Below are 57,332 nucleotides of genomic sequence, written 5' to 3'. Positions count from 1 at the left end.
CGCCTGACCTGTCGGGGGTCGTGGCGGCCTTCCGTACGGCCGGAACCCAGTCGAACTCCGAGTGGATGGGGATGCTCAGCCTCATCGTGGCCGTATCTCAGACGAAGGGATCCGAGGCGGCGAGCGCCCTGACCACGGCACTGCTGTCAGGCGACATGGCAGCCGTACAGGCACAGCTCGACGAGATCGGAGCCTCGGTCGGCCGGATACCCGGTCAAAAGACGATCACCGTCAGTGTGAACAAGCCGGCCGCCGTGACCATCCCGTTCTTCGCGAAGATTCAGGCCAGCCCGTGGGACAAGGACGGCAACGGTGTCCCTGACGGCATCCAGGCTCCTGTGCAGCAGGCCAACGGTGGACTGCTCGACTTTTACGCGGACGGCGGCGTGCGCAGCTCGCGCGAGGACCACACCGCCCAGATCGCGCCGGCGGGCGCGTGGCGAGTGTGGGCGGAGCCAGAGACACAGGGCGAGGCATATATCCCTCTGGCAGGAGCGAAGAGGGGCCGTTCCAAGCGCGTCTTGGAGGAAGTTGCCCGCCGCTTCGGCGGCGAGGTGACTTATCACGCCGACGGTGGGCTGAGCGGGTTCAACTATCAGCCTTCCACCCCGGCGACGCTCTATTCGCTGTCGGGGATCGCCGGCGACTCACGCGACAAGAAGGGCAACTTCAGCCTCAAGATCTTCGCCGAGAAGTTGGACGCGTCCGTTGCCACGGCGAAGCGGTGGCGAAAGGACCTCGACACCGTTGCCCGTCGTGCTGGACAAGACGTGGCGGATGCCCTGGCTGAGATGGGCGAGGAGGGGATCGCGCTCACTCGGAAGATGGCGACCGGAAGTTCCGGCTACCTCAAGACGATGGCGAAGAACATCCGGGAGCTGGAGGCCGCGTCCAAGGCGAGCCTGGGGGAATTCACGGGACAGTTGCGACAGGCTGTGAAAGACCAGGTCACCTTCGAGCAGAACCTCTCGAAGCTGGCTGCGAATGGCTTCGGTGACCTCGCCACCCGCCTGGCCCGGCAGGGCGACCAGGACGCGGCTGACCTCGCTGCGGAAGCGGTGAAGGACCCGAAGAAGGCGAAGGCCGCGAACGACGCCGCCCGCGGCGCCAACCGGACACTGCCCGAGGACGACCTGCCCGACCTGATAGCGATCATCAGCGCGGTCAAGAGCAAGACGACGGGCTTGCACGCCGTAGCCGACACCACCGGCCTTGGTGAGGACCGCATCATCGAGATCGCCAACCTCGCTCTCGACCGCCTCAAGAAGGCCCTGGGAGCGAAGGGTACGAGGTTCTTCTCCGACCTGAACCGGGCCACGCGGGGCCTGTCGTACGCCAACGGAGGCATCCTCACGCCCGGCCTGTACGCCACTTCCGGCGGGCTGGTCAGGTTCGCCGAGCCTGAGACGCAGGGTGAGGCCTTTATCCCGCTCGGAGCGGCGAAGCGCAGCAGCGCACTAGCTGTCCTCCAGGACGTTGCCCGCCGTTTCGGGATGCGCCTGTCCAGCGCCGACGTGGTACCGACCGCGACGAAGCTCGTCGACGGCCGGCCGGCGGCCGCCATCAAGGTCACAGTCGTCCAGCAACAGCCGAAGGCCCTGGTGGAGTCCATGCCGATCACAGTCCATGGCCCTGATACGTCGCCACAGGCGCTGTCCGGGGAGATCATGCGACGGCTCCGGAACGCGCAGCGTGGGGGGCGGCTCTGATGATGCTCCTCGCCGACTGGCAGATCGACTTCGCGGGCGTCCTCATCGGCTACGGCACCCCCGTGGTGGTGTCCAATGTCGAAGGTCTCGGCGCCGCCGAGCTGCGGACCCAGGACGTCCTGAACCCTTCTGACGACGGCGCCTTTCCTGGGGTGGACCTGTATGCGCCGCGCACGGTACGGATCGAGGCCGGGATCCGAGCCCCTGGCGATGCGGCCGCCGCCCTCGACAAGCTGGCCGAGATCGAAGCAGTCGCCGCCAACGCGAAGATCCGCCGTACGGCCGGGGCCCTCGCGCAGCTGCGTCTGCGCTGGCCCGGCCGTGACACCAAGGTCCTCTTCGGCCGCATCCGACGGGCCGAAGCGGTCTCCACGGCCCAAGCCATACACGGGTGGATCCCGTTGGACCTCGAATTCACCGCCCTCGACCCACGGCTGCACGGCGACTCGATATCCAGCATCACCCTGCCCCTCGACATCAGCCACAGCAGCGGCGGGTTCAAGGCCCCGCTCGTGGCACCCATCACGACCGGTATCGCCACCCCGGAGACCAGGCCCGGATGGGTCATCAACTCGGGCGACGTCGGCGCGTGGCCGTCCATCAGGATCTCCGGTCCCGTCAGCAACCCCCGCGTCCTGCATGTGGAGAGTGGTCGCGTTCTTGAGCTGGGCATCACCCTCGGCGTCGGCGAGCGAATCGACATCGAAACCCGCCCCGGAACCCGGTGGGTTCTGCGGAACGGATCGGGTAACGCCGCAGCAGCCCTCTCGAACGCCTCGCGCCTGGACCTCTTCCAGATCCCGCCCGGCCGCAGCGAGATCCGGTGGACGGCCACGGACTACACCAACACCACCCGGCTGACCGTCTCGTGGCGGCCGGCTTGGACCGCCCTGTAAGGAGAATCCGCTGTGCCACTGATCCAGCCGCCCATGCTCACCCACGGCGGAACGCACCCTGCCCGCGCGATGCGGATGATGATCAGGGACCTCGCCCGCGGTTCTCAGGGGGTCACCGAGGCCAACGACCTCAAGGTCAGGCAACTCTCGACGCCGGGCTCCGCCGTACGCGTCGGGGACGGCTCGTCCATCATCCGGGGCGCGTCGTGGGGCCAGGGCGCCTACACCCAGTACAACGTGGGCGACTCCATCGTTCCCATCGCCCCCACGGGCGCGTCGGCGCGCTCGGACCTGTTGCTGCACCGTGTCGAGGACCCCGAGTACGAGGGCAACCGTGATCCGGCCGCAGACGACATCGGGTACTTCCACGTCGTCCCCAACGTCGGGTCGACCGCGACGGCGGCACCGGCCGGGATGACCGCGATACCTCTGGCCCGAATCGACATCCCACCGAACACGGCGACCATCACGGACGCCATGGTCAAGGACCTGCGGCGCATCGCCAACCCCCGGCGGGAGCGACGCCTCTACACCGCATTCCCGGGCAGCCCCCAGAAGCTCACCTACTCGGACAACCGGTACCACACGTGGCCGCCAGCAGCACGGTGGACCATCCCCGTGCCCGACTGGGCCGTCAACCTCAAGGCGATCACGACCTTCGCAGGCCTCCGCATGGATACCGCCGACGTTTACGCGTCGATGCAGCAGGTCATCGGCCCAATCCAGGGTCAGGACACCGTCATCGACGACGACCAAGGCAAGAACGTGCGGAGGACAACCGTCATCCTCGCCGACAGCCTGGGAGTCCCAGCCGCCATGCGCGGTACGAACCAGATCCTGTACGTGCAGACCTACATGTCGAAGGTGGAAACCGGCAACCTCACCGTCGACGGCGCCACTTCGCTCATCTGCGACGTCGAATTCAACGAGGGCGTCATCTAATGGCGTACCGCTTCCTCACCACGCACGCCCTCACCGGCCAGACCCTGGCCTGGGATCTACCGCTGTCCGAAGTCGAGTTCGGACCGGAACTGTGCGGGCCAGGCTCCTTCACCGGAGTCATCGAGCCGAGACTGGCCAATCTCATGCCCTCCCAGGTGGACCCTGGGACGACGGCGATCTACGTCGAGCGGGATCGGACGCTGCTGTGGGGAGGGCTCATCTGGCGAGCCGAGCCTGAGGGGCAAAAGCTCCGCCTGGAGGCCAGCGGCTTCGGGTCCTACCTCACCAAGCGGACGGACACTCACGGAAACCTGGGCGGGCGAGGCCCGTGGGTGCATGCCGACCCCTGCCGCGTCATCCGGGACACGTGGGCGTACTGCCAAGCCCAGCCCGACGGAAACGTCCGCGTCGCAGTGGACGGCACTACGTCCCGGGTCACGGTCGGCACCCCCGCCGACCCGTACTCCACGCCGTGGTGGGAGGCGCCACCCCTGGGGAAGGTCGTTGACGACATGGTGGCAGTCGCCGGCGGTCCGGAGTGGACCGAGGCGGTCGCCTGGTCAGGCAGCTCTCCGACCCAGCGCATTCGCATCGGCTGGCCGCGCCTTGGCACCAGACGGCAGGACATTACCTTCACCTCGGGCATCAACATCGCCTCCTCGGTGCCGGTGCAGTACGACGCCGACAGCTACGCCCAGGTGATCATCGGCCTCGGCGCGGGCGAGGGACGTTCCCGGCGGCGCGCCGTGGACGCGGCCAGGAACGGGCGGCTGCGCCTGGAGCACGTGCTTGAACTTCCGGACGAGAAGTCCACCGATCGACTTGCCGCGCGTGCCCGCACCGAGCGCGTGGGCCGGTCGGTCATCGGAGAGGTCACCGAGGTCGTGCTCCGGGACCACCCTGCGGCGCGCATCGGCTCCTTCCAGATCGGCGACGACGTGCGGGTGCGCCTGAGCGACGAGTGGACGCAGTACGACGGTTGGGCTCGGATCACCGGCTGGCTCCTCAAGCCGCCGTCCGAGGCCGGGCCGGAGCAGGTCACGGTGCAATTGGCGCGGGCGGACAGATTCACCTACGGAGCGTGAACATGAGCAACCCCATAGCCGCCCTCGCCGCTCGCCTCGCCGGCGTGGAGCGGAGACTCGACAGCACGAGCCGGACGGCGCAGCTCGCCTACTCCTCCATCGAGGATGGAGCGATCAGCGTCTTCGACGGGGACGGGTCGCTGCGCGCGATCATCGGCCAGCAGCCAGACGGCACGACCGGCCTGACCGTCATCAACGGGCCGCCGCCTCCGCAGCCGGTCGCGCCAACGCTGGTGCCCTCGATCGGGGGCGTCACTGTGGGCTGGGACGGCCGGTTCCTCGACGGAGGCGCCACACCATTGGACTGGGCCCGGCTGGAGATTCACACAGCAGAAGTACCCTTCACGCCGAACCCGTCGACCCTGCGCGCGACCATCGAGTCCCCACAGGGCGGCACCTTCACCGTTCAGGCCGAGACGCCCCAGTACGTCTGCCTCGTAGCGCGCAACACCTCCGGCACCGCGTCCCCGCCCTCCCCGATGGCGGGGCCTCTGGGCCGAATGCCGGTCGTCTCCGAAGCGGTACTCGACGGCATCGTGGGCGAGCTGGCGCTCGCGGACGCCGCAGTCAGCCGCGCCAAGATCGCGGTCGGGGCCGTCGACGCCGATCGCCTCGCCATCGGAACCAGCAACCTGCTGCCAGACGGAGGATTCGAGGGCGCGTACTCGGAGAAGCTGATCGCCGACCGTCCCGACTGGCAGCTGACGGGACCGGGCAATAACTCGGCCCGATGCCTGACGGTGATCGCCAGCGCCGACCTGCCGACCACCCGCGGTCAGCAGCTCGCAGTCCTGCCCGCCTCCCCGGGCGACCGGTTCTTCCTCGCGGTGGACTACCGGACCAGCGCGGACTGGTCGGGCCTTGCCGCGCGCCTCTCCCTGCGCTGGTGCGACCCGAGCGGCGCCACGATCGGGGTGGATGCCGTCGAGCGGCCGACGGCAGCCGGCACCGCATGGACACGGATGACCGGGCAGGCCCAGGCACCGGCCAACACGGTACGCGCCGAGGTGTGGGCCGAAGCCGTCCAGGCCAGCCAGGGGAGCCTGTCCTTCGACAACGGCGAAGTCCGCACGGTCGTCACTGCCGGCATGGTCCTGGCGGGATCCATCGGAACCACTGAGCTGGCCGCCGACTCCATCACCGGCGAGAAGATCGTCGCCCAGAGCATCACCGGCCGAGAGGTGAAGTTCCGGACCCTCACCGGCGAACACATGGACGTCAACAGTGTCCGGGTCACCCTCCTAACGGCCGGCGTTATCACGGCCGACATGATCAAGGCCGATGCACTCAACGGCAAGACGGTCACGGGCATCAAGGTCATCGGCGCGGAGATCAACGGCGCCACCCTGCGCACTGCCGACTCGGGCAGCCGTGTGGAGATCACGTCTGTGCCTGCCAGCGATACGACGCCGGCGTCCGGTCGGGTCCAGCTGCCGTCGGGTTCGGCGGCCGAGATCGAGCCAGCGGCCGTGTACTCGGTGTACGACGCCAGCAGCAACAGGTCCACGTTGCGGCTGCAGTCGGCCGTGCTGCGCGCGCCGGGCGCGACGGACGGCGCCATGAAGGCGATGGCTTCCGAGCCGACTTGGCCGAGCTCTGCGATCACCATGTGGTCGGAGCCTGACACGTCATACCTGGAGTTGGTGGCCACCAAGGCGATCATCGAGGCGGGGTCTGTCGCGATCGGTGACACCGTCCGATCTCACCTCGTCATCGAGGGCAATGACATCAAGGCTGAGAATCTGAGTGGTGCCGCGCCGGTCTACATCGGCGGCATGCTCGCGGTCGACTCTGACGGATGGATCAGCAGGTACAACGAGGTCTGGCGAGAGCCCACGATTGGATCGGGATGGGTTCAGTACGGGGGAACCTGGGACCGGGCCGCCTACAAGGTCTTCCCCGACAAGACCGTAGGGCTGCGCGGGGTGCTCAAGCGGATATCCAAGGACGCTGTCGGACCGAGCGAGATCGTCGCGATTCTTCCGCCTGCTGCCCGGCCGAAGGTCAGCTACACGCAGCAGTTCCAGGTCCTCGTTTCGTCCGGGGCGGCGGCCTTCTTGAACCTCAACCCGACTACGGGGGTCCTCAGCTTGACGAATGTCACCGCTGCTGCGGTCACGGCGCTGACGACCGGGACGGCGCACGTGAACCTGAGCAGCATCCGCTACCCGCTGGACTGATGCAGGCCGAAGCGAGCCGGAGTTTTTCGGGTTCCCCTTTATGATCGGGGTGTGGCGCGGGGCCACCGATCGCAAGGAGTTCGCGGTGAGCATCCCGCCGGGTGCGGAGCCCACGTTGTGGGAGCTGCACCGTGCCGTCGTCCAGCTGCGGGAAGACCAGCGCGACGACCTCGCACAGCTCCGCGACGATCTGCGCGGCGACATCGCCGCCCTGGCGAACCGGCTCAACGAGGTGGTCACCGTGGACGTCTACCGAGCCGACCAGCGCAACCTCGTTCAACGGATCGACTCCCTCGAACGAGAGCTTGAGGACGTGAAGCGGGAGCGTAGCCAGGACCGGGAGCAGGCGACCACGAACCGGCGCCTCGTCGTATCTGCGTTCATTGCCCCGGTGCTGCTGACCGTGCTGCAGCTGGTACTCGCCGCCCGCGGTAGCCCGTAGGACAAACGACACCACCTACAACTCATTCTGGCGCGGGGGAGAAGCAGGACGCGCCACATGCCCGACCTCTGGCTGCCCGGTGCCGAGCGGCACCCGCTCGGCGACACGGCACCGACCGACACCCAGTACGCCCCCCGCGTGATCTGGCACATCACCTGGGACAAGAACGCCAGCTCAGCCCGCCCGGCCGACCTGGTCCCGTTCGACCGGCTCGTGGCGTACTTCACCGGCGCCGGACGCAGCTCGGCCCCCCACCTGCTCTGGGACCCCTTCACGGGCCGAATCGCCCAGTTCTACCCGGCCAACAGCCGGTCGAAGTCGGTTGTGGACCTCGCTGGCGGCACGCGGACGAACCGCACCGGGAAGGTCTGCCTCCAGGTCGAGACGCTCTTCTTCCCGCACTGCCGCGTCAACGGGAAGTCGTACGCGACCGTCCGGAACACCCCGGCCAAGGGGCTGGACAAGATTCTGGCCTGGGCCCGTAGTTGGGGTGTTCCCGACGGCTGGCCGATGGGCTCTCCCTCGTGGTCCGCGAACCGCAACGAGGACGTCTGGGAGACCCGCGGCGGACACTACGGGCACAGCCAGACGCCTGAGAACACGCACACGGACCCGGGCCCGATGCCGAAGTGGCCCGCGGGCGGATCGCCGGCCCCCAAGCCGGGTCCGCCCCGCTTTCCCGGGCGGGGTGCCTTCGGCCCCGGCAAGTCGAACGGCTCGATCCTCCTGCTGGGGCAGCAGCTCGTCCGCCGGGGCTTCGGCAAGCACTACCGCGTCGGTCCGAGCCGCGACTGGGGCGAGGCGGACCGGCTGAATGTCGCCTCCTTCCAGCGCGCCCAGGGGTGGAGCGGTACGGACGCCGACGGGCTGCCGGGCCCCGAGACGTGGCGTCGGCTCTTCGCCTGACCTCATCAACACGATCAAGGAGACAGCTTCCCGTGGACCTGTACGTGTCCCTCCTGCGCACGGGCGTTCCGGCCATCGCCGGCGCGATCGTCGCCTTCGCCCTGCGCTACGGCCTCGACCTCAACGCGTCCGCGCTCACCGAGGTTCTCACGCCCCTCGCGGCCTTCCTCTACTACGGTGCCATCCGCCTGGCCGAGACCCACCTGTCGCCAAGCTTCGGATGGCTGCTGGGGTACGCCCGTCCCCCGCAGTACGAGACCGCCCCGGTGCCTCTGCCGCGAGCCTGATCTGCGGGCTCTGACACCTCGGTGCTCCTGCAAGGAAGAAGGCCCCCGTCTTACGACGGGGGCCTTCGACCTCTTGGAGATACCCACTCTACTGCTCCTGTAGGCGGGCCCAAGTCTCCTGTCCTCTGACATCCAATCGAGTTGCTTGAATCGAACCCAGTCGTGAGGGTGAGCGCCTTGGCGATTTTTTGGCCCTATCTGCTGGGGCAGGCGGACTGGTACCGCGCGTCGAACTGTCGGGCAAGCAGGGCGTAGACGGGCGTCCCTGTCGACTGGCGGGGGTGATGATCTCGCCCAATGGGGCGAGTGGGTTGCCGCTGCCTCAGCACGCCAGCCCCGATCCATCGTGCCACTGCCGAACGCCAACATCTTGATCGAGTGATCTCGTAACACGTACGCTGACGACCGTTACTGTGGGTGGCGCAGGGTGGACAGCTCGCTGAACGCGGTTCGCTCGGGCTGCCTGCGGGATGCGGGGGTGTGCTTTGGACAACTCCATGCCGGTGGCAGCTGGTGTTCCGCCCATTCATTTCGGAGTGCACGAACTGCGGACCGGAAGCGCGGACGGGGCGCGGGCAGACTTCGAGCAGATGCTCGCGCAGCTCGCCAGTGCGACCAATCCGAACGTCCGGATGATCGCTGCGAATCCGGGCGACTGGGGGATCGACGCTTTCGCCGGTGACCTCGGCGGTGCCATCACTGTGTGGCAGTCCAAGTACTTCATGCCGAAGACCACGATCAGCCAGTCGCAGCAGATTCGCAAATCACTCGCGAACGCGCTGAAAGCCGCAGCTGCCAACGGTCACACCATCACGCTGTGGATCCTGTGCATCCCCTCGAGCATGGACGGTCCGACAGCCGACTGGTGGGACGGCTGGAAGAAGCGGCAGGAGCGGGCGCACAGCCTCGTCATCGAGCTGTGGGACGAGACCAAACTCCTGCAGAAGCTGCAGAGCCCCGAAGGTGACCAGGTACGCCGCGCCTATTACGAACCGTTCACGGCACCCGCCGCTCCCGCCGAGGAGCAGATGCGCCTCGTGCTGGATATGGAGGAGGAGAAGGCGGCGGCGCTCGACTCAGCCCTGTTCGTGCGCCAGATGACCGAGGCTGGTCACATCGAACTGGACTCGGCGAAGCGGCAGTTCTTCAACGCTGACCTGGTGGCACGCGAAGTCGCACACAAGGGTGTGCCGGCTGAGGTTGCCGCACTGAGCTCCGCTGACGCCACCCTTCACGGGGTGTGGGAGATGCAGTTCAACGAGTGCTCGGCAGAGGGCACCCTCACAGCCCTGCACGGCCGGGTATGGCGCGAGGTGCGCGGAGAGCACGACAAACTGCCCAAGGTGCTGCGTCTGGAGGTGACGCACAGCTGGGGTCTAGTCCACAGGCTGGTTGACAACCGTCGGGCAGGGTGGGTCACGCACTGGCGACAGATCGCGAGTGGTCACGCCGGCGACTGAGATCTCACGACCGTCCGTACCGCTCGACCACTGATGAGGAGCATGCCGTGCAAGCAGACCGGCCGGTTGTGATGCCCGAGGACGAAGTACCTTTCCGCCTCGCACAACTGCTGCTGCTCCTCGACGCCGTCGCCGCACAAGACGCGAACGGGGCGACCCTGGAACGTCTCGGATATTACGACTTTCTCTCCGCGAACCCCTTCCTCGTAGTTCCCTCTGAGGGCAGGGACGCCAGCCTCCTACGGCTGGCCGGATTCGACCCGCAGGTCCTCGCCTACGCGTCCTCCTCACAGCGATTCACGAGCCGGCGAGAACGGATCCAGCACGACCTGTCGCTCCTGGTGGCCTATGGGTGTTGCCGGGTCCGAAATCGCAATGGTTCCTTCACCTACTCAATCACCGAGGCCGGTCAGGAGCTCGGCGGGCAGTTCACTGCCACCTACGCCACCTCCTTTGCTACCGCCGCCGACATCGTCGTCCGCCAGCTCCGCAAACTCAGCGACAAAAGGCTTCGCGAGCAGACCGCACGGTGGCTCAGGCCGGACGGACCCGACGGCCCCACGGCTGCCCTCATGAGCGTCCTGGGGCCAGGCCCGTTGCTGGAAACATCCTGGGAGGGATGATCACCATGGAGCCGCTTCCCGGCATCCGGATCCGCCATCTGCGCCTGGTCGGCATGGAGCGGTCCTACGATGTCGATTTCACCGCCGAACAACGGGTACGGAACCTCTCCGTCATCGCCGGGGCGTTCAGCTCAGGCAAGACGGCGGTTCTGGAGTTCATCGCCTACGGGCTCGGAGCAAAACGGCACCCCCGTCACCAGGAGGTGCTGCGAAGAGTCCGTTCATGCCTCCTGGAGGTCGAGCTCTCCGGCGAGCCACACGTGATTGAGCGTTCGGTCGGAGAGCCCTCGAAGGTCGCCTTCGTACGCCGCGGAACGCTCGACAGCAGGCCCACATCCAGGGCCGAGAGCAGGCCCATCGACCCGCCCGGGGCACAGGAAAGCCTGTCCTCCCTCCTCCTGAGCCACTGCAAGCTTGAAGGTGTCCAGCTGCGCGAAGCGCCCACCAAGAGTGAATCCCGCACTGACCCGCTCAGCTTCCGCGACTTGATGTGGCTTGCCTTCCTGCCCAACGAACGCGTCGCGGACAAGAACTTCCTCTTCGAGAACGACTACATGCGCAAGCACAAATTGCGGCAGGTCGTCGACGTAACCTTCGGTGTCCACGACGACCGCGCCGTCGAACTCGGCCAGCGCATCCAGGAACTCGGTGGCCGGCTCAACCGGGCCAAAGCCGAACTCGCAGCAGCCCGCACCTTCGTCGTGGAACAGGCTCCGACCGCGCTGGACGGTGAACCCACACCTGCGGTCCACGAACAGGAGCTAGTTGACATCACAGGCCAGCTCACAGAGTTGGACCGCCGGGCGCGGGCGGGAACGGAATTCGCGGCCCAGCTGCGCCAACGGCACAAGAAGGCGGCCCAGACTTCGCAACGGGCGGCAGCGGTCCTGCGAGACTGCGAAACGCAGATCCAACGCCTAATGCCTCTCCGGGCACAGTACGCCGACGATCTCCTCAAGCTCGGCATGCTCGGCGAAGCACAGCAGATCTTTGACCCCCTGAGCGTCACCACCTGTCCCGCCTGCCTGAACCGGCTGTCGGCTCCCCCCGCCGCCGACAACGGACGCTGCAGCCTTTGTCGCCATGAACTGGCAGGAGCAGAGGGGACGTTGGTCCTAGGCGCTGCCGACACCGGTAGCCAGGCCGGGGACAACCGGGTGGACGTCGCCGCCGAGACTCGGTCCACCAAGGCCCGCCTCAAGGAGATCACCACCTACATCGATGAGCTCGGCGCCTCGCTTGCCGCACTCAAACTTCGGGCGGAAGAGGCGGCCATCCGGGAAGAGGAAGCCGCCGCCGCGCTGGACGCCGCGACGTCGCCTTCCGTCTCGCCGTTCCTGGCCGCTCGCGACGACCTCCACCGAAGGCGCGAACAGGTCCTGCGCCAACTCGAACAGGCCGAGAGCGCGGTCAAACTCCGCGAAGGACTTGCCAAACGGGCCGACGCCGTGGAACGCCACGAAGCTCAGATTGCCCGTCTCCGCGAGGAACTCGCACGGCTCGGAGACGCCTCCCACGACCGCGATCGGATCATCGCGAAGATCAGCAGCCGGTACGGCGAGCTCCTGCGAGCTTGGCGCTATCCCAAGGTCAGTACGCCCTTCATCAAGACCGACCTCACCCCCTTCGTGCGCGGCGAGCCGTACCAGGAAGCCTCGTCCGGCGCCCGGACCCTACTGACCCTGGCCTGGCAGTTGGCGGTCTTCGAAATCGCTGTCGAAGCGGGAGCCGCGCACCCGGGGTTCCTCATGATCGACAGCCCCCAGAAGAACCTCGGCCACGGTGGCACCCTCGATGCCGTGATCGCGGACGCCGTCGCCATCGACGACTTCTACCAACACCTCTCCCTCTGGCTCGCGGAACGCGGTAGCCGAGCACAGCTCATCATCGCCGACAACAGTCCGCCACCGCTGGTGGAAGGCAGCGTGGTGGTGCGCTACAGCCGCAATGAGGACCGTCCGCCGTACGGGCTGATCGAGGACGAAACCAATGCAGACGAGGAGGCAGAAGCCGACGCGTGAGACGCCCTCGCTGCGGCAGGCCGCTGCGGCGTACTGTCTTCCGTTTTCGTCGAACATCGACGTCCCACTGCGGTGGGTGCCTGCGAGAGTCGTGCAAAAGTGCTTCACGGGTCGTGAACAAAGCCACTCCGCGCTCACTGGTTACAATCTATATGCATACGCTGGTGGAGCGGGAGGCGGCGAAGTGGTAGAGGGACAGGGGCTGGCGGCGAGGAAGCCGTATCTGGTCGGCGGGGCGGAGTTCGCCGAGCTGTACGAGGTGAAGCGTCTCCAGGTCAGTCAGTGGATCAGCCGGGACCACACGCTCGACTACCGGTACGCCAAGATCATCAGCGGCTCCCCGTACTGGCTGCTCCAGTTCGCCAAGGGGTTCGGCGAGACGACGCCGCGCCCGCGGCACCTCAACGACGCCGTGCTCGCGAGGTTGATCGCCTCGCAGGATCCCGGCTACTGGGCGAGCGAGGTGAGCCAGCTTCCCCCGTTGGTGGGTCAGGCCGAGCTGACCGCCTTGTTCGGAGTGTCGCGCCCGCTCCTCCGGGACGCGTTGGACTCCGGCCGGCTGCGCCCTGCCGACTACACGCTCTCCGGCTCCCCGATCTGGCTGCTGGAGCCGGTGATCGCAGAGGCGCCCGCCCTCAAGGCCGGTGCGCGCACGGCGGATTGGTCCATGGATGAGGCTGTCCTGGAGGCCCTGCGCACTGGGGTGTACGACGGGCCTGGATCCAAGATCGTCCCCCGCGGAAGGGCGGCCAGTAAGCCCGCCAACTAGCCTGCATCTGGGGCGATTTGATTTGATTCAACCTCTAATTGCATATAGAATGGAAGCGTGCCTATAGGGGTGCGCTTCCATTTGCTGAGAGGGTTACGTGTGTAGCTCCAGAGGGCCGCCGCCGTCTTCGTTGATCGACATTTCGTCCGCCCAAAGATAGATTCCAACACTTCAGGAATGCTGGTCTATCCCAGAGGGGGAGTCTTGCCGGTCGAGCAGCCGACGTTGTTCGGCATCCAACCCGTTCGCCGTCCCTCCGACACCGGGTCGATTCAAGAGCGGTTCGAGGCGTTCCACGCCTTCAACCCCTGGGTCGCCAAGGCGCTGGAGCGGCTTACTGCCGACTGCGTGGATAAGGGGTTCGGCCGTATCGGCATCGGGATGCTCTTCGAGCTCCTGCGCTACCAGTACGGCGCGGCCACCCACGGCGACGAGTTCGCGCTGAACAACTCCTTCAGGAGCCGGTACGTCCGGCTCCTCCTGGACGCCCACCCGGAGTGGGCCCCGCTTTTCGAGGTCCGCGCCCTGCGTGCGGACTGAACTACACGACCTCTTGGAGACAGATCGTGACCGCACCAATGGGCGCCACCAAGGCGCCCGGCATCAAGATCAAGACCCGGAAGCCGACCGGGATCGTCCCATGGCCGCTTCTCCTCATCGAGGGCGAAGAAGGCGCCGGCAAGACCTACTCGGCGGCCCAGTTCTCCAGCAGTGACCGTATCGGCCAGATGTACTGGATCGACCTCGACGAGGGCAGCGCCGACGAGTACGCGGCCATCGAAGGGGCGGACTACCTGATCATCGAGCACGACGGGACTTACCGCGACATCCTCGAGCAGGTAGAGGCCGTCCATGCCGAAGCCCGCCGCGCGGCAGCGGCCGGGGAGCCGCCGGTGGTCCTCGTCATCGACTCGGGCTCCGCCCTGTGGCGGATGCTGACGAATTGGACCTACGAGCGCGGTCGGCGGACCACTAAGAACCGGAAGCTCCTCCAGGACGACCCAGACGCCGCATACGACATCGGCCGCAATCTGTGGAATGACGCCCTCGAACGGTGGAACAGGGTGGTCTACCTGCTGCGTACCCTGCCCGGCATCGCCATCGTCCTTGCGCGCGGCAAGGAAGTCAGCGCGACCGACGACAACGGCCAGCCGGTCCGGAACAAGACCGAGTGGAAGGTCGCAGCGCAGAAGGACCTCGGCTTCGACGCCACCTGCTGGATCCGTATGAAGCGCGACGCCGACCCGCAGGTGATCAAGGTCCGCTCCCTGCGAGTCCAGGTTCAGCGCGGAAAGCCCGTCACCTTGCAGGACTTCAGCATCGAGGACCTGGTCTTCAACCGGCTCGGCTGCTCCGTCGAGTCTCAGCCCCGGGTCATGCCCGCCCTGGCCGGCGATCTCGTACAGCCCTGGCTGAACCGCATCGAGGAGCTGACGGACAAGGACTCTCTCCAAGCCCTGTGGCGGGCCGTCCCGGAGCAGGCCAACCGGCTCGGCCGCGAGGAGATCCTCACCATCCGAGCCGCCGCTGAGCGGCGGGCCGCCGAGCTGGACAACCCCCGCTCCGGCATGGGTGAAGGCCCCTTGTCTGATGCCGAAAAGCTCCGCGCCGCCGCCCGCCGGAAGGCAGCCGAGCAAGACGCGGACGCCGAGCAGTGACCCCCCTCGACCTGCACCTTGGAGATCCCCTCATGTCCGTAGCAACTCTTCCTGGGACCGCCGCGCCCTCCATATGGGACGCGGCCCACGATGTCGACGCTCGCCGTCCTCGCTCCCTCCAGACCCAGCTGGGAGCGTCCGACACCGTGTGCGGACGCCGGGCCGCCTACATCCTGCACGGTGTCGCCCCGACCGACGAGTCCGAGAAGCGCGCCGCGATCCTCGGTACCTACATCCACCACGGCCTCCTGGAGTCGGCCCGCACCGAGTACGGGTGGCTCGTCGAGCGCAGCATCCAGGACAGCCGCATCCGGGGGCACATCGACGTCGTGCAGCTCGACGAGGCGACCGCCGCGCGGCTGCCCGCCCGCCATCGCCCCGCGGTCGCGGCCGACGTCCTGACCGTGGAAGACGTCAAGACAAAGTCCACCTACCTATGGGACAGGGTCCGCCGCTACGGAGCCACGGCCGCCGAGCTGCGCCAGGTCTTTCTGTACGCCGGCGCGCTCGCCGAGGTGGGCTTCGAGGACGTTCCCGGCCAGCGGTATCTCGCCCGGCTTGGGCCGCTGGAGATCGGCCGCATCCGCTTCCGCTTCATCAACCGTGACTCCGGCGCCGAGCACGTTCAGGAGATCGACTTCGACCTCCAGCGGGCGGCGGAGGCCGCATGGTGGGTCGAGCGCGTACGCGAGACCACTGACCCGGAGCAGATGCCGCGCGACTTCAACGGGCCGGGGCTGGACCTCATCTGCGACTACTGCCCCTTCCAGTCCCTTTGCTGGCCCGAGGTCGAGCCGGGCGCGCCGGCGCAGACGGCGCTCATCCACAACGACGCCGACCGCGAGCAGGCCCTGATCGACTACGTGAAGGGGCACGAGCTCGTGACGGAGGGGAACCGGATCAAGGCGCTCGCCCGCAAGAAGCTCGACCGGTCACCGGAAGGGATATACGGGCCCAACCGGCTTTCCTGGGGCGGCAACAACGACGCTGAGGAAGACGACCTGGAGGCCATGGTCGACCTGCATGAGACCGCGGACCTGCCGGTACCGATGGTCCCGGACGCCAACCGGATGATCAGGAACCTCACTGCGGCCGGGCTGCCTGTGCCCAGGCGGAAGTCGGGGCGGAAGACGCCCCGCGTCATCAGCGTTGGGCCCGCCTGACGTACGAGCAACGCCTCTTGAGCCCCGCCTGGCACCGACCGGGCGGGGCAACCCGTCCTCCCGCCGCCGTACGAGGAAAGCCGTGCCGTGTCCATCCAGCTGATGATCGCTGCTTCCTACCTGCCACCCGAAGTCGTCACCCAAGGCCAGAAGCTCGCCCTGATGAAAATCGCGGACTCCGCCGACGACGAGACGCGCCTTGCGCGCCCCGGCCTGACGCGCCTCGCGGCGTGGGTCGGGGTGACCGACAAGCGGGCCATCACCATCGTGACCGAGCTGATCGCCAAGGGCCTGGTCGAGCGCGTGGAGACGGGGAAGGTGGGGCGCGCTGCGGTCTACCGGGTTTTCCCGCTCGGCGTGCCCCCCACGCCGACCACGCCAGAGCTCAAGGCCGCCGCTGAGGCGCGCAAGGCGGCCCCCAAGAACGCGCGCATGGCGCGCCCGGGGGTGTCGCGGCCCGCGCCCGCCAAGCCGGCCATGACCTATCAGGACGTCGAGAAGCGGGAGGCCGAGCGTCGTCAGAGGAAGGCATCTGCCCCTGTGGAGCCAGGGTTCCACGGGGGGAACCCTGGTGAGGAGGCAGGGTTCCACGAGGGGAACCCTGCTGCTCGCGAGGGCAGGGTTCCATCGGTGGAACCCGATGAGTTCCACGGGGGGAACCCACTGGGTTCCACAGAGGGAACCCCTCCCTTTCCTGGTCCTTCCTCTGTCCTTCCTTTCCCCCCTCCCCCCACAGCTGACGCCGTAGGGGAGCCTGCTCCGCCTGCTGCTGACACACCCGAACGGGATCCCGAGGGGCCCCAGCAGGGCTGCGAGAGGCACAGGGGGCGCCCTGCTGCCTCTTGCCGTGGCTGTGGCACCAACCCGCGCGCAGGGCGGGTACGGGAGCGGGAGAAGGTCAAGCAGGAGGAGCGGCAGGCGAACGGACGCTTCTGGGAGGAGTGGAAGGACGGGGCCGCCAGTCGACTCGAACGGACCGAGCAGCAGGTGGAGAACGAGGCCCGGGCGCGCGAGGAGGCTCGTGCTGCTGCACGCAGGTTCAAGGAGCTTAGGCGCCAGAAGCGGTAGCCGAAAAATCCGGCAGAAATATGGACATCCCAGCCAATGCATATAGAATAGAAGCAAGAGGAGGGGGAGCCCCTCCGAGACTGGAAGGACGACATGATCCAGCTGCCCATCCTCCGCACGGAGGTCCACGGGATCCTGGTCCTGGATGACAGTGCCTCCGTCCGCGCCCATCTGCGCACGCTGGCGGACCTGTACCGCGAGGACCCCGAGGGCGTCGGCGACGCCCTCATCCTCATCGCCGACCTCGGTGACGCGGCGGAGGAGGCCCGATGCTCCGGCGGTTGCGACTGCGCCGGACTCGCCCGGGACAGGGTTGTAGGCGACCTCCTCGTCGACATGGGGGGTGCGCGGGTCGCCCTCGATCCGCGCATTAGTCACCGTGCCCTCATGCAGGCCCGGGGGGTCGCCGGCGCCGCCCAGGCGATCGCGGACACCGCCAGGGCCCGAGCTGACGAACTCGCCGCCCTGGCCGCGATGGAGCGCAAGGCGCGAGAAGGCACCCGCCGCCCCGCCGCCCCGTAGCCCAGTCGTTCAACTCGTACCGAAATAGATCCCAACTCTGTACTGTTGAGTTCTGACCTCTTGGAGAGATCGTGTCCGACAACCCCCTGATCGCACCTCTGCCCAAACACCGCAACCTCGCGGACCCGCTGTGGGTGCGGCTGTGGAACGCCTATGAGCCGCTGATTAGCGGCCTGCGCCGCATCCCGCTGATCACCGATGTCGAGATCAGCGGAGGAGAGTTCGGCATCACCGCCGAGCTGACCGACGGCTCCCACCTGTGGATCGCCTCGACCGGGTCCCTCTCGCTGGACCCGTCTGAGACCGAGGGCTTCCTCGTCCGGCGAGCCCACCGCGACACCCCGACCGTCGACGAGCTGATCTACGACTCGACTCCCGACGGTCCCCAGGCCGAGCACCGCAACAACGTCGTCCCCCTGATCACCGCGATCGCCGCGTTCACCGCCGCCCGCCGCCTCGCACCTCCGGTCATCGACCTGTTCTCCATCCGGACCGTGGGCGCGTCCGAGACGCACACGCCCCACTCCATGCAGGGCCCGGACCTCTTCTCCAGCCGGGAGGAGGCCGTCAGGGAGTACGGCCAGCTGACGCACCGGATCGAGCACGAAGCGGGCTGGCGCCTCATCTACCAGTCGGACTCGACGGATTGGCCGCTCAGGATCTGGGACGCGAACGGCTCGGTCCTCACCGTCTTCGTCGCCGACGAGGGGCAGGCGATGTCCTGATGGACCGCCCCGGACCGTGCACCGCACAGACAGGGGAGTCCCGGCAGCCGGACGCGTGCCGCTGCTTCTTCGCCCACCCCCAGAACGACAGCCAGAGGGCGGAGATCGCTTCCGCGCTCGATGCGGCACGCCAGGCCGGCGGCGCCGTCGGGACGATGGTCGGCCTCGCCCAGCTCGGGCCCTGCCCGGCCCGCGCCGCGAAGGAGGCCCGTTGACCGTCCTCTACGGGCTGCTCGCGCTCGGTATCGGCATCGCGGCCGGTCTTGCCGTGCTCGTCGTCGACGAGATCCGGCACGAGGCCCGCCGCCGCATCCCGCGCTGCATGACCTGCGGCGAACTGCACCACCGGCGCGCCGCCCACCGCTGATCGCCCGCCGTCCGGTTCCCAACGGGCCGGACGGCACCCCGACTTCTTGGAGAACGCATGGGATACGACATCTACATCCTGGACCGCGAGGGCAAGCAGCTCTCGGGGCCGGAGAACTACTTCCGCGTCGGCTACTTCCAGATGCCGTCCGTCCTGGACGCGATGGACAACTTCGGGATGCTCACCTCCGTGGCCTGCCCCACGCCGAGCGCCGCCGACTACCAGCTGATGCCCGAGGACTTCCTGAACCCGAGCGAGAACGTCCCGGAGGTGGCGGAGCGACTGGCCGCCTACCGCACCGCCTGCAAGGTCGCGCGGGACATGGCCGACCCCGATCCGACCGGCATCCCCGCGTACAAGCTCAAGTTCAACGACGGCTTCCTCGTCACGGTCGCCGAGATCACGGCCGCCCTCGACCGCTACAACGCGCACCCGGGCGTGGACGCCGCAGAGCTGCCCCTCGGCGACCCGTCGTGGCGGCAGTGGACCGCCTTCCTGCGCCGGGCCAAGACGCACGGCGGCCTGCGCACCCACTGACCCTCACCCTGCCCGGCCCCGCAACCCGCGGGGCCGGGCCCTGGCATCACCTCTTGGAGAACAACCACCATGGCAACAGTCATCGACCTGCTGTGCGGCGCGGGAGGCAGCAGCACGGGGCTCGTGGAAGCGGGCCACGAACTCCTCCTCGGCATCAACCACTGGCGCCGCGCGATCGAGACCCACGCGGCGAACCACCCCGACGCCGACCACGTGTGCATCGACATCAGCGGCTTCCCCATGCGTCACCTGCCCAACGCCGACATCCTGTGGGCCTCGGTTATCTGCACCGAGATCAGCCCCGCGGGCGGGCGCCGGCGCCAGAGCGCCCAGACGGACCTCCTCACTCTCGTCGAGGACAAGGACGACTGGGAGGCCCTGACCAAGGACGCCTTCGAACGGACCCGCGTCACCGGCTGGTGCGTCGTCCGCGCCGCCGAGGCCAAGAAGTTCCGGGTCGTCGTCGTGGAGAACGTCGTCGAGTTCGGGATCGACTGGATCCTCTTCCCCACATGGATCCAGGCCATGGTGACGCTCGGCTACGACTACCAGATCACGTGCGTCAGCAGCGCCCACGTCGGTGACGAGACCAACCCTCGCGCCCCCCAGTGGCGCGACCGCATGTACGTCACCTTCACCCTCAAGACGATGCGGAAGCCGGACCTCGCGCCCCGCCCCCTCGCGTTCTGCCTGGAGTGCGGCGAGGACGTGAACGCGGTCCAGTCCTGGCACGTCGAGGGCACCCGGATCGGCAAGTACCGCCGGGATTACGTCTACCGGTGCCCGAACGCGGGCTGCCGCCATGCCGTGGTGGAGCCGTACGTTCGCCCCGCCAGCGACATCGTCGACTGGGGCGACCTCGGTACCCGGATCGGCGACCGCAAGAAGCCGCTCGCCCCCACCACGATGGACCGGATCAACGCCGGTCTGGCCAAATTCCCGCACCGCCCGAGTTCCATCACCCTCACCCATGGCCGGGACGGAGGCGACCGGGCGTACGCCCTCGAGGACCGCCCCCTTCCCACCCGTACCGCCAAGCAGGGAGACGCCCTCCTCGTTCCGACTGGCGGCTCGTGGAACACCGACGCCGCCAGGGTCGACGTGCCGCTGCGCACCCGCACGACCCGTGAGAGCGAAGCCCTCGTCACCGTGGAGCCGTTCATCGTCGAGTACCGCAACCACTCCACCGCCAGCCCCGCCAGCGAACCCCTCGCCAGCGTCACGGCCCAGGGCAACCACCACGGCCTGGTCACCGGCGGCCGTGTGCCCGAGCAGGCCCGCAACACCCTCGTCATCCCTTACCGCAAGGCCGCGGTCAGGACGGCTTCCGAGCCCATCCACACCCTGGCCACCCGAGACTCCGCCGCCCTCGTGCGCAGCGCCCCGGCCATCGAGGACTGCTTCTTCCGGATGCTCAAGCCCCGCGAACAGCTCGAAGGGCAGCGATTCCCGAGCGACTACATCGTCTACGGCACCCAGGCCGAACAGACCATGCAGGCGGGGAACGCGGTCAGCGTGAACGTCGCGGCGTGGATCGGGCGCCGACTGGAGGCCGTCCTGTGACCGGTACCCGCAACCTGTCCGGCATCCACGTCACCCAGCACGCCCCTTGCTGGGGCGACCTCGACTTCGCGGTGGCCGACGACCGGTGGAAGAACGCCACGGACCTCATCCGCCTGTGCGAGCCCGTCCTGTACGTGTGCGGCCACTGCCCGTTCCGCGCCGCCTGCATCCGACAGGTCCGCCCGTCCAAGAGTGAGTTCTCCGGCGTCTGCGGTGGACGTATCTGGGTCAACGGAGCCATCGTCCGCACTGTTCCGGACGCCGGTCCCGAGGATCTGCCGCCGCCGGTCAACCGCAAGGCGTGCGGTACGGCGGCCGGCGTGCGAGCGCACCGACGCGCCGTCGAGCAGCAGTGCCCGAAGTGCGAGTCCTTCGACCGGGACGGACAGCTCGAACTTCCCGAACCGGCCTGACGCGGCCTCCAAGGAGAAACCTTCATGCCCCGTGATCGCCAGATGCGTGACCTCCTCGGCCCGGTGGCCGCCGTCGCGCTCATCGCCCAGCTCAACCCCGACCTGCCCGTACCCGGCATCGAGTTCACACCCGTCTTCGACGGCTACCGCGAGCTCGGCATGGGCGTACGCCTCCACCTCCACCAGCCCGCCCCCGGCGCCTACGAGAGGTGGGCCCACCTGATCGGAGCCGACGACCCCGACTCCCACACCAACTCCAACCCCACAACCCGCGGCTCGGTGGTCCGCCGCACGTACGGAACCTACGCGGACATCCCCATCGAAGCCGTCGCCTTCGTTCCCTCCGCGCCGCCCGGCGCTGCCGCCGCCCCGGCCATCGACCAGCCGGCCGTCTGACTTCGCACACCCAACACCCCAACCGGCAAGCACGAAAGCGAGAACACCACGTGCACGAGCACATCCACGAACGGGGGTCGCGCGGCTCATGAGCCCCACCTACACCGAAGACGGGCTCCGTCACGACGTCGCCGACCCGGAGACGTGGAGCGTACGGATCTGCCTCGAACGCTGCACGACCTGCATCTTCCGCCCCGGCAACCTCATGGGCCTGGAGGAAGGCCGCGTCAAGGGCATGGTGGACCAGGCCGTCGCGGACCGCGGGCAAATCGTCTGCCACGCCACCCTCGGCACCGACACGCCGGCCATCTGCGCAGGCTTCGAGGTCCACCCCGTAGGTCGCGTGCATTCCCTCGCCCTGCGCCTGGCACGAGCCGGCGTGCTCCGGATCGTACGCATCCGGCCCGCGACCACAGGAACACGACGTGAATGACACCCACATCCGCAAGGGCCGCCTCTTCGCGGCCTGCCACCCGGAAGACACCGCGCGCCTGCGGATCGTCCAGTACGAGCCCGGGGATCTGCGAGCCCTGGTGGCCGACGCCGAGACCGACGCCCGGCGGCGCCTGATCCTGGTCACCAGCCTGCATGCCTCACCGCTCACCACCATGGGAGCAAGGCGCCGAAGCGGCTATGCCCCGGCAGATGTTGACCCGGGCGCCGAATCCCCGGCGGCGGATCCGCAGCAGCCGGCCACGAATGAGATCGATTGGTTCGACGGCCTGCCGGGGCGCAGGTTCAGGGTCGCGCTGCCGCCGCGGCTGATCCTGCTCAACGCCAACGAGCGTCCCCACCACTACCGCCGAGCCGAGATCACCAAGGTGCTGAGGCGTGCCGCCGCAGTCGCCTCGCGTCACGTGCCGCACCTGGAGCGGGCGCACCTCATCGGCGTCCTGCACCCGCCCACCCGCGGGCGCCGGGACCCGGCCAACTGGTACCCCTCCTTCAAGGCGGTTACGGACGGGCTCATCGACCAGGGCGTCCTCGACGACGACGACCACACGCGAGTCCTCGGGCCGGACATGCGCCTCGGCCAAGTAGTGGCGGGGGCGAGGCTCGTCATGCACATCCGCTCCCTGGATAAGCACAAAGCAGCCTGGAACAGGGCAAATTAAAGTCTCCTTGCGGTAGGGAAAATCAGCCGAAAATGTTGCCAACCCCCCTAATGCATATAGAATAGAAGCAGAAAGAGGGGGAAGCCCCACCCGAACTCCGCCCGGCGGCCGGTGAACTCACACCCGGCCGCCGGGCGGACTCACGCCAAGGAGGTCCACCGTGTACGTGCCCCTGCAAGACCCCTGCCGCGAGGGGGACCGGCAGGTCTGCGCCGCCACCCGCAGCCTCGCCCGCGCCATCCTGCGCCGCCTTGCCGTCAACGCGATCGCCATTGAGCCCCGCACCAGGGCCATCACGCTCACCATGGGCGGCGGCCCCTGGGCCTACGACCTGTGGAAGCTCTCCGACATCGACGGCCAGGAGCTCAGGGAATTCGACCTGCTCGGCCGACCGGACCCCGCCTGGGCCAAAGTCGCCGCCGACGCGGCGCACCTCATCCGCCTCGCCGACCTGCGCACCCACCCCCACGGCTACTACTTCGTCTACCCGCTCGAAGATGTCCGCGACTTCACCATCATCCTGCCCGCCCACTCCGACGGGCCTGTCCCTCGACGGAACGGATCCCTCGCATGACCACCCCTGCCGTGATCCTCTGGCCCGACGGTCGAACCCAGTCGCTCCACCCGCACCTGCGCCGAAACTCCCGACGCTGGGACATCGACCTCTATATCGAGGGCGCCCACCCCTACTCCCTCGGCCGACAGGCCACCCTTCACGCCGGCCTCCCCCGCGGCCCCATCAACAACCCCGCCCGCCAGGTCTGGATGAGCCTCACCGGAGGAAGTCTTCCCCCCGCGCTGCGCGGCCCGGTCGCCTTCACTGGACCCGCCGACCGCGACGGCACTCTGACCCCGCTGCCCGCCGAGAGCGCGGACCTCGTCCAGCGCGTGTCCGACCTCATGAACGGACTCGTCTACACGGTGCCGTTCACCGCCAGCGCGGAACAGACTCGTGGTGAGCGGACGTACCAGTGCGACGCTCACGCGATCCGGCACGACAAGAGAGACGGGCGCTCGGCCTTCGTCGTCCTCGACGGCATCGGCGCCACGTCGGACGCCCACCACTTTGCCTGGCGGTACGCCCCGCGCATCGCCCAGGAGGCCGTCCGGACGGGCAACCCGGTTAAGGCGCTCCAGGCTGCCCGGATCGCCGCCACCGCCGACCGTCAGGCGCGAGGGGCGACCGCTACCGCCATCGTCGCAGTCCTGGACTCCCGGCATTCCTACGTCCACATCGCCTGGTGCGGCGACGCCTGCGCCTACCGGGTATCGCGCTTCGGTGCCGCCATCCCCCTGACTGCGGACCACGTGCGTGCCGCTCAGCTGCACCGCCACGGTCTGCCCGTCGGGGGGCGCGGACTGCGGGGCTGGCCCGCCTCCAGCATCGCCGCCGGGACGATCAGTCAGCGGTTCATCGAGAGCCGCCGGGCACCCCGTCTCCTCCTGTGCACCGACGGCGTGTACGGCCCGCTGGAGCGATCGCACCGGCTGGGCCCGATCCTCGACAGCGCGGAAGACGCGAAGGGCGCTGCCGCCCAGTGCGTGCGCGAGGCGGTCGCGGCCGCCGGTGCAGACCCCGGCAACGGCACCGCCCTCGTCGTCGACCTGCACCACTGACCCCCACACCCATTCGTGAACGCCGCCCCATGCCCTTAATGCACATAGAAAAACAGCATGGGGTCGGCGCTCCTCACCACCAACAGGAGACCCACGTGCCCAAGCCCCCGACCACCCCGGCCTTTATCACCCCCGAACACCACCTCGGGGAAATGGTCCTGATCCTGCTCACCCGCGCACCCGACGACGCCGCCCTCCGCGCGGCCTCCGCCCTCATCGACAACGCCGCCGTCGCCGCATGGGCCCTCCGCCCCGACGCCCTCGTCCCCCTGACCCAGGAGCAGTACCGCCAGCTCCTCGACTACTTCGTCGCCCCCAACGTCTTCGACCTCGCCCTCTACCTCGGCGGCGACCGCACGCAGATCCGCACCCTCATAGACCACATCGCCGCCCAGCTCGACGAGGCCCTGTCCCACTACCCCGCCCCCAAGCGGACCGCTGAATAGAACCGGAGCACCTGATGCACGCAACCTCGATACGCCTCCTCGCCCAGCCGACGATCACGCGCTTCGGCATCGACCCGCGCGTTGCCGAAAGCGCCGTCCGGCGCATCCTGCGCCAGTTCCAGACCGAAGCCCGCGACCCCGCCGTCGCCCGCGCGGGGCGCACCCCCGACGAGTACCTCGCCGCAGCCCTGCCGGGCCCCCGCTTCCCGGCCGCCGTCCACGCCACCGCGCTCGCATTCGCCGGACGCGAGGCGGAGGCCGAAGCGTTGTGGGACGCGCACGTGAAGGGGGAGCGCGAAGCGGTGCAGCGAGCCCACCTCGCCATCCCGCCCACCGCCTTGCTCGACAACCTTGAGGCCATCCACAACGTGGGGACAACGCTCAGCCTCGGCCCCCGGCGGACCGAGCGCCTGGTCGCCGGCATCGTCCTCACGATCGCCGCCGGATACAAGCACCGCCCCCGCGACATGGAACACCTCAGCCTCACCGACCTCCTCTCCCAGGTCGACGCCGAGGAGCTGCAGACCTACCTGCTCCACGCCCTCCTCCTTGAGGACGGACGCCGGGAGGAGGCAGACGCACTCACGCGAGCCGTACTGAGGCACGCCGACTGAACACGTCTTGCCGCGCCAATCCCGCCTCCAGGGGTTGGCGCGGCGAGACCCGCCCGCGCACCATCTGATCCCGGAGAACGCCATGAATCAGCTCGACCTCTTCGCCGCCGAGCCGGAGGAGCCGCCCGCTCCACCCGCCCCCGCTCGCCGCTACCTCACCGACCTCCCGCCCGCACCCACCGCCACGCCGGCGACGATCGGCACCCTGCGCAGCGTCGCCCCGCCCACCCCGCCCAAGCCCACGCTGCGCCACCACCGCCCCTCGACGCGCGACCCCCACGCGCACGCCTTCGAGGTGGCGGAGGCTGTCAGCTACGCCTGGCACCACAACCAGGGCGGCGAGGACATCGCCATCCCGATCGGAACCGTCGCCACCCTCGCCCTGTGGCCGCTGCGCGGCCCCGACGCCTACCTCAGCGCCGACTGGTGGCTCAGTCTCAGTGACCAGGACCTGATGGCCGCCTTCCGCGAGTGTTGGGCCCGCTGGTGGATCAGCCGCCCCGACCTCATCGACCGCGCCGCCCCGCTGCACCGCTGGCTCGACGACGAGGAGCCCCCCGCCAGGCGAATCAAGGCCGTGCGCGCCGTCACCGAGGCCGCGCTCACCCGCGGCCTGCTCCACCGCACCAGCAGCGCCGACGCCGAGGTCCGCTCGGAAGCCGACATCATGGGCGCGCTCCTGGCGATCCTCCGCTCCAAGGGCAGCTCCGATGCGCTCGCCGAGGTCCACACGCCTCCCAGTGTGGCTGAACTGATGGCCCACATGCTCCTCTTCGATGCCCCGCTGGAGCCGGGCATGAAGTTCGACGAGCCAGCCGGAGGCACCGGCGGCCTCTACCGCGCCGCCGCCCAGGTGATGCGCGAGAGGAGCATCAACCCGCACGACTTCGGGTGGTGCCTCACCGACATCGACCCCCTCGCTGCTGCCGGAGCTGCCGTCAACGCGCTGCTGTGGGACCTCGGCCCGCACGTCCTCATCGCCTGCGGTGACACCCTCCTCGACGGCAACCTGGCGGCCAAGGCGGCACAGGAGGCGCGCGAGTCGATAGACCGCCGGGACCGTGCGCACGCCCAAGCGGTCATGCTTGCTGCGATCCGTAAGGTCGAAGCCTTGCTCGGAGAGGTGGCCTGACCTGCGGAAATCGAAAAAATAGATCTTGACCCTCCCCTGAATGCATATAGAATAAAAGCATCAGGAAGGGGGCCCCACCCCTGGACGACATGCCGTTCGGCATCACCCACCCGCACTGCACCGACCACAACATCACCTGCCCGGTTCCCGAATGCCAGGCATGCGCCTGCGACCACTGCCACGAGTGCGGCAACTGCGCCCACGAGATCTGCGACCACGACGCCATCTAGAACCCGCGGTCGGCCCCGCCACCAGCAGGGCCGACCACCACCCCACCAGCCCCAGGAGAGAAACCCATGACCTACGCCAAGGGCGACCGCATCGCCCTCGTCCACACCGACGACCCGCACACCGAACTCAAGCCCGGCGACACGGGCACCGTCACCCGATACGACCCCAACCTCGCCCAGCTCAGCATCGCCTGGGACAACGGCTCCACGCTCTCCATACTCCTCGACGACGGCGACGAAGTCCGCCCCGCCTGACCCCCGCCCCGCCGGCCCCGCCCTCAAGGGCGGGGCCGCGGTCGTACCACCAGACCTCTTGGAGAATCCATGCTCATCACCAACACCGCAGTCCAGGAAGCGGCCCTCACCCTCGCCCAGCGGCTCACCCTCGCCGACCCCGCCACCGGCACCTGGGCGCTCGACCCCCAGGCCCCCGCCGACGGCGCGGCACACCTCATCCACGACGACGGCCGCGGCCTCAGCTTCCGCCCCGTCTTCGGCGGCACCACCGCACAGATCTGGATCACCGGCGCACCCGCCCCCTCCCTCCCGACCGACGCCACCCCCGCCGAACGGGACGCGCACCAGGCGCAGCTCGCCCTCCGCCTGGCCGCCGGCCACCGCTACAACAGGGCCGTCACCCTCCTCACCGAAGACGACGACGTCGACCCCGCCGACCTCATCCTGGACACCGTCGAGAACCACCTCCTCCCCGCCTTCACCCTCAAGCCCCACTACGTCGGCCACCACCCCTGGGACGACCTCTTCGCGGAGGCCCTGTCCGAGGCCAACGACGACACGGACATTCCGGCCGACACGTCCCTCCGAGACTGCGGACCCGAGGCCCACACCAGGCCGGAGGCCGGCGCCAACGACGAGTCGATGCCCGACGACGCCCCCAAGCCGACGCCGGACGCCGGCATTGAGGCGACGCAAGAACCCGAGCCGGAGACCGGCACCGACCTGGACGCCGCCTCCGAGACGGCACCCGACGGCGAAGACCCCGACACCGCGGTGCCCACCCCGCAGCAGCCCGCCGACACGGCGCCGGCCTCTGAGGAGCCGCAGGCCGAAGACGCCACCACCGACTCCCGCCCGACCACGAAGCGCCGTCAGCGCCGCGGCGCCAAGAAGCCCACCCTGACGACCGCCTCCTGACCGGCCCTCGACCACGGGGCGCGGACGCAGCCCGCGCCGCGCCCCTGTGGAGACCCATGACCCACATCGCCGGAGCCATCGCCCGCCAACGCCACTACCTCTCCTTGTGGAAACGCCACGCCGACCGAGACGCCATCCGACAGGCCTGTTCCATCGGCTACGCAGACCCCGGATCCACCGGGCCCTACGGCGACCCGCCCGTCCCCGCCGAGCGGCACGCCACCACCTCCATGACCCGCGCCGTAGCCGACACCCGCTGGATCCACCGAGGCGCCTGCCTCGCCTGCCCCTGGGAAGGCGAGAGCCGCCGTCGGCGTGATGAAGCAATCGAGGACGCCCACGACCACACCCACCCCGGCTGGCGCGACCTGCCTATCCTCGGCAGGTAACCAACAGGCAAGGGGGGGGCAAGACCTGGGCGCAGCACGTTCGGGCCATCTACCCCGCTCAGTGGTTTGAGGCCGGCGGCCCGCTGCGGCTCTACACCACCCCGCCCTTCAACCGGCACGAGTTCGCAGCAGCCCCCGGAGGAGGGCTCAGTTTCTACACGGTGCGCCCGAAGAGGCCGCCTCTGAGGATCAGCAGCTCCTTCTTGGTGTAGAGAGCCTCAGCCGCTAGCCTGGCAGCGGATGTTGGGCCCCCGAGACGACCGTGAGGCTCCACCCCAGCACTCTCAATCTTCTGATATCCGGTCGGTCTGTCCCTCCCGTGTCGGGTAGCTTCGCTGGATGTCGTCTGACCCGTGGAAAGACCTGGCCTCCTCCCTTGAGAGGTTGCATGCCGCCTACTACGCGCAGCACGCGCGGCACGTGGATGTAGGTCCGATTCACGCTCCGGGATCGCCTGCTGCCCTGGAGTGTGCAGAAGAGCCGTTTGCGGGGGTGTGGGGAGCCACGCCGACTCGGGACGCGACCACAGACCTGATGCTGCCCGTGACTGGCGCTCTGGACCATCTATCGGCTCTGGCCGTGCTGTTGACGACCTCCGGCATCATCTACGCGCCTTTCACGGTGGCCCGTACCGTCTTGGAGATCTCGGTTCAGGTCTGGTACCGACTCGAACCAGGGATCAGTGCCGAGGAGCGGGCGATCCGGAATATCAACGTTCGGCTGAAAAGCTTGTGGGAGCAGAGCCAGCTGGCCGGTCGAGACGCGAGTGAAGGGGCGGAGAGGATCCGGCTGGGGTCGCGTCGACGGATGGACAGGATCCTTCAGGGCGCGAGGGAGCAGAACCTCACTGTCCGCGGGCGGGCGGATGATAGAAGGCCGCCCTGGGTGGGGTCGGAGCTGAAGGGCACTGGGGCCCTGGCAAGCGAGTGCGTGTCGTCGGAGTCCCCCACGCTGGGCAGGTTGTTCTGGCGTCTCTACTCGGCAACCACTCACGGGCAGACGCACGGTCTGGCCATGGCGCTCACACCAGCCGCGCCAGACAGCGGCGCTCCTGAGATCTCGGACATCGGCGTCGGTACGGTCGAACTCTCGGTTCAGGATGCCGCGATTCGGTGTGCAGGAGCTGCGCTCGCCTGCCTCGCCATGCTCGAACGCCTCTTCGCTCACCTCGGGTGGGACGAGACCGAGCTGCGCAGCGCGAAGGCAGCCCTGCTGTACACGTGGTCTCGGGTCAGCCAGATTCCTCCCGCTGTGGGTCAGTGAGATCGGAGTCCTGGTCGCCGTTGGCGGGAGGCCGTACGACTTCCGGGGCTGGGTCAGGATCGATGTCGCGGGCGAGGTAGACGCCGACGACCTTCGTGGAGCCGGTGTCGTCGGCGAGGTACCGGGCCTGGCCGAAGCGACGGGCCTGGATCTGGGCGATCTCGGTCTCGGCGTCGTCCATGTCCCATCCGGTATCGGTGAGGGTGCGGATGGCGGCCTCCAGGGACATGACGCCGGCTTCGAAGACGTTCACGACCTGGGTGAGGACGGTGGCCTTGTCGGTAGGGGTGAAGCTGTCGAAGGCGAGGCGGGCGGCCTGGACAGTGATCCCAGCCCAGTTGGGGGCCTGTCCGGCAAGGTGGAGGGGCTGGACGAACTTGAGCAGCAGGTTGTACTTGGAGGCGCGGGCCAGGCGCATGGCGCCGATGACTGGGCCGCCATCCATCCCGGCAACCCCCGCATCATCACCGACACTGCACGCGCACTCGGCCTCGACGACCATGACGCCCAGCACTCCACTGCCACCCTCGCCCACGAAGGCAACCTCGGCGCGTCAGCATCCTCCGCGTCCTCGAGCGCACCCACGACGACCCGCCCGAGCACGGCACCCCGGGCCTCGCCATCGCCTACGGACCCGGCTTCAACACCGCAGCCCCCCGAGGTACCTGGCACACCCCATGACCGGTGCAGGTCTCTGACCTGCGGAAACGTCGAAGCAGCTACCGAATTCGGGGATTGCTCGGCCCGGATTTGGCCACGTACCAACATTCGCATGTGGTCCGACAGGCGAAATCGGTAGCCGGAATCCGCTACAAGCAATCCGGTAGAGCCGCGACATTGATCTGCGCAGATTGCTAGATTGGCGTCACAAGCCAGCGCACTAAGTAGTGCGCTGGGGTGGATTCCGGTCGACAGTTCGACAGCGGGGTCCACCACATAGGTGGGGGCGCCCCCGAAGGAGCGCCCCAGTGGGTGGACCTGGTTAGGATCCGGCGCTCTTCCCGTGTAGGACAGCTACCAACTGGCCTGCGTTCACGAGGATTGAGCAGAAAAGCAGGATCCTGTCCAGGTTCCTCAGAACCCAGTCGTAGATCCTCCTCCACCACGGAGGTCTGTCGAGCGGCATCAGGTGTTCCACTGTCCCTTCATCTGGTCGCCATCAAGTTGCCCGACCGGGAAGGAACTGTGGGCGTGACACGTCGTCATCGCCTCATGGGCGACGGTAGTCACTCGACCTCTCTCCTGTCCTGAGAATCCTGGGTTTACAGCTCACGTGTTCACCGCAACGCCTCTGGCACATGCCGAAGGTCTGTATGGGTGGTCAAAAGCCGTACCAGCAGGCCGAGTCGTCCTGCATGCTTCGGTCATGCCCGTCGCACAAGAGCCCTGGTACAGCACCACCCTGAACGTGTGGACCCTCGCCGCCACCCTGGTCGCCACGATCACCCTGACGAAGACCGTGACCGCCGCCTGGCGCGCGTCGTTCGGGCGCCGGCGCCACGTCATAGCCAGGCTCCGTAGGATCGCCCCACAGGTGAGTCCCGACCACGTGGAGGAGCTCTTCGGCGAGCCGACTTGGATGTCCTCTCAGACCGTCCACCGGTACGAAGGCGAGACCCCAGTACCCGAGGAGGACCTCGAGGTCGAGCTGACCAAGCGCACCTGGAAGCTCGGCCGGTTCGGGTACCTCGTCACCTGGTCGACCAAGAACGCCGTGGAGATCTACGGCATCACCACTACCAGCCGGCGGTTCGGCCCGCGGCTCCTCGTCAACGGCACCCGGGTCAAGCTCGGCAGAACCCGGCTCGCCACCCTCCCGAAGCCGCAGAGCTTCTGGTCCCGGATCGGTGCCCACCGATTCACCTACATCGAGTCGGTCTACGGCGCGAACCCCGGCGGCTACCGCACCTGGTACGTGGGCGTGAACGACATCGGCTACTACCCCCTGGCGCCCGTCGGCATGGACGAGACATCCGAGGCGGAGCACGAGGCCTTCCGCTCGGTGGCCCGCATCAACACCGTCCTCGTGAGCACGGCTCTCTTCCGCGAGGTCAGCGACGCCACGATCTTCGTGAATTCCTTCGGCCCCGACCAGGACGAGATCCGCCTCCTCGAACCCAGTATGCGCTTCGTCCACAGCTGGACGGACACCGTACGAAGCCGCTGGAGCGCCTGGCGCTGGAGCTGGAACTGGCACTACGAGCACGCGTACCGCAGGTACGACAAGGCACTGGCACGCGCCAGGGGGAACGCCGCCGAGTCGTAGCCGCGCTGATCACAAGGCGCGGGGCCCGTCCCCGGAGGGGTGTGTCCCGTGGGTCTGAAGAAGCTCGTCATCGACGCTTGGGGATGGGCGAACTATAGGCCTGTCTGCAGCGACGGCCACGGCATGCCCAGCCGCCGCGCCTTCCCCCAGGTCAACGCCTCCTAGGTACCCGACGGCGAGGCGGAGTCTCTGCCCGCTGGAAAGGTAATCCGTCGGCCGGGACTTCGCTTCAATCCGGTCAGCTGGGCTGGACGCCCAAGCGATCCCGCGAATGGCCACAGATGGACGGGGATTGGACAGAGGTTGGACACAAGGAGAGGAAAGGACTGGCAAGAGCAGGAAAGAAGATGCCGCTTCAACCTGTCTGACCAGGCAAAACATCAGTTCTCGTCACTGAACGCCAAGGGCCGCCAAGATCCCCAAAGGACTCATAATCCGTCGGCCGTGGGTTCGAGTCCCACCCGCCCCACCACAGCCCGTGGCTGCAGGAAGGTTTTCCCTGCGGCGACGGGCTCTTCTCGTCCCACGGTGCACCGAGGTGACGCGCCTCACGGGAACGACACGCCGGGGCTCACCCGGATGCGCTCCCTTGGCGCAAAAGAGCCCCCGTGGTCCGGGCCCGGCCGCGGGCGTTCCCGTCGGGGCGCGGGCGGAGCGGGCCGGCCGGGAGCGGCGACCGCCCCCGGGCCGGCCGGGCGGGTTCGGCGTCAGGTGGTGTACTCCGAGTTGAGGCGCACGTACCCCTCGGTGAGGTCGCAGCCGTACACGGTGAAGGCCCCGTCGGCGATGCCGAGGTCGACGCCGATGACCACCTCGTCGCCCCGCAGGTGCTCGGTGACGGCGTCGCGCAGCGCGTCCTCGTCCTCGGCGCCCCCGGCGCGCGGCGGGTAGACCTCGACGTCCCCGAAGCGGACCGTGACCCGCTCCTGGTCGATGTCGGTGTCCTCGGAGCACTTGCCGACGGCCATGGTGACGCGGCCCCAGTTGGGGTCGCAGCCGTGCACCGCGGTCTTCACCAGCGGGGAGTTGACCACGGCCTTGCCCACGCGCTTGGCCTGGAGGTCGTCCCGGGCGCCGGTGACCTGGACCTCGATGAGCTTGCTCGCGCCCTCGCCGTCGCTCGCGATGTCCTTCACCAGGGCCAGCGCGACGGTGTGCAGCGCCTCCTCGAACTCCGCCGGGTCCACCTCGCCGGCGAGCCCGTTGGAGAACAGCGCCGCGGTGTCGCTGGTGGAGGTGTCGGTGTCGATGCTGACCGCGTTGAAGGTCCGGTCCATCACCCGCCGGAAGATCCGGTCCTGCTCCTCGCGGTCGAGGCGGGCGTCCGTGGCGAAGAACGTCAGCAGGGTCGCCATGTCGGGCTCCATCATCCCGACGCCCTTGGCGATGCCCACGAGGGTGGCTCCGCCGACCCGGACCCGGACCTCCTTGGGCCGGGTGTCGGTCGTCATGATGGCGCGGGCCGCCCGCTCGAAACCGCCCTCGGGGAAGGGCGGCGCGAGCGTCTTGAGGTGCTGCCGGATCCGCTCCATCGGGTACTGACGGCCGATCACCCCGGTGGAGGCGATGAGGAGTTCGTCCTCGGGGATGCCGAGGGAGCGCGCGACGGACTCGCGCACCTCGCGCGCGTTGGCCTCGCCCTCGCGCCCGGTGGCGACGTTGGCGTTGCGGGCGACGACCACGACGCCGTGGGCCCGGCCGTCCGCCGCGGCCTCGCGGCTCAGCAGGACGCTCGGTCCGGCGAACCGGGAGCGGGTGAAGACCGCGCTCACCGTGGCCGGGGCGGTGGAGGCGAGCACGGTGAAGTCGTCCCGGCCGTCGTCGATCAGTCCCACCGGTGCCGTGTGGACGACGAAACCCCGCGGCGCGTGCGGTGTGGGCTCGGACATGAATGCGTCTCCTGTCGCGTGGATGGCGGGGCGGCGGCGACGTCCGGCACCCCGATGCATCACTTCCAGGGTTTCAGCATATCTATGCATGGGCAAGAGGGAGGGGGTGCGGCCGGGGGGTGGGCGGGGGTCGACCCCGTGCGATCCGGACAGTTCCCGTTCAGGGGAACGGGCGTTCGCAGAGAAGTCTTCAGTGGACTAGTCCACTAGTCGATCTTCACGGTGTCCGTTTCCGGCCCTGCGCTTTGTTCCGTATTGCGGGTGGCCACGGGGGTGAGGCCCGCCCCGTTCCTTCATTGCGGCCGACGCCTTCACGGCTCTGACGGTTCGTTATTCTTGCGCTTTTCACGACTTCTTCACGTGCGTGGCTGTCCTGAAATGCGCGCACGGGGAGTGGCGTAAAAGGCCGGTCCGCATAATCTCGGCTCCATGGCACGTTATCGAAATCAGGACGGCTTACCCCGCACGCGGCGGGCGCGTAAACGCGGCTCCTCGGTCGTCGCGACCTGCGTGGTGCTGGCCGCGGTCGCGGGGGTCGGCTACTGGGGATATTCCGCGCTGCTCGAGGACGACGACGCGAGCGACCCCCGGGTGGTCGAGGCGACGAAGGCGCTGACCGCCTTCCTCGACGCCTGGGAGGCGGGCGACGCGCCGCGCGCCGCGAAGCTGACGGACACCCCGGACGGTGCCGAGTCCCTGATCAAGTCCGTCATGGGCAACCTGAAGCCCGCCAAGACGCAGATCGAAGCGGGCTCGGGGGAGCTCAAGGAGAAATCGAAAGTCCTCATTCCGTTTACCGTGAAGATGGACATCCCCGGGGCCGGCGCGTATTCCTGGCAGTCGAAGGCCGACGTGGTCGAGACCGGCAAGGTATGGAAGGTCGAATTCCGCACGGAGATGGTCCACCCGCAGATGGTGCCCGGGCAGACCCTCGCCCTCGACGCGCACGACCGGGCCGCCGTCCTCGACGCCAACGGGCGCGAGCTGCGTGCCGCCTCGATCGTCGGCGCCGTCGACCCGCAGACCGGCAAGGGCGTCTCCGGCCTCGAAGCCCGCTACGACAAGCAGCTCGCCGGCGGCTCGGGCCGGAGCAAGTCGGTCGTGGTCGTGGACCGCCAGTCCGGCGAGCCGGTCAAGACCCTCTCCGGCGGCGGGGCGACCCAGGGCAAGCCGGTGCGCACGACCATCGACCCGAAGATCCAGGAGGCCGCCGCCGACGCCCTCGACGGCGTCACGAAGAACGCCGCCCTCGTCGCGATCGACCCCACCAACGGCCACATCCTGGCCGCGGCGAACATGCCCTCCGGGATGAACCGCGCCCTGGAAGGCCGCTACCCACCCGGCTCGACCTTCAAGGTGGTCACCGCCGCCGCCCTCCTCAAGGGAGGCATGAAGCCCTCGGACCGCGCCGACTGCCCCAAGTTCGCCAACGTCAACGGCCAGCGCTTCGAGAACCAGGACCAGTTCACGCTGCCGTCCGGCTCCACCTTCCGGGACAGCTTCGCCCACTCCTGCAACACCTTCTTCGTCGACTCCCGGGGCAAGCTGCCCGCCGCCGGCCTGCGCGACGCCGCCCAGGCCTTCGGCATCGGCGGCTCCTGGGACGTGGGCACCATCACCTACGACGGCAGCGTCCCGGTCTCCAACAGCGACAACGACAAGGCCGCCTCCACCATCGGCCAGGCCCGGGTGCAGGCGTCCCCCCTCGTGATGGCCTCGATCGCCGCGACCGTCAAGGAGGGCGTCTTCAAGCAGCCCGTCCTCGTGCCCGAGGCCGTCCGCGAGAAGTACGAGGCTCCCGCCCGCCTGGACCCCGGGGTCGTCGACTCGCTGCGGAGCATGATGCGCGCGACCGTCACCATCGGAGCCGGAAAGGCCCTCCGGGGCATACCCGGGGAGCCGCACGCCAAGACGGGCACCGCCGAGTTCGGCACCGAGACCCCGCCGCGCACCCACGCCTGGATGATCGGCTACCAGCAGGACCGCAACCTCGCGTGGGCGGTGCTGCTGGAGGACGGCGGATCGGGCGGCCGTGACGCGGGTCCCATCGCCGCCAAGTTCCTCAAGAACCTGGTGGGGTGACATCGGGCTTTTCACGGCGGTGAGGTTCCGGCCAGAGACCGTTTCCGCATCCACGACGTTTCTCCCCTGCCCCCTAGGATCGGCGCCCGTACAGACAAGGAATGGCAAGTACTGGCCAGACGAAAACGCATCCGGCCATGCTCGTCCCTTTTCCGGCCGAGCATGGCTCGTCTTCGACGGGGGAAGTTAAGCCATGAGTACGTGCAATGAGGCGGCGATCCGGCTTCTCGGTCCGGTGGCCCTCGTACGAGAGGGCGAGGCGACGCCCATCCAGGGGCAGCGGCAGCGACGTTTCCTCGCCTCGCTCGCCCTGCGGGCCGGGCAGATCGTCTCCAAGGAGGCGATCATCGAGGACTCCTGGGACGGCGAGCCGCCGATCACCGTCACGGGCCAGCTGCAGACCTCGGCCTGGATGGTCCGCAAGGCCCTGACGCAGGCGGGCCTGCCCCGGGACGTGCTCCGTTCGCACGACCGCGGGTACGAGCTGTGGGCGCCCCGGGTCTCCGTCGACCTGTTCGTCTTCCGGGACGCGGTCCGCGCGGCCCGCGAGCTGCACCAGCGCGGCAGGCACCGGGACGCGGCCGAACGGCTCGACGCGGCGCTCGCCCTCTGGCGCGGACCCGCCCTCGCCGACGTCACCTCCGGCCGGCTCCGCCTCAAGGCCGAGTCGCTGGAGGAGGAGCGCACCGCGGCCGTCGAGCTGCGCGCCCAGGCGGACCTCGGCCTCGGCCGCTTCACCGAGGCGATCAACCGTCTGTCCGGACTGGTCGACCACGACCCCTTCCGGGAGGACCTGTACGCGAAGCTCATGATGGCCTACTACGCGGAGGGCCGTCAGGCCGACGCCATCCAGGTCTTCCACCAGGCGAAGAAGATCCTGCGCGAGCAGATCGGGATCAACCCGGGCGTCCCGCTGACGAAGGTGATGCAGGCGATTCTGCGCCAGGACGAGCACTACCTGAAGGTCGGCAGCACGAACAACTGACCGCCCACGCGGGCCGTTTCGCGGGCCCCCGTCCCTCGCCCCGGCGAGTGGCGGGGGCCCGCACGCGTGTTCCGCACCCCTCGCCCGGTCCCCCGTTCGAAGGACGGGGGTGACGTGAAAGGCACCATACGTACCGACACCTCCCGTATGGTCGCCCCATTCCAAGGGATCACGCACGGCAAGGGCGGCAACGTTGTCTCAACGACGGACGGTACTCAAGGGAGTTCTCGCGGCATCGGGGGCCGCGATCGCCGGGACGGGAACGTCCGCCGCGGTGCCGACGCCCGGACGCGGAGGCCCCTTCACCACCCCTGTCGAGCTGCGCTGGCTCGGCGTCGCCGGCTGGGAGATCGTCATCGACGGCGACCGCAGCATCGTCTTCGACCCGTACCTGAGCCGCATGCCCTGCCTGGGGCCGCACGGCGGCCTCGACGCCGGCCTCCCGCTGCGGACCGACCCCGCGGCCGTGGAGCGGGTGGCCGCGCACCACCTGGCCGGAGCGCCCGAACTGATCCTGGTCAGCCACGGCCACTTCGACCACGTGGCGGACGTCCCCCAGCTCCTCGGCCGCCCGGAGTGGCGGCGCCGCCGGATCCGGACGGTCTGCGACGAGACCGTCCGTCACCTGATCACCGCCATGGGGGCGCCGCCCGAGCGCGTCGCCGACGTGATCCAGGTCAGGGGAGGCGAGTACCTCCAGTTCGACGGGTACACCGTGGAGGTCTTCCGCAGCCTGCACAGCCAGCTGGCCGACCACGGCTCCTTCGCGCCCGGCCGCCGGGACGCCCCGCCCCGCAGGCCGGCCACCCTCGGCGACCTCGTCGAGGGCGAGACGTTCGCCTACCAGGTGTCCGTCGACTCGGGCCCGACGATCCTGCTCATGGGCGCCAGCAACTTCGTCGAGCGCGAGCTGACCGGTATCCGGCCGGACGTCGCCCTGGTGCCGATGACCTCGCACGGAGCGGTGCACCGCTACCTGGAGCGGCTGCTGCGCGTCACGGACAACCCGCCGCTGCTGATCCCGACCCACCACGACGACATGGTCACGCCGCTCGGCGCCGCCACCGCCGTCGCCTCCGACGACGGGCCCTCCGCCTTCCAGCGGCTGTCCCGGTCGGCCCCGAGCGGCTGCCGCGTCCTCGACCCGAGCCCGCTGCGATCCGTGCCCCTCAACACCGCGTTCGCCTGATCCGGCCACGCGGAGCCGGCGGAGATCACCGGGAGAGTGCCCTCGGAAAGGATGGCGTGCGTCCGGGAGACATCCGACAGAAGGGGTGGAGAGCATGAGGAAGACATGGCGTGCCGCGGTCACTTGCGCCGCGGTGGGGGCGGCGATGCTGGGCGGCACCGGCGCCGCGCAGGCGGGCACCACGGCCTTCAGCTTCACGGTCCAGGAGTACGAAGCGGTGCCGTTCGGCACGGACCGTGCCACGGTCTGGCAGACGGTCGTCGGCGCGTCGCAGTCGCCTCCGCCGGGCTCGGCGAGCGGCTGGTGCGAGAACAGCGGCTCGACCATCCAGTGTTTCACCGCGAGCGGCGACTACGTGCCGTACGGGAACTTCAACTTCAACACGGCCGGCAAGCTGGTGTCGAAGCAGAACGAGTTCCTGTACAAGCCGTCGGCTCCGTCGATGACGCTCGCGAAGTACAACCAGGTCCAGCTGGGCATGTCCGAGACGCAGTTCTGGTCGATCGTGTCCAAGGCGTCCTGCGTGGTCCGCGAGGAGGCCTACCCCAACTGGCCGTCCACCACCGGCCACAAGCTCGCCTACAAGTGCGACGCCTCGACGGGTCTGTTCCCGCCGGTCGGGTACTTCGACCTGACCGACGGCAAGGTCACGTACAAGTACCAGCGCGCCCTGACCTGACCTGACCGGAGCGCCGGGGCCGTACCGGGGCGGACGGGTGCGCGCACCCGTCCGCCCCGGCGGCGTGCCGGGGGTGTCCCGCCCGATCGGCGGGACGGAGGCCCTCAGTACGTGAGGATGCCCGGGTCCGTCACGCCCGCCGCGCCCGTCTCCACGTGACCCGCGAGGCGGCGGAGGTAGTCCGCCGACGCCGAGGAGGTGACGGTGACGTCGTACCAGCGGCCGGAGGAGCCGAGGGGCACGGTGTGGGCGACCGTGGCGCCCTTGGCGACGGTCAGCGTCACGGGCGTGCCGCCGTACGCGTTGGCGACCGTCACCTGGGCCGCGGCGCCCGCGTTGGTGAAGGTCAGCGCGAGGCCGCCGGTCGCGGCGTCGTGGCGGGCGGTGACCTCGGGGACGGCGGTCTTGCCGGGGGAGCGGAAGCGGCGGAGGAAGCCGTTGGGGCCGTGGACGGTGAGGTCGGTGAGGCCCTTGGAGTACTTGGTGTTCCAGGTGTCCGCGATCGACTTGTTCGCCTCCGTCGTGTACGTCCAGGGGGCGTCCGTGCGGTTCGCCGACGTCACGTAGAACTGCGCGCCCGCCTGCGGGCCGCCGCTGAAGGCGAGGCGGTAGGTGCCGGCTGCGGTGTCCGCGGTGCCGTCGACGTAGGGGGCGTACTTCAGCGGCCGGGTGGGCTTGGCGCCCGGCTCCTGGCGGGGCATCGTGCCGACCGCCGGAGCGGTGGCCAGGAAGTCGGGGTGGCGGTCGCGGTCCGGCGGGTAGTAGCCGTCGGTCGGCGGCAGCGCGGCCGGCTGCGTCTGGGTGCGGGTGAAGTCGAAGGCGGTGGTCAGGTCGCCGCAGACGGCCCGCCGCCAGGGGGAGATCTGCGGTTCGCGGACCCCGAAGCGGGTCTCCATGAAGCGGATGACCGAGGTGTGGTCGAAGGTCTCGGAGCAGGTGTAGCCGCCGGTGGACCAGGGCGAGACGACGATCATCGGGACGCGGGGGCCGAGGCCGTACGGACCGGCGACGTACCCCGTCTTCCCCGGGAAGTGGTCGAGCGCGGTCGGCGTGGTGGAGAGGCCCTGGGCCGCCGAGGCGGGGACGTACGGCGGGACGACGTGGTCGAAGAAGCCGTCGTTCTCGTCGTACGTGATGAACAGGGCCGTACGGGCCCACACGTCCGGGTTCGAGGTCAGCGCGTCCAGGACCTGCGCGATGTACCAGGCGCCGTAGTTCGAGGGCCAGTTGGCGTGCTCGGAGAACGCCTCGGGGGCGGCGATCCAGGACACCTTCGGCAGCCGGCCGGCCTGCACGTCGGCACGCAGGACGTCGAAGAGGCCGTCGCCGTTCTTGGCGTTCGTGCCGGTGCGGGCCTTGTCGTACAGCGGGTTGCCGGGCTGGGCGTTCCGGTAGGAGTTGAAGTACAGCAGGGAGTTGTCGCCGTAGTTGCCGCGGTAGGCGTCGTTGATCCAGCCCCAGGAGCCGGCGGCGTTCAGGCCGTCGCCGATGTCCTGGTAGACCTTCCAGGAGACGCCGGCCGCCTCCAGGCGCTCGGGGTAGGTGGTCCAGCCGTAGCCCGCCTCGGCGTTGTTGAGGACGGGGCCGCCGCCGGTGCCGTCGTTGCCGGTGTGACCGCTCCACAGGTAGTAGCGGTTGGGGTCGGTGGAGCCGATGAACGAGCAGTGGTACGCGTCGCAGACGGTGAAGGTGTCGGCGAGCGCGTAGTGGAAGGGGATGTCCTCACGGGTGAGGTACGCCATCGTGGCCTTGGTCTTGGCCGGTACCCACTGGTCGTACCTCCCGCCGTTGAAGGCCTTCTGGCCGCCCGCCCAGTCGTGGTTGAGGCCCTGGAGGAACTCCATGCCGAGGTGGTCGCTCGGCGGCCGGAACGGCAGGGTCACCTTGCTGCCGTCCGCCTGGTTCCAGACCGACTTGCCGCTGGGCAGCGTCACGGGACGGGGGTCGCCGAAGCCCCGCACACCCTTCATCGCGCCGAAGTAGTGGTCGAAGGAACGATTTTCCTGCATCAGGACGACGATGTGCTCGACGTCCTGGATCGTGCCCGTGGAACCCTGCGCCGGTATGGACGCGGCGCGCGCGATGCTCTCCGAGAGCAGGGTGAACGCGGCGGCCCCGCCGGTCAGCTGCAGGAACCGGCGGCGATTGAGGTCGGCCATGGGGGGATTTCTCCTCCGGGGTGAGTACGGACGGTGGGGTGCGGGTGCGACGGCCGGGCGGGCCGGCCGACGAGCGCCCCAAGGAGAGCGCCCGCGAACCACCGCCCGGCGGCCGTCCCATGACTGCCCGTCGTACGGCGGACGAACCCCTCGTGCCCGAACGTGAAAACTCACAACCGAACACCCCTGGCGCTCTGTCGACGCTCGTGATCGGCCGCGAACCAACAGAAACCGGCAGCGGTGCGGTGTTCACCCCAGCGGGCCGGTGCACCTCCCGGCGGCCAGCCAGAGCGCGACGCGCCGGGGATCGGCCGGCGTGCCCATCGCCCGGAGCTCACGGTGGACCGCCCGCGGCAGCTCGGGCCGCCGCAGCAGCGGCCGGGCGGCCGGGTCGCCGGAGGCGAGGGCCAGGACCAGCCCCGTCCAGGCCTCGGCGGACTCGGGATCGTCCGCGAGCAGCCGCGCGTAGGCGCCCGGAGCCGCCGGGTCACCCGTGACCACCGCACGGTCGGCGGACGATGCGGCGACCGGCCGTTCCCCGCCGGACGCCGGCGCGAGGACCTGCCGGAGCAGCCGTGCACGGGCATGGGGCCAGCGGTCGGCGAGATCCGGGACGACGGCGGAATCGGCGACCCGGCAGTCGGCCCCCGCCCCGGTGACGAACGCCCTGGCCAGCGCCCGCACGTCGTCCGGGGCGGGGACCAGGTGCCGGATCCGCCAGCCGGTGCGGTGGTCCGTGGCGGCGAACGCGGCCATCGCGTCGACACCCGGCCTGACCCTCCCGTCCGCCTCCCAGGCGGGCAGGCGCGCGGCCATGCCCGCCAGGAAACGGCGCCCGTGCGCCGTCAGCGCGGGATCGGCGCCCAGGGTCTCGACCGCCTCCCGTGTCTGCCGACGGCTGAGGGCGAACTCGAACTCGGCCGTCGCCCGCTCCGCACGGGGAGCCCGGTCCAGGTGCCGGCCCCAGAAGTCGGTGATCCCGAGGAAGGCGTACGCGCCCTGGAGCAGACCGCTCAGGGGACGGGGGTCGTCCCGCCAGGGCGCGTGGTGCCGCTCGGCCCCGCCGTCCCGCTCCAGCGTCAGCAGGTGCAGCAGCGCGCCCAGCTTGGTGTGCTGGAACTCGTGGACCAGGGTGACCGCGAACGTCACCGGATCCGGCGGCAGCGAGGTCAGCAGACCGCCGAAGGCGTCGCCGGACGAGGCGCTCAGCACCACCCCGCTCGACGACCGCGCCACCGCCGTCATGCTGCGCAGCCCCTCGGCGAGCGCCGCCGCCGACTCCGGGTCGCTCTCCTCCAGGACGTCCACCGCCGAGGCGAACCGCTCCTGCCAGCAGGCGGCCTCCGCCGCGTCGAGACGCTGCGGGGCCAGCGGCTCGCTCAGGTCCCGGTAGGGGTCGATGTCGTCCAGCCACACCTCCCTCGGCCGTCCCGCCGCGTGCGCGCGCAGCCGGCGCAGCCCCTGCCAGCCCGGAGCGTCGCCGTCGACCGGCGCGGGCGGTTCCGGCGGCCCGGCGCAGGCGCCGTGCGGATCGACCCTCAGCCGGCCCGCCTCCACCACGACCTCCGCCGTCGCCCAGTGCGGCTGCCCCGGCAGCCGGGCGAGACCGAGGGTGGGGAACATCGCGGTGCCGTCCCGCACCGGCACGGTCGTGCGCAGCGGCAGGCCGGCGCGCAGCGCCGCGACCGCGCACACGGCGTGCACATGGCCGAGATCGGTCCAGAGCGGCCCGTCGCCCCAGGCCGTGTGCCGCAGCCGCCGCAGGCCGTGCCCCAGCCAGACGCCGACCTGAGGATGCAGCAGCAGTTCGCGGAAGTCCTCGGGAGCGCGCTTCTGGGCGGCCGCCAGGACGTCCCACGCGCTGTCCACGGGCGGCAGCGGGCCGAGCGCGCCCGGCGTCGCCGCGACCGCGTCGAGCAGGGCGCGCAGCAGTAACAGCCGTCTGCTGTACTCGCCGCTCCGCAGGAAGCCGATCGTGTCCGCCCCGCCCCGCCCCGCGGCCAGGGCGTCGAAGTGCGCCGAGGGAATGAGATGGTGCACGCTACGGGCGGGTTCGTGACGTCCGTCGGTCTGCACGGATCTCCTTCCCGGGAACCCGTCAGTCGGCCCGCCCGGGCGGCCCGTCGCCGCTGCCGGTGGAGAAGTTCAGCCGGGGGCGCTCCACCTGGCGCAGCAGTCGCTCCAACGAGTCGGCGTGCAGGGTGGGATCCTGCTCCCGGAGGACCGGCAGGGGGACGTCGTTGAGATCGACCAGCTCGGATCCCATGTACTCGTCGGACGTGTGCATCTCGACCTACCCCCCGCCATGCCCTCAACCCCGTTTGCCTTCATGATGACGCAGGCCGGGGGGTTCGGGAAGGGCGTGATCAGGCGGTCAGCCCCCGGTTTCCGGCATCAGCCAGCGATCGGCCCAGTTCTTCAGCTCGCGCTGTTCCAGCGAGCCCGGTTCGAGCAGTGCGATCGCCTCGACGAGGGCGGCGAGACCTCCGGGATGGCGACGGCAGGTGCGCACGATGCTGATGAGGTCCGGGCGCGGCGCGCCCATCCGGGGGATCGAGCCGGCCAGGTCGGCGGGCAGCATGCCCAGCACGAGCTGGCGCTGGTCCCGGTCCGCCATGCTGGGCCAGCCGGCCAGCAGCCCGATGAGCGCGTTGAGCCCCTCGTCCGGCACGGGCTCCTCCAGGCGACGTGTGGCGGGGAACACGATCCGGCGCTCGTCGCCCGCCCAGGACCGGTACCAGAGCGAGGTGGGCCGCTGCTCCCCGTCCGCGAACCCGGAGACCACGGTGTCCGCGATCCCGCTCATGACGGGCGGCCACGCGGCGCCGTCCGAGGCCTCCAGCGCGTCCAGCACCGCCCGCGAGAACGCCCCGGTCTGCGCCACGGGGTCGTTGGCCGCCCGCTGCCCCGGCCCGGAGGCCAGCAGGACGAACTGCTCGCGCCCCGGCAACCGGTCGCCGCCCGCAGGGAGTTCCACGGGCAGCGTGCGGGCGAAGCCGAGGTCCTCGACGAAGGTCTGGCAGGAGTCCACCAGCCAGATCTGACGCCGGAAGCCTGGAAACAGGTCGGTGGTGAACGCGGTCAGCCAGGCGTCCAGGTCCAGGTTCCGCCGCTCGTCCGCCGAGGCGTCGGCGTAGAAGAGCCGACGGTGCCCCTGCGGGTCGGTGACCCCGTGACCGCCCCAGAACACCCACAGGAGATCGCCCTCCAGGCGCGGCAGCCGGCGTGCGAGCACCTCCTGCACGGCCTCCCGTCCGGCGGGCCCCGCCGCCACGTCGACCGCCGGGCCGGCCGCGCCGGGCAGCGCGTCGAGGAGCAGGAACACCTGGGACGCCGGCACCCCGCGCCCGCGCAGCCAGGCGGTGAAACGCCGGGCGTCCGCGGCCGGTCCCGGCAGGTTCCAGGACGGACCGGCGGCGTAACGCTCGGCGCCGACGACGACTGCGTACGTGCGGTCGGGACGGGCGGGGCTCACGGCAGCTCCCCCGCGAGGAGGCGGTACAGCTCCGGGTTGCTCCAGTAGGCGCTGTGGGACAGCGGGAAGGGCTGCCGGCTGTCCACGGCGACGTCCTCGACCCGGCCGGGGAAGACGCCCGCGCCGACATAGCCGAGCAGGTCCCGACGGTCGTACACGTTCAGCCAGCGCGGCACGTGCGCGGGCAGCGGACTGCCGTGCTCCAGGCTGGGCAGCGCCCCCAGCTCGTACAGGAACGGCGCCTGCGAACCGACGGTGACGAGCAGCTCGACCTGCGGCAGCTCCCGCAGCACCAGCAGGTCGAGCGCGGCGATCCCCCCGAGGCTGTGCGCCAGCAGGACGACCGGCGGCTCCGCGGCCCGCACCGCCTCCAGGACGACCTCGCGGATCGCGGCCCCCCGGGCCAGGTACAGGAGAACGTCCCCGGCCGCCGGATGGGCCGCGTCCGTGAGCGCCGAACGCCGCCTCACCACCTGCGCCGAGGCCAGACCGAGCGCCAGCCGCCCGGCCAGCCGCCTCACCCGCCGGGTCACCGGTCCGCGGTGCGTCCCGGCCCCGTCCGGGCCGGACGGATCCCCGGGGAGCAGCGCCGCGATCCGGGCGACCGCCGCGTCACGGGCCGTGCCGTCCAAGGCCGGCGCCGCTCCGTCCCCGTCGATCCGGCGCCGTACCGCCTCGGCGACGAACGCCCGCGCGAGCTCGGTGGTCCCGGCTCCCGCGTCGGCGGTCCGGAGGAACCGGCGGCCGTCCGGCGAGGTCAGCACCGCCGCCACGGCCGCGGCGAAGTCGTCCGCGATCCCCGCGGCGTCGAGGAGCCCGCGCAGCTCGTCGTCCCCGGAGAGGTCCAGGGCGGCCGACGAGAGCGCCTCGCCCGGCGGCCGCGCGCCCGGCGCGAGCTCCGCGCGCCCGGCGGACTCCGCGGAGACCAGGCGCAGTTCGAGGAGCGAGTCGAGGTAGAGGAGCCCCCAGAACTCGACGTCCTCGTCCGGCTCCCCGGCCTCCGTGCCCGGAGCGCCCGCCTCCGCCGCGCCACGGCCCGTGCCGTACCCCGGCACGGAGACGCCGTTCGAGCGAAGCGCCGATCCGGCGCTTCCACCCCAGTAGCAGGGCAGCACCGCGACGTCGGGCCGCGACGACCGCAAACCCTCCCGCACGCGCTCCAGGGATACGGTGAACCCCGGCTCTCGCACTCCCGTGCCATGGACGAACAACACTGTCGTCACCACTGACCCCCGTCCGGGACGGCTACGCCAAATGGCTTTCACGATAGGGCACTTGCGGCCGCAGCGGATACAATCCACAGGGCTGTGCCTCACTGTGCGGCACTTCCCGGAAGGGGATTGCCGGTGAGCTCAGAGTCCGTCGTCACCCATGTCGTCGCGGCCCTCGCCGTGGTGATCGCGGCCTCCTACGGCCTGGGCGCCGTCGCCCGAAGACTCGGCCAACCACCCGTCGTCGGCCAGCTCTTCGCTGGCATCGCGCTCGGACCGAGCCTGCTCGGCCTGGCCCCCGGCCAGGTATACGAGACCCTCTTCCCGACGCAGATCCAGCCCATCCTCACCGCGCTGGCCCAAGTGGCCCTGGTGCTGTTCCTCTTCGTCGTCGGATACGAGCTGGACCTCGGCATGCTGCGCGGCCAGCGGGCCGTGACCGCCGTCTCCCTGAGCGGCTTCGTCCTCCCCATGCTGATGGGCGCCGGCATCGTCCTGCTCCTCCCCGGCGCGTTCGCCTCGGTCAACGGCGGACGCCCGACCGACACCACCTTCGTCCTCTACATGGCGATCGCCCTGTCCATCACGGCGGTTCCCGTCCTGGCCAGCATCATCAGGGACCAGGGACTCACCGGAAGCAGGCCGGGCACCATCGCCATGGCCTCCGCCGGCGTCATCGACGCACTCAGCTGGCCCGTCCTGGCCGTGATCCTGGTCGGCGGCGAGCACGGCTCCGTACGCGACTGGGCCGTCAAGGCCGTCCTGCTCGTCCTCTACGTCCTGGTGATGCTCTTCGGCGTACGGCCCCTGCTGGAGCGATGGACGCGCCGGCCGGGCACCCAGGTGTCCGCCCACCTCCCCGTCGTCGTCACCCTGGCCCTGGCCTCCGCCTGGGCCACCAACGCGCTCGGACTCCACGTGATCTTCGGCGCGCTGCTGGCCGGCGTCATCATGCCCCGCAACCCGGACGGCTCCCCGGACGGCCGGCTCCTGCGCCCCCTCCAGGACATCGGCGGACTGCTGCTCCCGGTGTTCTTCGCGGTCTCCGGGATGGCCGTCGGACTCGGCGGACTCCAGGCGTCGGACCTGCTGCTCCTCGTGGTGATAGTCGCCGCGGCGATCGTGAGCAAGGTGGCGGCGGGCTCGCTCTCGGCCCGCGGCGCCCGCCTGCCCTGGCGCGACTCCCTGCTGATCGGCGTCCTGCTCAACACCCGCGGCCTCACCGAACTCATCGTGCTCAACGTCGGACTGCAGGCCGGCGTCATCGGCCCCCGGCTCTACGCGATCCTCGTCGTCATGGCGCTCGTGACCACGGCCGCCACGGGGCCGCTCATCGGACTCCTGCGCCGACCGGCCGGCGGCCCGCCCGCCGTGCCCGTCGACCTCGTCGTCGGCACCGGCAAGACGCCCGGGGCCCGGCCCGGGGTACCCGCGGCCGACGCGGAGGCCGCACCCCGGCCGTGAGGAACACGAGAGCCGGCCGGTCCCGGGACCGGCCGGCTCTCCCGCACCTCCGTCGCGCCTAGAAGGGCACCGGGGCGATGTCGACGTCCGCACGGCGGCCGCTGGCGGAGGACACGGTCGCCGGGTGGTCCTCGCCGAGCCTGGCGCGGAACCGCGCCAGGGTCTCGGTGTGCAGGGCCGTGGCCTCGGTGTCCCGGTCCATCGCGCGCAGGTCGAGGACGACGTTGGTCGCGCAGGCCAGCGTGGTCGGGTGGGCCTCGCCGACGACCCGGGTCAGGATCTCCAGCGTCCGCCGGCCCAGCTCCAGGGCCTCCGCGTGACGCCCCTCGTCGGCATGGTGGCTGGCCGCGCCGATCGCCGCGGTCAGCGTCAGGATGTGCTCCTCGCCCAGCGACTCCCGCAGCCCCGGCAGCGCCACCGCCAGGTTCTCCCCGGCCGCCTCCACGTCCCCCAGGTGCCGCAGGGTGATCGCCAGGTTGGTGCGCGCCGACAGGGTGTACGGATGCGAGGCCCCGAGCTTCGCCGTGTAGCGCTCGACCGTCGCCTCGCCGAGCTCCCTCGACCGCCTCAGCTGCCCGTCCTGCCGGAACTCGACGACCAGGTTGGCGGCGCAGGCGACGGCGTCCGGGTGATCGGGGCCGTAGCGGTTCACGAACTTCGTCCACACCGTCTCGCCGAGCTCCAGCGCCCCCTCGTGGTTGCCCGCGCGGCGGCGGCACACCGCGAGGACGCGGGCGCAGCCGAGGCTGACGGGCGTGTCCTCCCCGAAGACGGCCAGATAGGTCGCGTAGACGCCCTCCAGGTGGGCGGCCGCCTCCAGGTAGTCGCCGTCCTCGCGGATGTCGATGGCCAGGCCGGTACGGGTGTTCAGGGTGTCGAGGTGGTTCTCGCCCAGGTTGAGGGCCCGCAGCCGGGCCGTCTCCGTGTCGAGCGCGCGCGCCTCCCGGTACAGGCCCATCAGCCGCAGGCCGACGCCGAGGCTGTGGGCCGCGCGGAGGGTGGCCGGGTCGTCCTCGCCGAAGGTCCGCAGCGAGCGCTCGTACACCGACCGGTTGATCTCCAGGCCCCGGGCCATCTCGGCCCGCAGCCGCAGACCGCTGCACAGCTGGATGAGGGCGTCCAGGGTGCCCTCGTCCTCCTCGCCGGCGGTCCGCAGGTAGGTCTCCGCGGTGCGCTCCATCATCGCGGCGGCCTCCTGGTACTCGCCGAGCACGCGCAGCAGGAAGGCCAGCCACTTCGCCATCTCCAGCGTCTGCTGGTCCTCGGCGCCGAACTTCTCGGTCCAGATGTCCAGCGCCTCCCTGGCCATCGTCGCCGAGCTCCTGTGGTCGCCCCAGACGTAGAGGAACTCGACCATGCCCCGGACCAGGCCGCGCACCCACGGCGACTCGCACTCCACGGCCCGGGACACCACCACGTGCGGCAGCAGCGCCTGGTAGCGGGGCCAGAGCTCGCGCGAGCCGGGGCTGTTGGGGTTGGCGTCGGCGAGGAGGAGGTGCGCGCCGTGCCGCATGTCCGCCTGCTGCTGCGGGGACATGCGGTTGACCAGCACGGCCTGGACCAGACGGTGCAGCTGGATGGTGTCGTGCCGGTGCTCGATGCGCGCCAGGGCGTAGACGTTGATCTCGCGGATGGCCCGGCCGAGCTTGATCGGGTGCCGCAGGGCCTCGTCCAGCTCGGGGGCGATGGTGGTGCTCCGCGAGTTGTTGAACAGCGAGCGGGAGATCGGCTCGGGGGCGAAGAAGGAGCAGACCTGGAGGAGTTGGAGCGCGGCGGGATTGCGCTGCTCCAGCTGGCGCAGCGAGACGTCCCAGGCGGCGGCCACCGACATCGGGTAGTCGGGCGACGGGACCAGTTCGAGCATCAGCTCGGCGATCTTCTCGTTGATCAGCCGCAGGTACTCGGGCACGGCCATGCCGGTGACGGCCTGCCAGGCCGCCGCCTGCTCGATGGCGAGCGGCAGGTCGCCCAGCGCCTCGGCGAGCTTGTCGGCGTCGGTGTCGCTCAGGTCGCGGGCGCGCCGCCGCAGCAGGGCCTTGCTCTCCTCGCGGGTGAAGACGTCGACGGACAGCGTCCTGGCCACCCGGTCCCACTCCTGGTTCCGGGAGGTGATGAGGATCTTGCCGGTGCCGCCGGTCGGGAAGTAGGGCCGTACGGCCTCCACGTTCTCGGCGTTGTCGAAGACGAGGAGCCACCTGCTGTACGGGTCGCCCCTGCGCAGCGCCTCGCGGACCGCGGGGACGGCCCGGTTGGCCTCGTTGCTCACGTTCAGGCCCATCCGCTGGGCGAGTTCGGTGAGCGCGGTCAGGATCATCGTGGGCTGCTCGGAGGGGATCCACCAGACGACGTCGTAGTCGGCGGCGTACCGGTAGACGTACTCGATGGCGATCTGGGACTTCCCGACGCCGCCCATGCCGTGCAGCGTGTGCGGCAGCACCGCCGAGGTGTCGCCGGTCAGCAACTGCTCGCGCACCTGGGCGAGGACGTCCTCCCGGCCGACGAAGTTCGGGTTGTTCGGCGGGATGTTGCCCCAGATGGCGGGCACGGCGGAGCGGGACTCGGACTGCCGCGACCCGGTCGGCGCCGGAATCGGCGTGCCGGACGGCGGGGTCTCCTGGGCCTCCCGGCGTCCGTCGGGGGCCGGGGTCGGAATCGACTGGGCCGGGGTCCCGTTCAAGGCCCCTCCGTCTTGGCGCTGGTGCTGGCTGGCAGTGGTCTCGCTCATGGAAGGGCCGCCCGTGTCGGAGGTTTCGTGTGCATTGCGGATATCGTGGACCAATGACGCATCGTTCGGTATGTGCGACGCTCCCGGCGAACTCCCTTCCAGGGCGGCGCTGATCCGGCCGGCCCGGTCGAGGTAGGGCCCGGACAGGGCGCGCAGGACGGCGAGCTCGACGCGGACGAACGGCAGGCTCTCCGCGGTCAGCGGCGGGTCGGGCACCTCCTCCGGGGCGAGCAGCGCGCCGTGCAGGCCGCGGGCCGCCTCGAACCGGTCGCCGTAGAAGTCGGACACCGAGCGCACGACGCGCGCCGTGTCCGCCCGCATCGCGCTGGACAGCAGCAGCTCGCGCGCCCCGTCGACGAAGTCCAGCGGCACCTCGGGGACGGCGCCCGGCGGCTCGTCGGGCGGGGACTCCTCGACCAGGCCGCTCAGGAACAGCTCGGCCACGTGGACGGGTTGGGCCTCCGGCACCAGCGTGCGCCGCACGTCCCGCACCAGGGCAGGTTCGAGGATCGCGGCGGCCAGATGGGTGGCCAGGCGGAAGGCGGTGGGCGTGGCGTGACTGCGGAAACGGCGGATGCGCTCCTGCACCGAGGGGGCGGGGAGCGCCTCCGGCGGTTCGCCGGCGTCCGTCCCGTCCTTGCCGGGCACGCCGAGCAGCAGGACGGAGGCGTCGACCCAGCCGGGCTCCTCACCGGCCACGAGCGAGGCCCACCGGCCCAGCCAGTCGGCCTCCAGCTCCAGGACCGGGACGGCCACCCGCCACGAGTCGGGCGGCGGGTCGAACGGGTCCCGGGCCTCCGGCGGGAAGGCCACGGACAGTTCGGTGTTGCGCGCTCCCGCGCGCGCGGCGCGCAGCCGCACCCGCCAGGGCGTCAGGGCGGTGCGGTGCCAGTCCCGCTGGGACAGCAGGTGCACCACCGCCGTCGGTCCGGCGGCCGCCCACGGCTCCAGCGCCTTGCGGGCGGCCCCGCTCCGCCAGGCCGGGCCCAGGGCGTCGGTGAGGACGAGGACGATCCGGCGGCCGGTCCGGTCCACCAGCTCGGCGGGGACACCGGCGCCCCCGTGGCCTTGGTACGGGCCGCGCAGGACGGCCTCCTCGCCGTCCGGGGTGTCGCGCACGCCGAGCCGGCGGACCCGTACGTCCCGGAAGGCGCCCAACTGCTCGACCAGGGTGGTGAACTCGGCGATCGTCTGCTCCCAGATCGCCATGGTCGGGTGGTCGTCCACCACCAGGACGAGGTCGAAGCGGCGCTCGCCCGCCGGCCGGGTGTAGGGCATCCACAGGCCGTCCTCGGCGGCGTGCTCGGCCGTGGCCTCCTCGTCCAGCTCGATCTCGTACGCCGAGGGCACCAGCTGCTTCAGCGGCCGCAGCCGCCGGGCGATGCCGGGTGCGTCGTGCAGGTCCGGCAGCGGTTCCGCCCTGACGTGGCCGTCCGGGAACCCCGTCGGCGCCGTCCCGGACCCGGATCCCGTGACCGATTCCCCGGGCACCGGCCGGAAGGGCTCCCGGACCGGGACGTCCCGGGGGAGCGTCCCGGTCCGGGCGTGGACGGGGGGTTCCGCCGGGTCGTCGTGCCCACGGGGCGGCCCGCCGTCGGGTCCCGCGCCGGGGGAGGGTCCGGGCGTCGTGGGCGGGTCCGGGACGCCGGACGCGGCGGACAGCCCCGGTGGCGTGTCCGGCCGGGGCCGTGGCGGTTCGGTGGACGGGGGCAGCCGGACCGCGAGCGTCTGGTACGCGTGCAGCCACAGCGCCTCCGCCACTTCGAAGGCCTCCGGGGACGGAGGGGCGACGTCGTCCATCAGGGCGATCCCGAGAGCTCGCGCCAGAGTGCGTCGAGCAGTTCGCCCCATGCCTCCTCGTCCTCCCGGACCCCCGCCGTCCGCAGGAAGACGGCGTTCAGCAGCTGGTCCGTGGCCAGTCCGCCGTTCTGCCTGCTGCGCTCCATGAACGCCCGGATCATGGCGTCGTACCGGCCGCCCTGGTCCCGGAAGTGGGCGGCGATCATCGCGGCGAGCTGGTCCTCGCGGGGCGGGGACACGTCCAGCCGGACGCAGCGGCGCAGGAACGCCGGCGGGAACTGCCGCTCGCCGTTGCTGGTGATCACGACGAACGGGAAGGCCCGGCAGCGCACCCGTCCCTCGGTCACCGTGACCCGCTGGTCGGGGTCGTCGGTGAACACCTCCGCCAGGCCCTCCTGGTGGCGGGCGCGGACCAGTTCGGGGATGTCGTACGAGCCGTTCTCGAGGACGTGCAGCAGGTCGCTCGGCAGGTCGATGTCGCTCTTGTCGAGCTCGTCGATGAGGAGGACCCGGGGCAGTTCGTACGGGAGGAGTGCGGTGCCCAGCGGGCCCAGCCGCACGAAGTCCCCGATCCTGGCCTGGCCCCCGGGGCCCTCCGGCTCCTCGGACGGCGCCGGGGCGCCGGTGCGGCCGTGCCCCAGGGAGGCCTGGGCGCGGCCGATGGCGTCGTACTCGTACAGACCGGAGCGCAGGGTGCTGCGGGAGGTGATCCCCCAGTGCAGGACGCGGCCGAGGCCCAGTTCGCGGGCGACGAGATAGGCCAGGGTGGACTTGCCGATCCCGGGGCGCCCGGTGACGAGCAGGGGCCTCCTGAGCAGCAGCGCCGTGTTGATCATGTCGATGTCGTGCGGGTCCTGCCGGGGTGTGGCGCGGCCCACGGCACCGAGCCGGCGGTCGGTCTCGGTGCTCTCGGCCGGTACGGGCGGGAGCACCGGGCCGCCGTCGAAGTCCCGCCAGCCGGGCGGCGGCGGCAGGATGTCGCCGAGCCGGATGTCGGTCAGCGGCTGTCCGGTGCCCCGGTAGATCCACCAGCTGCGGCTGCTGACCTGTCCTCCGTTCCGGCTGCTCTCGACCGGATGATGGACACCGCTCATGTCTCCCCCTCGTCGTCGTGTCCGCCTCGCGCGTGCGCGGTGTCGTCTCCCGGCGATCCGGACCAGTCGACGATGCGATTGGGGTCGTCGAAGAGGACCGCGAGGTGTCTTCCCACGTGGTGGTCGCGCTGGGCCGCGGCGGCGGTGGCCGCCTCGTTCCGCAGCCGCTGGACCCGCTGCGGCAGCTCGACGGCCTTGCCCTTCATCAGCTTCTTGGCCCTCCGGCGGAAGTCGCCGGTCGTCCCCGGCCTGCGGTCCCAGACGGCCATGGGGACCCCGGCGCGCAGGGCGGTCTCCAGCGAGGCCAGGCTCCCGTCGGGGCCGGGCAGCGGGGGCGCGTTGAGGGCGACGGAGACGAGGCGCTCGTCGGCGGTGAGCCTGCTGTTCCACTGGACGGGGTCGTGGCCGCGCCGGCCCGCCGTGTCCCAGTGGCAGACGGTCTCGTGCGCGTCCTGCATCTGCTGCCAGCGGTTGTGCCACCGCCGGTGGAAGTGGGGCGCCCGCATGCGTTCCAGGCTTCTCAGCACCACGGGGTAGCTCAGGCAGAGGGCCGCGGCGAAGGAGGAGTCCGAGGCCAGGGGCAGCCATTCCATGGGGCGGTTGAGCAGGTGCATCGGGAGGATGAACTCCAGGACCGGTTTGCCGGGGCGGCCGGCCCAGTCCTTCTCCGCCTCGAAGACCAGCCGCTCCACGGTGGCCTCGACCTCGCCCAGGGACACGACCTGGTCCTCTCCGCGCTGTGGCCGCCAGGGACCCGGACGTATCTGGCGCCAGTGCGAGAGCAGATACCGGTTCGGGTCCATTCCGTGTCTGTCCAACTGGACAACGAGGCAGGCGGGAGCTGGTTGTGCCGTCGTGGCGCCGGAGGTCTCGGCGCGTACGGCGTCGAGCTGGACGGCGAGGCCGAGTTTGACGGCCTGGGCGTCGTTCCACTCGCGCAGGGCGGTGGCGATCCGGCGGTGGGCCTCGGCTCCGTCGAGGGCGGCGACCACGTGCTCGACCAGCACCATCAGGGGGAGCAGGCCGTCGGGGCGGGCGTTGACCCGGGTGAGGTGGTCGAGGGCCTCGCCGAGGGTGGCGACGGGCGGGTGCGGGAGGGGGAGGTCGCCGGCGGCCGCGTACAGCAGGCCGTGGGCGTCGAGGTGGGGGAGGCGGGCCAGCAGCGTGCGGACCCCCCGTAACTCCGCTTCGGGCAGGACGGCGAGGACCGGCGGGGTGGCGACGAGCTCCCGGATCCTCCGCACGGGCGGGGAGCCGGGAGCGTAGACGTTCAGGGTGTCGAGGAGTTCGGGCAGTCCGCGGGGGTCGCGGAGGCAGGCCTGGACGATCTCCAGCATGTCCGACCGTGTCCGGCCGTGCTGCCGGATGTTGCCCAGCTCGGGTAACCGGCTTGCCAGCATGCTGATCAGCAGGCCGCGCTCATGGGGAGCGTCGAGGCCCGTCACCGCACACATCTGGTCCACCAGCTCATGCTCGAACCCCGGTGCATGAGCGCCATGGCTGCCATGGAACAAAAGCCCCCCCGTCACGGCTCCGCTGTTCCCAACTCCTGATCGGGCATGGGTGGTCCGGGCGCCGTCGCCCACGGTCCAGGGTATGCCGGGGGCCTGACGCGTCGCCACCCTGTGAGCCGGGTTCCTTGGTCACGCGGCCGCCGCGGCGGCCGCCCGTCCGGTCACTCGACGACGAGCTCGACCTCGATGTTGCCGCGGGTGGCCTTCGAGTACGGGCAGAAGGCGTGGGTCTTCTTCAGGAGGGTGAGGCCGGCCTCGCCCTGGAGGTGGTCGGGGAACTCGGCGCGCATCACGACCGCGAGGCCGAAACCGCCGTCGGAGGGGTCCTTGCCGATGGAGACCTCGGCGGTGACGGAGGCCTCGGAGATGTCGATCTTCTCCTGGCGGGCGACGACGCCCATGGCGCTGGCGAAGCAGGCCGCGTACCCGGCGGCGAAGAGCTGCTCGGGGTTGGTGCCCTGACCGTTGCCGCCGAGGGCCTGCGGGTGCGCGAGGGGGAGGTCGATGTGGCCGTCGGAGCTGACGGCGCGGCCCTCGCGGCCGTTGGCGGTGGCGACGGCGGTGTAGATCGCGTCCATGGTTCTTCCGTCCTGTCCTGGGGTGTGGGCCCCGGTCTGGGGTGCCCTCTATTGATAGCGCACTATTCAGTTGTGCACAACTCAATCGCGTGTGAGGGGTCTCGCGTATCCTGGACGCATGGAGACGCTCGACTCGGTCCCGGACGAGGACTTCCTCAGGCTCGACCACCAGATCTGCTTCTCGCTGCACGCGGCGACCCGCGCCTTCAACGGCGTCTACCGCGAGGCCCTCAAGGAGCTCGGGCTCACCTATCCCCAGTACCTCGTCATGCTCGTGCTCTGGGAGCACCGCGAGCTGCCCGTGAAGGGGATCGGCGAGCGGCTGCGGCTGGACTCCGGGACCCTGTCGCCGCTGCTCAAGCGGCTGGAGGCGGCCGGATACGTCGAGCGCCGCCGCAGCCCCCGGGACGAGCGGTCCGTCACCGTGCGCCTCACCGGCGACGGGACCGCCCTGCGCGAGAGGGCGCTCGGCGTCCCGCGGCGGATCGCCGCCGCCACCGGCCTGGACGTCGGAGAGATCCGCGAGCTGCGGGAACGGCTCGACGCACTCGCCGTACGCCTCGACGCCGTCGACCCGGACGACCTGAGCGCCTGCGGCTGATCCCCCCGCCGTCCCGCAGCCCGCCCCGGTGCGGGGTTCATGCATTTGTAAGGATCGTCACCCTGGACCGGTCCTATACTCGCTCCATGTCCGACATCACCATCCGGCGCGCCACCGCCGACGACTCCCGCCGGCTCACCCGGCTCGTCCGGGGCTCCCGCGCGTATCGCGGGGACTACGCGGCCATGGTCGAGGGGTACCAGGTGGGCGGTGCGTACATCGAGCACCACCCCGTCTTCGTCGCCGTCGACGGCACCGACCGCGTCGTCGGGTTCTACGCGCTGCTCGTCGACGAGGCCGAGCTCGACCTCGCGTTCGTCGCCGACGCGGCCCAGGGACTCGGCACGGGCCGGCTGCTGATGGAGCACATGACCGCGCAGGCGAAGGCCGCCGGGCTCGCCGCCGTGCGGGTCGTGGCGCACCCGCCCGCCGAGGAGTTCTACCTGCGGACGGGCGCCGTCCGCACCGGATCCGTCCCGCCCACCGGACGGATCCACTGGGAACGCCCCGAACTGCGGTACGACGTCGCGTGACCACGGCCGAGGAAGAGAAGGAACAGCAGGGACAGCGGGCCCGCCACCGGGTCTTCGCCGACCTCACCCCGCTGCGGACCTCCGCGCACTACCGCCGCCTCTGGTTCGGGAGCACCGTCTCCTGGGTCGGGCAGGGCATGACGGCGCTCGCCGTCTCCCTCCAGGTGTACGACATCACCCGCTCGCCGTTCTCCGTCGGGCTCGTCGGGCTCTTCTCGCTCGTCCCGCTCGTCGTGTTCGGCCTGTACGGCGGGGCCATCGCCGACACCGTCGACCGCCGCAAGCTCGGCCTCGTCAGCGCCTGCGGATCGGCCGTCCTCTCGATCGCCCTCGCCGGCGCGGCCTTCGCCGGCTTCCACCGGGTCTGGTTCCTGTACGGGATCGTCGCCCTCCAGGCGGTGTGCGCCGCGCTCAACTCGCCCGCCCGCACGTCGATGATCCCGCGGCTCCTGCCGCCCGAGCAGCTGCGTGCCGCCAACGCGCTGAACTCGATGGTCATGACCTTCGGCACGCTCGTCGGCCCCAGTCTCGGCGGCCTGATCGTCGGGCTCGCCGGCTACCAGGCCGCGTACCTCGTGGACGCCGTCGCCTTCACCGCGAGCCTGTACGCGATGTGGCGGCTGCCCTCGATGCTGCCGGACCGGAAGGGGAACAAGCGGGCCTCGGTCCTCGACGGGCTGCGGTTCCTCGCCACCCGCCCCAACCTGCGCATGACGTTCTTCTCGGACTTCTGCGCGATGATCCTCGCCCACCCCCGCGCGCTGTTCCCCGCCGTCGCCGTCCTCTGGTACGGCGGCGACGCGAAGACCACCGGACTCCTGGTCGCCGCGCCCGCGTTCGGGGCGCTCCTCGGCGGCGTCCTCTCCGGCTGGCAGAGCCGCATCCGCCACCACGGCCAGGCGATCCTGATCGCGGTGGCCTGCTGGGGCACCGCGATCGCCGTCTTCGGCCTGACCCGGAACCTCTGGCTCGGCCTCCTCCTGCTGGCCCTCGCCGGCTGCGCCGACACCGTCTCGATGATCTTCCGCAACACGATGATGCAGGTCGCGGCACCGGACGAGATGCGCGGCCGGCTCCAGGGCGTCTTCATCGTGGTCGTCGCGGGCGGGCCCCGCCTCGGGGACTTCCTCGCGGGCTCCGTCGCCGACCTGACCTCCCCGGCCGTGGCCCTCACGGGCGGCGGGATCGCCTGCGTCCTCGCGATCGGCGTCCTCGCCCTCCACGGCCGCGGCTTCCGCCGCTACGACGCCCTCGACCCGACGCCGTGACACGGCGCCCCTCCCCGCGAGGGGGAGGGGCCCCTCGGGTTCAGCGGGCGCCCGGCAGCGCCTTCTTCAGGACCTTCCCCATGTCGTTGCGGGGGAGGGCCTCCAGATAGCGCACCGCGCGCGGCCG

At 70.2% G+C, this 57,332-nt stretch carries 58 protein-coding genes (2 of these 58 cut by a window edge); 46 read left to right on the top strand and 12 right to left on the bottom strand.

The features are described 5' to 3' along the window. From AC067A_RS10560 to AC067A_RS10380, 37 genes are all read left to right on the top strand, one after another. On the top strand, positions 1-1,709 hold the end of the coding sequence (locus tag AC067A_RS10560; RefSeq protein WP_478617376.1) for a phage tail tape measure protein. The gene continues 2,581 nt to the left of window position 1, outside the view; 1,709 of the gene's 4,290 nt are visible here — the last part of the coding sequence; the start codon falls outside the window, past its left edge; its stop codon occupies positions 1,707-1,709. After that, entirely contained in the window at positions 1,709-2,605 is an 897-nt protein-coding gene (locus tag AC067A_RS10555; RefSeq protein ID WP_478617374.1) for a phage distal tail protein, read from the top strand. The genes AC067A_RS10560 and AC067A_RS10555 overlap by 1 nt, the downstream gene beginning before the upstream one ends. A gap of 12 nt (positions 2,606-2,617) precedes the next feature. Next, positions 2,618-3,547 carry a hypothetical protein gene (locus AC067A_RS10550; protein ID WP_478617371.1) on the top strand — a complete coding sequence of 310 codons (930 nt, stop codon included), beginning with the start codon at positions 2,618-2,620 and terminating at the stop codon, positions 3,545-3,547. Beyond that, positions 3,547-4,632: a hypothetical protein gene (locus AC067A_RS10545; RefSeq protein ID WP_478617368.1), complete on the top strand. Its 1,086-nt coding sequence runs from the start codon at positions 3,547-3,549 to the stop codon at positions 4,630-4,632. The genes AC067A_RS10550 and AC067A_RS10545 overlap by 1 nt, the downstream gene beginning before the upstream one ends. 2 nt (positions 4,633-4,634) lie before the next feature. Then, positions 4,635-6,812, top strand: coding sequence for a hypothetical protein (locus AC067A_RS10540; protein ID WP_478617366.1), 2,178 nt, complete (start codon positions 4,635-4,637; stop codon positions 6,810-6,812). An 85-nt stretch (positions 6,813-6,897) separates the two neighbouring features. Next, positions 6,898-7,254, top strand: a complete 357-nt coding sequence (locus AC067A_RS10535; protein ID WP_471292741.1) for a hypothetical protein — start codon at positions 6,898-6,900, stop codon at positions 7,252-7,254. A 57-nt stretch (positions 7,255-7,311) separates the two neighbouring features. Continuing rightward, on the top strand, positions 7,312-8,160 hold the full coding sequence (locus AC067A_RS10530) for a peptidoglycan-binding protein (RefSeq protein WP_478617361.1): 849 nt from the start codon (positions 7,312-7,314) through the stop codon (positions 8,158-8,160). Between the two features lie 32 nt (positions 8,161-8,192). Continuing rightward, positions 8,193-8,447: a hypothetical protein gene (locus AC067A_RS10525; RefSeq protein WP_478617359.1), complete on the top strand. Its 255-nt coding sequence runs from the start codon at positions 8,193-8,195 to the stop codon at positions 8,445-8,447. A gap of 590 nt (positions 8,448-9,037) precedes the next feature. Further along, positions 9,038-9,907: a serine/threonine protein kinase gene (locus AC067A_RS10520; protein WP_478617357.1), complete on the top strand. Its 870-nt coding sequence runs from the start codon at positions 9,038-9,040 to the stop codon at positions 9,905-9,907. Between the two features lie 47 nt (positions 9,908-9,954). After that, positions 9,955-10,530, top strand: coding sequence for an ABC-three component system middle component 2 (locus AC067A_RS10515; RefSeq protein WP_478617354.1), 576 nt, complete (start codon positions 9,955-9,957; stop codon positions 10,528-10,530). Next, positions 10,527-12,551, top strand: coding sequence for a DNA recombination protein RecN (locus AC067A_RS10510; RefSeq protein ID WP_478617352.1), 2,025 nt, complete (start codon positions 10,527-10,529; stop codon positions 12,549-12,551). Before AC067A_RS10515 ends, AC067A_RS10510 begins: the two co-directional genes overlap by 4 nt. Before the next feature lie 184 nt (positions 12,552-12,735). Further along, positions 12,736-13,320, top strand: coding sequence for a hypothetical protein (locus AC067A_RS10505; RefSeq protein WP_478617349.1), 585 nt, complete (start codon positions 12,736-12,738; stop codon positions 13,318-13,320). A gap of 177 nt (positions 13,321-13,497) precedes the next feature. Then, the gene (locus tag AC067A_RS10500; protein WP_478617346.1) at positions 13,498-13,860 is read left to right on the top strand and encodes a hypothetical protein; all 363 of its coding nucleotides are present in this window, start codon (positions 13,498-13,500) and stop codon (positions 13,858-13,860) included. 26 nt (positions 13,861-13,886) lie between these two features. Then, a complete protein-coding gene (locus AC067A_RS10495; protein WP_478617343.1) occupies positions 13,887-14,978 on the top strand; it encodes an AAA family ATPase in 1,092 nt (363 codons plus the stop codon). Between the two features lie 32 nt (positions 14,979-15,010). Further along, positions 15,011-16,141, top strand: a complete 1,131-nt coding sequence (locus tag AC067A_RS10490; protein WP_478617340.1) for a PD-(D/E)XK nuclease family protein — start codon at positions 15,011-15,013, stop codon at positions 16,139-16,141. Positions 16,142-16,228: 87 nt separating this feature from the next. Next, positions 16,229-17,209, top strand: a complete 981-nt coding sequence (locus tag AC067A_RS10485) for a helix-turn-helix domain-containing protein (RefSeq protein WP_478617337.1) — start codon at positions 16,229-16,231, stop codon at positions 17,207-17,209. 93 nt (positions 17,210-17,302) lie between these two features. Further along, complete coding sequence (locus tag AC067A_RS10480) at positions 17,303-17,731, top strand: hypothetical protein (RefSeq protein WP_478617334.1); 429 nt, start codon at positions 17,303-17,305, stop codon at positions 17,729-17,731. Between the two features lie 71 nt (positions 17,732-17,802). Then, a complete protein-coding gene (locus AC067A_RS10475) occupies positions 17,803-18,456 on the top strand; it encodes a hypothetical protein (protein WP_478617331.1) in 654 nt (217 codons plus the stop codon). Continuing rightward, positions 18,456-18,671, top strand: coding sequence for a hypothetical protein (locus AC067A_RS10470; protein WP_478617328.1), 216 nt, complete (start codon positions 18,456-18,458; stop codon positions 18,669-18,671). The genes AC067A_RS10475 and AC067A_RS10470 overlap by 1 nt, the downstream gene beginning before the upstream one ends. After that, positions 18,668-18,823, top strand: coding sequence for a hypothetical protein (locus AC067A_RS10465; protein WP_478617325.1), 156 nt, complete (start codon positions 18,668-18,670; stop codon positions 18,821-18,823). Before AC067A_RS10470 ends, AC067A_RS10465 begins: the two co-directional genes overlap by 4 nt. A gap of 57 nt (positions 18,824-18,880) precedes the next feature. Then, positions 18,881-19,360, top strand: coding sequence for a hypothetical protein (locus tag AC067A_RS10460; protein ID WP_478617322.1), 480 nt, complete (start codon positions 18,881-18,883; stop codon positions 19,358-19,360). 69 nt (positions 19,361-19,429) lie between these two features. Beyond that, positions 19,430-20,923: a DNA cytosine methyltransferase gene (locus AC067A_RS10455; RefSeq protein ID WP_478617319.1), complete on the top strand. Its 1,494-nt coding sequence runs from the start codon at positions 19,430-19,432 to the stop codon at positions 20,921-20,923. Further along, entirely contained in the window at positions 20,920-21,336 is a 417-nt protein-coding gene (locus tag AC067A_RS10450) for a hypothetical protein (protein WP_478617316.1), read from the top strand. The genes AC067A_RS10455 and AC067A_RS10450 overlap by 4 nt, the downstream gene beginning before the upstream one ends. Positions 21,337-21,360: 24 nt before the next feature. After that, complete coding sequence (locus AC067A_RS10445) at positions 21,361-21,732, top strand: hypothetical protein (protein ID WP_478617313.1); 372 nt, start codon at positions 21,361-21,363, stop codon at positions 21,730-21,732. 88 nt (positions 21,733-21,820) lie between these two features. Continuing rightward, positions 21,821-22,165, top strand: a complete 345-nt coding sequence (locus AC067A_RS10440; RefSeq protein ID WP_478617310.1) for a hypothetical protein — start codon at positions 21,821-21,823, stop codon at positions 22,163-22,165. Next, positions 22,158-22,847: a hypothetical protein gene (locus tag AC067A_RS10435; RefSeq protein ID WP_478617307.1), complete on the top strand. Its 690-nt coding sequence runs from the start codon at positions 22,158-22,160 to the stop codon at positions 22,845-22,847. The genes AC067A_RS10440 and AC067A_RS10435 overlap by 8 nt, the downstream gene beginning before the upstream one ends. Before the next feature lie 160 nt (positions 22,848-23,007). Continuing rightward, entirely contained in the window at positions 23,008-23,421 is a 414-nt protein-coding gene (locus tag AC067A_RS10430; protein ID WP_478617305.1) for a hypothetical protein, read from the top strand. Continuing rightward, a complete protein-coding gene (locus tag AC067A_RS10425; RefSeq protein ID WP_478617302.1) occupies positions 23,418-24,464 on the top strand; it encodes a PP2C family serine/threonine-protein phosphatase in 1,047 nt (348 codons plus the stop codon). The genes AC067A_RS10430 and AC067A_RS10425 overlap by 4 nt, the downstream gene beginning before the upstream one ends. A 95-nt stretch (positions 24,465-24,559) precedes the next feature. Continuing rightward, positions 24,560-24,910 carry a hypothetical protein gene (locus AC067A_RS10420; protein ID WP_478617300.1) on the top strand — a complete coding sequence of 117 codons (351 nt, stop codon included), beginning with the start codon at positions 24,560-24,562 and terminating at the stop codon, positions 24,908-24,910. 14 nt (positions 24,911-24,924) lie between these two features. Further along, complete coding sequence (locus AC067A_RS10415) at positions 24,925-25,524, top strand: hypothetical protein (protein ID WP_478617298.1); 600 nt, start codon at positions 24,925-24,927, stop codon at positions 25,522-25,524. A gap of 82 nt (positions 25,525-25,606) precedes the next feature. After that, positions 25,607-26,656 carry an N-6 DNA methylase gene (locus AC067A_RS10410; RefSeq protein WP_478617295.1) on the top strand — a complete coding sequence of 350 codons (1,050 nt, stop codon included), beginning with the start codon at positions 25,607-25,609 and terminating at the stop codon, positions 26,654-26,656. An 89-nt stretch (positions 26,657-26,745) separates the two neighbouring features. Next, complete coding sequence (locus AC067A_RS10405; RefSeq protein ID WP_478617292.1) at positions 26,746-26,886, top strand: hypothetical protein; 141 nt, start codon at positions 26,746-26,748, stop codon at positions 26,884-26,886. A 66-nt stretch (positions 26,887-26,952) separates the two neighbouring features. After that, positions 26,953-27,141: a DUF4314 domain-containing protein gene (locus AC067A_RS10400; protein WP_478617289.1), complete on the top strand. Its 189-nt coding sequence runs from the start codon at positions 26,953-26,955 to the stop codon at positions 27,139-27,141. A gap of 69 nt (positions 27,142-27,210) precedes the next feature. Next, positions 27,211-28,041 (top strand): hypothetical protein, encoded by an 831-nt coding sequence (locus AC067A_RS10395; RefSeq protein ID WP_478617286.1) that lies wholly within the window; start codon positions 27,211-27,213, stop codon positions 28,039-28,041. Between the two features lie 56 nt (positions 28,042-28,097). Next, complete coding sequence (locus tag AC067A_RS10390) at positions 28,098-28,430, top strand: DUF6349 family protein (RefSeq protein ID WP_478617283.1); 333 nt, start codon at positions 28,098-28,100, stop codon at positions 28,428-28,430. After that, positions 28,400-28,642, top strand: coding sequence for a DUF6349 family protein (locus tag AC067A_RS10385; protein ID WP_478617817.1), 243 nt, complete (start codon positions 28,400-28,402; stop codon positions 28,640-28,642). The genes AC067A_RS10390 and AC067A_RS10385 overlap by 31 nt, the downstream gene beginning before the upstream one ends. A 367-nt stretch (positions 28,643-29,009) precedes the next feature. Next, complete coding sequence (locus tag AC067A_RS10380; RefSeq protein WP_478617280.1) at positions 29,010-29,693, top strand: hypothetical protein; 684 nt, start codon at positions 29,010-29,012, stop codon at positions 29,691-29,693. Here AC067A_RS10380 and AC067A_RS10375 read toward each other — a convergent pair. Next, positions 29,662-30,138 (bottom strand): hypothetical protein, encoded by a 477-nt coding sequence (locus AC067A_RS10375; RefSeq protein ID WP_478617277.1) that lies wholly within the window; start codon positions 30,136-30,138, stop codon positions 29,662-29,664. The genes AC067A_RS10380 and AC067A_RS10375 overlap by 32 nt on opposite strands. A 921-nt stretch (positions 30,139-31,059) precedes the next feature. On the opposite strand from AC067A_RS10375, the gene AC067A_RS10370 reads away from it, so the two are divergent. After that, positions 31,060-31,959: an ETEC_3214 domain-containing protein gene (locus AC067A_RS10370; protein WP_478617275.1), complete on the top strand. Its 900-nt coding sequence runs from the start codon at positions 31,060-31,062 to the stop codon at positions 31,957-31,959. A 707-nt stretch (positions 31,960-32,666) separates the two neighbouring features. Here AC067A_RS10370 and argJ read toward each other — a convergent pair. After that, on the bottom strand, positions 32,667-33,848 hold the full coding sequence (gene argJ / locus AC067A_RS10365) for a bifunctional glutamate N-acetyltransferase/amino-acid acetyltransferase ArgJ (RefSeq protein WP_478617272.1): 1,182 nt from the start codon (positions 33,846-33,848) through the stop codon (positions 32,667-32,669). Between the two features lie 429 nt (positions 33,849-34,277). Here argJ and AC067A_RS10360 point away from each other — a divergent pair, with 429 nt between their 5' ends. From AC067A_RS10360 to AC067A_RS10345, 4 genes are all read left to right on the top strand, one after another. Then, the gene (locus tag AC067A_RS10360; RefSeq protein ID WP_478617270.1) at positions 34,278-35,930 is read left to right on the top strand and encodes a penicillin-binding transpeptidase domain-containing protein; all 1,653 of its coding nucleotides are present in this window, start codon (positions 34,278-34,280) and stop codon (positions 35,928-35,930) included. A 193-nt stretch (positions 35,931-36,123) separates the two neighbouring features. After that, entirely contained in the window at positions 36,124-36,915 is a 792-nt protein-coding gene (locus AC067A_RS10355; protein ID WP_478617267.1) for an AfsR/SARP family transcriptional regulator, read from the top strand. Positions 36,916-37,189: 274 nt separating this feature from the next. Next, positions 37,190-38,104, top strand: coding sequence for an MBL fold metallo-hydrolase (locus AC067A_RS10350; RefSeq protein WP_478617264.1), 915 nt, complete (start codon positions 37,190-37,192; stop codon positions 38,102-38,104). 94 nt (positions 38,105-38,198) lie between these two features. Next, on the top strand, positions 38,199-38,783 hold the full coding sequence (locus tag AC067A_RS10345) for a BLIP family protein (protein WP_478617261.1): 585 nt from the start codon (positions 38,199-38,201) through the stop codon (positions 38,781-38,783). 104 nt (positions 38,784-38,887) lie between these two features. Here AC067A_RS10345 and AC067A_RS10340 read toward each other — a convergent pair whose 3' ends face one another. The 5 genes from AC067A_RS10340 to AC067A_RS10320 all read right to left on the bottom strand — a co-directional run bounded on the left by AC067A_RS10340 (position 38,888) and on the right by AC067A_RS10320 (position 45,571). Then, positions 38,888-40,942 (bottom strand): phosphocholine-specific phospholipase C, encoded by a 2,055-nt coding sequence (locus AC067A_RS10340; protein WP_478617258.1) that lies wholly within the window; start codon positions 40,940-40,942, stop codon positions 38,888-38,890. 249 nt (positions 40,943-41,191) lie between these two features. Beyond that, positions 41,192-43,018, bottom strand: coding sequence for an aKG-HExxH-type peptide beta-hydroxylase (locus AC067A_RS10335; RefSeq protein WP_478617255.1), 1,827 nt, complete (start codon positions 43,016-43,018; stop codon positions 41,192-41,194). Between the two features lie 22 nt (positions 43,019-43,040). Next, the gene (locus AC067A_RS10330; RefSeq protein ID WP_478617253.1) at positions 43,041-43,229 is read right to left on the bottom strand and encodes a hypothetical protein; all 189 of its coding nucleotides are present in this window, start codon (positions 43,227-43,229) and stop codon (positions 43,041-43,043) included. A gap of 87 nt (positions 43,230-43,316) precedes the next feature. Beyond that, on the bottom strand, positions 43,317-44,417 hold the full coding sequence (locus AC067A_RS10325; protein WP_478617250.1) for an effector-associated domain 2-containing protein: 1,101 nt from the start codon (positions 44,415-44,417) through the stop codon (positions 43,317-43,319). Beyond that, entirely contained in the window at positions 44,414-45,571 is a 1,158-nt protein-coding gene (locus tag AC067A_RS10320; RefSeq protein WP_478617247.1) for an RBBP9/YdeN family alpha/beta hydrolase, read from the bottom strand. Before AC067A_RS10320 ends, AC067A_RS10325 begins: the two co-directional genes overlap by 4 nt. Positions 45,572-45,763: 192 nt before the next feature. Here AC067A_RS10320 and AC067A_RS10315 point away from each other — a divergent pair, with 192 nt between their 5' ends. Continuing rightward, the gene (locus tag AC067A_RS10315; protein WP_478617245.1) at positions 45,764-47,092 is read left to right on the top strand and encodes a cation:proton antiporter; all 1,329 of its coding nucleotides are present in this window, start codon (positions 45,764-45,766) and stop codon (positions 47,090-47,092) included. 58 nt (positions 47,093-47,150) lie between these two features. Here the strand turns inward: AC067A_RS10315 and fxsT are convergent, their stop codons facing one another. From fxsT to AC067A_RS10295, 4 genes are all read right to left on the bottom strand, one after another. Beyond that, on the bottom strand, positions 47,151-51,617 hold the full coding sequence (fxsT, locus tag AC067A_RS10310) for an FxSxx-COOH system tetratricopeptide repeat protein (RefSeq protein ID WP_478617242.1): 4,467 nt from the start codon (positions 51,615-51,617) through the stop codon (positions 47,151-47,153). Continuing rightward, positions 51,617-52,711, bottom strand: a complete 1,095-nt coding sequence (locus AC067A_RS10305) for an AAA family ATPase (RefSeq protein ID WP_478617239.1) — start codon at positions 52,709-52,711, stop codon at positions 51,617-51,619. The genes fxsT and AC067A_RS10305 overlap by 1 nt, the downstream gene beginning before the upstream one ends. After that, positions 52,708-54,165, bottom strand: a complete 1,458-nt coding sequence (locus AC067A_RS10300) for a VMAP-C domain-containing protein (RefSeq protein ID WP_478617815.1) — start codon at positions 54,163-54,165, stop codon at positions 52,708-52,710. The genes AC067A_RS10305 and AC067A_RS10300 overlap by 4 nt, the downstream gene beginning before the upstream one ends. Positions 54,166-54,386: 221 nt before the next feature. After that, entirely contained in the window at positions 54,387-54,803 is a 417-nt protein-coding gene (locus AC067A_RS10295; RefSeq protein ID WP_478617236.1) for an organic hydroperoxide resistance protein, read from the bottom strand. A 118-nt stretch (positions 54,804-54,921) separates the two neighbouring features. On the opposite strand from AC067A_RS10295, the gene AC067A_RS10290 reads away from it, so the two are divergent. The 3 genes from AC067A_RS10290 to AC067A_RS10280 all read left to right on the top strand — a co-directional run bounded on the left by AC067A_RS10290 (position 54,922) and on the right by AC067A_RS10280 (position 57,205). Continuing rightward, the gene (locus AC067A_RS10290) at positions 54,922-55,404 is read left to right on the top strand and encodes a MarR family winged helix-turn-helix transcriptional regulator (protein WP_478617233.1); all 483 of its coding nucleotides are present in this window, start codon (positions 54,922-54,924) and stop codon (positions 55,402-55,404) included. Between the two features lie 86 nt (positions 55,405-55,490). Then, complete coding sequence (locus AC067A_RS10285; RefSeq protein WP_478617230.1) at positions 55,491-55,937, top strand: GNAT family N-acetyltransferase; 447 nt, start codon at positions 55,491-55,493, stop codon at positions 55,935-55,937. Further along, a complete protein-coding gene (locus AC067A_RS10280) occupies positions 55,934-57,205 on the top strand; it encodes an MFS transporter (RefSeq protein ID WP_478617227.1) in 1,272 nt (423 codons plus the stop codon). Before AC067A_RS10285 ends, AC067A_RS10280 begins: the two co-directional genes overlap by 4 nt. A 40-nt stretch (positions 57,206-57,245) precedes the next feature. On the opposite strand, the gene AC067A_RS10275 is transcribed toward AC067A_RS10280, so the two are convergent. After that, positions 57,246-57,332 carry the end of an acyl-CoA synthetase gene (locus tag AC067A_RS10275; RefSeq protein ID WP_478617225.1) on the bottom strand. It continues 1,362 nt past the right edge of the window, so the window shows 87 of its 1,449 coding nt (coding positions 1,363-1,449); its start codon lies off the right edge, out of view; the stop codon is at positions 57,246-57,248.

The sequence above is a fragment of the Streptomyces sp. NPDC043176 genome, assembly GCF_056436715.1.
This window is presented reverse-complemented; position numbering and strand designations above follow the sequence as displayed.

Bases quoted from the DNA above. Each gene is read 5' to 3' on its own strand.
- AC067A_RS10555 (WP_478617374.1), top strand. From the start codon at position 1,709: ATGATGCTCCTCGCCGACTGGCAGATCGACTTCGCGGGCGTCCTCATC.
- AC067A_RS10545 (WP_478617368.1), top strand. From the start codon at position 3,547: ATGGCGTACCGCTTCCTCACCACGCACGCCCTCACCGGCCAGACCCTG.
- AC067A_RS10540 (WP_478617366.1), top strand. From the start codon at position 4,635: ATGAGCAACCCCATAGCCGCCCTCGCCGCTCGCCTCGCCGGCGTGGAG.
- AC067A_RS10530 (WP_478617361.1), top strand. From the start codon at position 7,312: ATGCCCGACCTCTGGCTGCCCGGTGCCGAGCGGCACCCGCTCGGCGAC.
- AC067A_RS10520 (WP_478617357.1), top strand. From the start codon at position 9,038: ATGCTCGCGCAGCTCGCCAGTGCGACCAATCCGAACGTCCGGATGATC.
- AC067A_RS10510 (WP_478617352.1), top strand. From the start codon at position 10,527: ATGATCACCATGGAGCCGCTTCCCGGCATCCGGATCCGCCATCTGCGC.
- AC067A_RS10500 (WP_478617346.1), top strand. From the start codon at position 13,498: ATGCTGGTCTATCCCAGAGGGGGAGTCTTGCCGGTCGAGCAGCCGACG.
- AC067A_RS10490 (WP_478617340.1), top strand. From the start codon at position 15,011: ATGTCCGTAGCAACTCTTCCTGGGACCGCCGCGCCCTCCATATGGGAC.
- AC067A_RS10480 (WP_478617334.1), top strand. From the start codon at position 17,303: ATGATCCAGCTGCCCATCCTCCGCACGGAGGTCCACGGGATCCTGGTC.
- AC067A_RS10470 (WP_478617328.1), top strand. From the start codon at position 18,456: ATGGACCGCCCCGGACCGTGCACCGCACAGACAGGGGAGTCCCGGCAG.
- AC067A_RS10460 (WP_478617322.1), top strand. From the start codon at position 18,881: ATGGGATACGACATCTACATCCTGGACCGCGAGGGCAAGCAGCTCTCG.
- AC067A_RS10455 (WP_478617319.1), top strand. From the start codon at position 19,430: ATGGCAACAGTCATCGACCTGCTGTGCGGCGCGGGAGGCAGCAGCACG.
- AC067A_RS10445 (WP_478617313.1), top strand. From the start codon at position 21,361: ATGCCCCGTGATCGCCAGATGCGTGACCTCCTCGGCCCGGTGGCCGCC.
- AC067A_RS10440 (WP_478617310.1), top strand. From the start codon at position 21,821: ATGAGCCCCACCTACACCGAAGACGGGCTCCGTCACGACGTCGCCGAC.
- AC067A_RS10425 (WP_478617302.1), top strand. From the start codon at position 23,418: ATGACCACCCCTGCCGTGATCCTCTGGCCCGACGGTCGAACCCAGTCG.
- AC067A_RS10415 (WP_478617298.1), top strand. From the start codon at position 24,925: ATGCACGCAACCTCGATACGCCTCCTCGCCCAGCCGACGATCACGCGC.
- AC067A_RS10410 (WP_478617295.1), top strand. From the start codon at position 25,607: ATGAATCAGCTCGACCTCTTCGCCGCCGAGCCGGAGGAGCCGCCCGCT.
- AC067A_RS10405 (WP_478617292.1), top strand. From the start codon at position 26,746: ATGCCGTTCGGCATCACCCACCCGCACTGCACCGACCACAACATCACC.
- AC067A_RS10400 (WP_478617289.1), top strand. From the start codon at position 26,953: ATGACCTACGCCAAGGGCGACCGCATCGCCCTCGTCCACACCGACGAC.
- AC067A_RS10395 (WP_478617286.1), top strand. From the start codon at position 27,211: ATGCTCATCACCAACACCGCAGTCCAGGAAGCGGCCCTCACCCTCGCC.
- AC067A_RS10390 (WP_478617283.1), top strand. From the start codon at position 28,098: ATGACCCACATCGCCGGAGCCATCGCCCGCCAACGCCACTACCTCTCC.
- AC067A_RS10375 (WP_478617277.1), bottom strand. From the start codon at position 30,138: ATGGATGGCGGCCCAGTCATCGGCGCCATGCGCCTGGCCCGCGCCTCC.
- AC067A_RS10370 (WP_478617275.1), top strand. From the start codon at position 31,060: ATGCCCGTCGCACAAGAGCCCTGGTACAGCACCACCCTGAACGTGTGG.
- argJ (WP_478617272.1), bottom strand. From the start codon at position 33,848: ATGTCCGAGCCCACACCGCACGCGCCGCGGGGTTTCGTCGTCCACACG.
- AC067A_RS10360 (WP_478617270.1), top strand. From the start codon at position 34,278: ATGGCACGTTATCGAAATCAGGACGGCTTACCCCGCACGCGGCGGGCG.
- AC067A_RS10355 (WP_478617267.1), top strand. From the start codon at position 36,124: ATGAGTACGTGCAATGAGGCGGCGATCCGGCTTCTCGGTCCGGTGGCC.
- AC067A_RS10345 (WP_478617261.1), top strand. From the start codon at position 38,199: ATGAGGAAGACATGGCGTGCCGCGGTCACTTGCGCCGCGGTGGGGGCG.
- AC067A_RS10340 (WP_478617258.1), bottom strand. From the start codon at position 40,942: ATGGCCGACCTCAATCGCCGCCGGTTCCTGCAGCTGACCGGCGGGGCC.
- AC067A_RS10330 (WP_478617253.1), bottom strand. From the start codon at position 43,229: ATGCACACGTCCGACGAGTACATGGGATCCGAGCTGGTCGATCTCAAC.
- fxsT (WP_478617242.1), bottom strand. From the start codon at position 51,617: ATGGACGACGTCGCCCCTCCGTCCCCGGAGGCCTTCGAAGTGGCGGAG.
- AC067A_RS10305 (WP_478617239.1), bottom strand. From the start codon at position 52,711: ATGAGCGGTGTCCATCATCCGGTCGAGAGCAGCCGGAACGGAGGACAG.
- AC067A_RS10300 (WP_478617815.1), bottom strand. From the start codon at position 54,165: ATGTGTGCGGTGACGGGCCTCGACGCTCCCCATGAGCGCGGCCTGCTG.
- AC067A_RS10295 (WP_478617236.1), bottom strand. From the start codon at position 54,803: ATGGACGCGATCTACACCGCCGTCGCCACCGCCAACGGCCGCGAGGGC.
- AC067A_RS10290 (WP_478617233.1), top strand. From the start codon at position 54,922: ATGGAGACGCTCGACTCGGTCCCGGACGAGGACTTCCTCAGGCTCGAC.
- AC067A_RS10285 (WP_478617230.1), top strand. From the start codon at position 55,491: ATGTCCGACATCACCATCCGGCGCGCCACCGCCGACGACTCCCGCCGG.